The sequence below is a fragment of the Cerasicoccus arenae genome (assembly GCF_014651635.1).
Lineage (GTDB): Bacteria > Verrucomicrobiota > Verrucomicrobiia > Opitutales > Cerasicoccaceae > Cerasicoccus > Cerasicoccus arenae.
The window spans coordinates 115,344-173,014 of record NZ_BMXG01000002.1; the positions used below are offsets into that span (position 1 = coordinate 115,344).

Below are 57,671 nucleotides of genomic sequence, written 5' to 3' on the forward strand. Positions count from 1 at the left end.
TGCCGCCGCCAACACTTTTGCCGTAGGCTTTGAAAAGCTCGGCGTTGGCCATTGGGTGAATGACTTTCATCCGGATTTGCTCTTTCACATCGTCCATTCCGCCGACGTCCTTAAAGGTCATGTCGGGCGCTTCCGTCTCTAAATAGCCAGCACCGGGGATTTCGCCTGCGGGCAAGCGCATGGGCTCGTCTTCGTCGTCGGGGTCATCCATCAGAAATGGCGCGAGTTCTTCGTCGAGGGCCTCGTCACGGAAGTCGGGATGGTCGTCGAGCAGATCACGGTAAACCTTGGCTGCCTGCATGAGTTCGGTGGTCTGGGAGAGCACGCGGGCAAATAAAAGACGGCCGGGGGGGGGGAGCTTGCCCGCCCGTTCAAGGGACTCGAGCACTACGAGAGATTCCGAGTGCTTACGCTGCTGGAAATAGGCCTCTGCGAGCAACACATTGAGTTCGCTGTTATTTGATTCCCATTTGAGCGCCTCGCGGAATTCCACCTCTGCGGCGGCGAAGCGCCCGAGTTTCAGCAGACGCGACCCCAAATGCTGACGCAGCGTCACATTCTCGGGTGAAAATGAGAGCGCTTGTCGGAGAGCTTGGATTTCCTCGGGTTCTTCTTGGGACATAGCTTTTATGATGCTCATCAACGCGTCGCTGGGGTCAATTCCGTAGTTTCCTAAACTTGTGCGGCAGAAGGGGGGATTTCATTATCTCTAAACGTACAATTGGAACTGGATTTAATCATATGGTTGATTTGTCGTGATCGGAAATTGAATGAGTTGGGGGCTAGGAATTGGCAAAGGCGAGGTTGTCCGTGGCAAGGTAGCCATTGCAAGTGGTGACTATTAATCCGCTTATTTGGTCCAGTTTGCGTTGTCGTTGTAATACCGATCAAACGCGACAGTGCTAGATAACCCGCCTTATCCGAGCGTGTGAACGGCAAGTCTTGCCAAGCCGCCCTTTCTTCAACCACCATACGTCTTTTTTTATGCTACACGTCCGAAATCTTTCCTTGGCCTTTGGCGGTCCATCGCTGTTCGACGGCGCTTCGTTTGAGGTGCGCCCCGGTGAACGTGTATGTCTCGTTGGCCGTAATGGCGCGGGCAAGTCGTCTTTATTAAAAGTACTTGCGGGTGCGATCGAGCCAGATAAAGGCGAGGTTTACGTTCCCGCCGGAACACATGTCGCGATGCTTGAGCAGGAGGCCACCATTGAGCTGACGGGCACCGTACGCGAGGTAATGGACAGTGCATTGGACACCGATAAACTTGAACAATGGGAGTGTGAGGCGCGTGTTGATCGTCTGCTGGGTGACATGCAGCTTGATGGCGAAGTGGACTTCGATTCGCTCTCGGCGGGGATGAAGCGTCGCGTGCTGTTGGGGCGCTGCCTGGCAACGGAGCCGGGTGTGCTGCTACTCGATGAGCCGACGAATCACTTGGATGTCGAGGCCATTGCTTGGATGGAAACCTTTCTCCCGCGCTTTCGGGGTGCCTTGCTCTTTATCACGCACGACCGTGCATTTTTACAAAATGTCGCCACGCGAATTCTCGACCTTGAGCGCGGGGTGCTGATCAGTTGGGACTGCGATTACCACACCTATTTGGAGCGTAAAGAGGCCTGGCTAAAAGCGGAGGCACGGCAACGGGCTGAGTTTGACAAGAAGCTCGCCAAGGAAGAAGTCTGGATTCGTCGGGGTGTTGAGGCACGCCGCACGCGCAACGAAGGTCGCGTTCGTGCACTTTTTAAATTGCGCGATGAGCACCGTGGTCGTCGTGATCGCCAAGGCTCTGTGAACCTTGCCTTGGAAGAAGCGGAGCGGTCCGGCCTGAAAGTGATTTCGACTGAAAACGTGTCGTTCCGCTATGGCGATGAACCGATTATCGAAGATTTTTCCACGCTTATCCGACGCGGTGACAAGGTGGGCATTGTGGGCAGTAACGGCGCGGGCAAGTCCACGTTGGTGCGTTTGCTTTTAGGCAAGCTGACACCAAAGAGTGGCTCGGTGAAGCTCGGCTCGAATCTGGAAGTTGCGTATTTTGACCAGCTTCGTGAGGCGTTGGACCCCGAAATGCGGGTGGTGGACGCAATTGCTGGCGGTCGCGATGAAGTTTCGATCAATGGTGCCCGGCGTCATGTGATGGGCTACCTCGGCGACTTTCTGTTCTCCCCCGACCGTGCGCGCAGTCAGGTAAAGGTACTCTCCGGCGGTGAGCGTAATCGCTTGTTGCTGGCACGACTCTTTACCAAGCCGTTCAATTTACTCGTTATGGACGAGCCGACGAACGACCTCGACCTGGAAACTTTGGAACTGCTTGAAGAGCGTTTGCTCGAATATAGCGGCACGCTGTTGCTCGTCAGCCATGACCGTGCATTTCTGGACAACGTGGTCACGGAGCTTTTCGTGTTGGATGGCAGTGGCAGCGTGCAGCAGATCGTCGGCGGGTATACTGATTATCTGGCCACGCGTAAAAAACAGATTGCCGCTGCGCCCGCAGCCCCTGCCTCCCCCCCCTCCACACCGACGAAGGGCAAAACTGCAAAACCACGCAAGCTCCTCAATCGTGAGCGCTGGGAATGGGAAGCTCTCCCCGCTGAGATTGAGAAACTTGAAACGGAGCAGGCCGAAGTCGCTGAGCTACTTGGCGATCCCGCGACATATCAGGATACAGAGAAGTTAATCAAAGCCCAAAACCACTTAGATGACCTCGATGCCAAGCTCTTAAAAAAATACGAGCGCTGGGAAGAACTTGATGCATTGAAAACCTCACTGGGCGAGTAAGCTGCGTCGTCGGTTCGCATATAAACGAGGTTTGCAGAAACATTGACGCTGAGCACTGAGCGGCAATGCTTGGCGATGATGCATCCGTGGCGATTGTTTTCCTTAATTGCGGTGTCCCTGATTGTGGCGCTGTTTTTGGGATCGTGTAAGCCTTCTCCGAATCGCAAGGTGCCCGCAAAGCCTGCGCTGAATGATCGTGGCGGTGCCTCTTCACATTTGATGCCGGAGACGCATTTTCCAGAGCGCTTGGCGATGATTGGCCCGCAGGCCTGTGCGGCGTGCCATCTGGATGCCGTCCATGATTGGGAAGGCACTCACCATGCATTGGCCAATCGTCCCGTCGATCTTACGCTAGATCACACGGCGTTTAATCCAGCGTGGACATTTACCGATGCAGGGGTGACAACGAGACTAAGTGAACAGAATGGCGAATTTTCGATCTCAGTGGACGAGGCTGACGGGAGCCAGAGCAATCACATCCTCGCTGGCGTGATCGCGGTTGACCCGCTTCGGCAATACCTTGCGCCGTTCGCCAACGGCCAATGGCAAACGACTAGCTCGGCCTACGACCCAGCGAAAAACGAATGGTTTGACGTGTTTACTGGAGAAGATCGTTTACCGGGTGAATGGGGGCACTGGACCGGGCAGGGGATGAACTGGAACGCCAACTGTGCAGCTTGTCACATGACGGAATTTAAGAAAAACTATGATTGGCAAACCGGAAAATATGCCTCGACCTGGCTTCAGCAGGGCATTGCTTGTGCTCAGTGTCACACAGGTCTGGAGGCACACATGCGCGATGCAGGCAAATCGGGTTATACCGTCCCGGAGTCCTTAAAATTGAGCAAAGCAGCTGTTATGGATAATTGCGCTAGTTGCCATTCTCGTCGTGGACAACTGACCAATGACCGTTTTCGGCCAGGCGAACGCTATCATGACCATTATGAGCTGAGTTTGCCCGATCAGCCTAATCTCTATTATCCGGATGGGCAGGTGCTCGACGAAGATTTTGTCTACGGATCCTTTATGATGAGTCGCATGGGTCATGCGGGGGTGAGCTGCTTAGATTGCCATAACCCGCATTCGCTCCAGACTATTTTGCCAGTGGAGAACAACCTGCTCTGCATGCGTTGCCACGAGGTAGGCTTAGACAATGCCCCCATTATCAAGGCTGAGGCGCATAGCCATCATCCGGCGGGCAGTACTGGTAATCGTTGTGTGGAGTGCCATATGCCACATACGACCTACATGCAGCGCGATCCGCGCCGAGATCACGGCTTTACTTCGCCCGATCCACTGATGACGCAGGAACTCGGCATCCCCAACGCCTGCAATAGCTGCCATAATACCGAATCGACGGAGTGGGCAGTCGAATGGGCGGAAAAATGGTATGGCGAACAGTTGGCCTCGAAGCCTCAACGAGCGAGGGCTCGGGCTGTCGCCGCGGCTTATGCTGGAGAATCAACGGCACCGTCGGCTCTCATGGAGCTTGCGACGATGGAAGACATTCCCGCTTGGCATGCGGTTTACGCGGGATTACTGGCACCTTGGGGCGAGGACCCTGCCGTTTATAGATACTTGCGGGAACAGCTTTCGGCTAACAGCCCGCTCGTGCGCAGTCGCGCAGTTCGGTCTCTGGCGGAGTCACCAGCCGATATATTTCCTCTCCACAAGGATGACTCACGCGCTGTGAGGCTTGCGGTGGCTGACGCATTGATCAATCGCACGCAACTACCCGAGCAAATGATAGCGGAATGGTTTGAATACCAGCAATATAACAGCGATCGCCCGCAGCATGCTTTTGTTTTGGCGAATTACCTAATCAATCTTCAGAGAAGTGAAGAGGCGGTGCGGATATTAGTCGATCGGGCGGTAGCGCTTGATGCACTGTCAGCGCCAGCGCAGCAGCAGGGCGCGGTATTTTACAGTCGAATTGGTGATACAAATGCTGCGGAAGAAGCTTTGCTCAGGGCACTTCAACTCGAGCCCCAGAATGTCCAATCGATCTACTTGTTCGCTTTGCTTCGGGCGGAACAGCAGAATTATCCTGAAGCCATTGCGCTGCTGCGTGACGTGACGGCTCTGGAACCCGGATTTGAACGGGCTTGGTTTAATCTAGCCCTTGCTTATAGCAAGATTGGTCAATGGGGGGAGGCAGACGCTGCACTGCGAGGTGCGCCGGGGATGAGCAATCTCCCTGCTTGGCGGCAGACTTTCGATGTCATTCAACGACAACTAGGAGCGGTGTCGTCTCCCTAGAAATTAGCTGGGCTCGCGGAATTCGATGCGGATGAATTTGCGGGCGTTTGTCGGCCCAAAGGCGACGGGGTCGCGGATTAAAAGAGAGCCATCGGAAAGTGTTTCAATGACGGCAGCGGAGACATTTTCTGAAAAGGTGATGTCGGGTGAGAGCCAGCCGAGGACTTGGACATCAGCATCGAGGGAAGGCTGGACGATGACGCCGAGATAGTTGCCCTGCTCAATTTCCGGTAGGCCGGATTCGCTGGGAGAATGATAAACACTGGGTGAAAAACGGTCGCCTGTGTTGGATTGGACGGGATTGGCGTCTAGGGCGAATTCAGCCAGGTTATCCAAGTTGTTGCCGTTGGGATCGGCCTCGGGATCGGCATTAACGTCGCCATCGGGGAAGAATCGTTTGACCCAAAGATCGTAGCTGATAACCGGGATGGGGGTGTTGTCGTTCACGGGGGAGGTAACCATCTGGTAGCCACTGCCATTAATGTACCCAACAATCGTTTCGGTCGCGGAGCTAACCATCCAGTTTACTTTTTGCTCTAGCGCTCCATCTGCAGGCCAAGTCCAATTAGGGTCGGAAATGAGAATCCATTCCATGTTTTGGCGAGTACGTCGTACTCCCCATATATACCCTTGTTCACCGGTTGGGTCGCTACTGGTAACATCGTGGCGAGCGTTGAAAACTCCATAGGATGGATTGTAGCTGACGGCGTCGACCGTGGTCCAGTGTTCAGCCCACTCATCAACATTTTCTGAAGTAGGGTCAAAAGGTCCAAATGAGCCTAGGTAAAAGACATAAGTTGAGTCCAGGGGCGTTGTCAGGTCGCTTTGCAAGTTGACAGCATTGATAGATCCACCCCAGTCCAATGGCCTTGCATCAAGCATTTTAACGGAAAAGAGGACTAAAGACCCCAAAAAGAGCGCAGAAAACACTTTGGCATTGTGTATTTTTCTTAGGAATAATAACCCATTTCTTAGCTCTATTGAATGTAGTCTCATTTTTTTTATAATGTATTTCATGCAAATGACGTTGTTCTTGTCAATGATATCAAGGTGTTCCCTTCATCAGCCAAGAATGCTTCAGCAAGAAGCTCTATATTTTTTTAGAGTATAATCCCCAGTATTTATTCCATTGAATCGCCAAATTCCAACAGTGTCAGCTACTCTACGCAGCCTTATCGTCTCTTTAACGCTTTGCCTTAGTGCAATGCTCTGGGCGGGCCCAGAGCCAGTGCAGTATTTTTACTTGCCGCTGCCAGAAGCCTCAATCCAGCGTACATTAGTCGAATTACAGCCTGGCCGTACGATCGGACAGACTATGAATAGTGTCACGTCGCTGACGACCACGCGCGACAACACTGTTATCTACTACGACCAATGGGAAAACGGTTACGAGGTTGATATAGCTAATCCGGTGAATGTTTATAGTGCGTCAAATCCAGGGGGCACTCAAATTTGGGGAGATGGGGACCCGGCTAACGGTATACCGCCCGGTTTTATCAGTGATGTTATTGACGCTGACGCTGTAATTGCGCTGAGCAACGAAGTACCCACGCCGCGTAATGCATCCGTGATTCTTTTTGACGCGCGTGATAAATTGGCCTCGACGAAGGCCGTGGCAATGACTCGCGCGGAATGGGCGACTAACCCCGGCACGGTGCTTGCAGGCGCGGTCGAGGTTTACTCAACAGCATTTCTCGGAAAAATTTATGAATTCCCGATTGGTCAGGATCTGTCCGGAGCATCTAATCAGATGTTCCAATACGTATCGGTTTACATCATGGCGGTGAAAGACGGCACGACAGTCCAGATTGACTTGGATGGTGACAGTGTTGTCGACGTGACGCGCACACTGAACGAGGGTGAAAATTACTTTTCCAGTGGCGTGCAGACCGGTGGCACCATCTCTGCGACCGAAAAGGTGCAGGTCCACCTGATCACTGGTAATTTGAATAACAGTGGCGGTCAACTCGAAGCACGTTGGTTTACGCTGCTGCCAGTCGATACTTGGAGCAACGAATATTATAATCCAGTTGGTAGCTCGGGGGCAAATCAGCCTACTGAAATCTATTTATATAATCCGAACGGCTCGGCGATCAATGTGGATTACGAAACCTTCGTGAGTTCGGGCACAATCAACATTGCGTCGGGCACAGTGGCGGAATTCACGATGCCTTCCAGTTCGGGCGCAGTTTTTGCGAGCCAAGGCGGGGAAGATTTCTTCGGTGTGGCTTGCGTGGCCGCAGGCCCGACTAATGGTGGCTCCTCAGGAGTGGATAACGATACATGGGACTGGGGCTTCAGCCTTGTGCCGCGCGAGATTTTGACTCCACAGATTGTTGTCGGTTGGGGCCCGGGTGCAGACGACCGTGACCATAACGGCGTGCCGGATGCGCAGGGTAGCCCTGTTTGGGTCGCTGTCACCGAGAGCACGGTCGTTTATGTGGACTATGATGGGGACGCCTCCACTGGCCTGAGCACTGACCCGAACGGCAACAAATACGACGTCGCTTTCAATCTCAACCGGCTTCAGCAGACGAAGGTCTACGACAATTCCGATAATGACCAGACGGGCATGAAGCTTTACACAGTCGACGGTACATTGATAACCGCTGCTTGGGGGCAGGACCCGAGCATTGCTGGCGCTGGTAATCCCTTCCTTGATTTAGGCACGACAGTGCCGCCATTCCCATTCCCACAGTTAGTGAAGACTGCGCAAGAAGTCTCCGATGGCGATGGCATCTATGAGCCAGGCGACACGGTTGGCTACACAATCAGTGTCACTAATCTTGGTGCGGTGCCATTGGCGGATTTGAAACTTTCTGATGAACTTCCGGCAAATGTATCCTATGTCCCTGGGACGCTTTTTGTTGGAGGTGTCCTTCAGGCCGACGACGCTTCTGGCTCGGCGTTTCCACTTGATGGACTGGGTATTGTATTGCCGACTATTGGCGTTCGCGCAGAACTGCTCGTTACTTTCAATGTGACGCTTAATCCTTCCGCTGCGGGTAGCTTGGTCAACACGGCAATCCTCGACATTGGTCCGGAAATTTTGGTTGCCGATTCGTTGTCCTCTTCCAGCCGAATCGACGTGGTGAACAACCGTGTTTCGCCGGACGTTGCGTTTACTGATAGCGGATACAGTACGGTCTCTATTTATAATGAGGGCGATGATATCTACGTGCAATTGACTGACGCAGACTTGAACGTGAACGCGGTTGTGGCGGATACTTTTACCGTTGTCGTGAGGAATTCGACCAACGGCGACTTTGAATTGCTTGAGCTGACGGAAACGGGCACAGGCACTGGGATTTTCCGAGGCGGCCCTTTGAACACCTCTTCTGGTGGTTCAGCGATTGCGCAAGATGGTGTATTGAAAATCAATGTGGGCGACTCACTCAGTGTCACCGCGACCGACCCAGGTGATCCAATTGGCTTGCCCAACAGCGATACTGCTACAGCTGCGGTTCCAGTACCGACCAATGAAAAACTCCTTTATCTGCGTGACGATGGTGGCAATGGCTTGAGCCGAATTGAGCCTGGTGACGCTGGGCGCTCGGGAGCCTCGCTTACCTTGGATAATGGAGTTGAGCAGTCTGGCGCTTCGAGTTGGGATACGTTTATTGCCGGGACGGATTTTCCCGCAGGCACGCCGTATTTTGACACAGTCACCATGTCGCACACGGTTGGCTCTGGTCCTGATCGTATCCTAATCATCAGTATCTTTGGTGAAGAAGATGAAAACTACGATGGTTTTGATGTGGATGCGGTGCGCTACGGTGCCCAAAACGCGACGAAGCTGATCGATCAGGGTTCATCAGAGGAGGCCTTTGTCGAAATTTGGTTCATTTACAATCCTACGGTGGGAACAGATAATGTCGCTGTTGACCTAGTCGAAGGTAGAGTGAACGGTGGCTCGGAAGACTCCGTCATTGTGGTTGCCACGACCTACAACAATGTCGATCTAAGTGTTTTCAATTCTGGCACACAGACCTATTCTGCTTTCGATACGCCTCAGAGCACCAGTGGCTACAGCACCAGTGCATCTATCACTGGTGTGCCCGGTGATCCTGGTGACATTGTTTATGGTCTGGTTGCTCTCGACGACGCACGTACAATAACGGCAGGCGTAGGTCAGGACAATGTCTTTGGACCGATCAAGGCCGAAGGCGTTACGGGAGACGGCTCAGAAGGGGAGATTTCCTCAAAGGTCATTGGCTCTTCGGAAAGCTCAGCGGATTTTTCATGGACTTTTGGCGGCAGCGATGCCTTTGCCATCGTTGCCTTCGCGATCAATGGTTCCGTTCAGACCAGCACTACTTTCACGCAGTCACCGACTATGGCACAGACGTTTTCCATGCCTACCTCAGGTGCTGTGGGGGCAACTTTCTATATCGAAACGACAGCTGTGTTGGGAGGTACAATTGATGTTCAAGTAGACCTTGCTGTGGATGGAGTTAGCTTTTTTCAAGATACCACCGCGACAACGACTTTGATTTCATCTGGGGCTACGAATATTTACCAGCTCGACTGGTCTGGAGTGCTCGGGGCTGATGTTACTGTCGATCCAGGTGAAGCCGTAGAAATTACCGTAGTTAACAACTCAGGCGTGTCTATTGATGTCTTATACGACAGTGGAACTTATCCGAGTGCACTTTCATTGCCCGCTACGACGGTTATCGATGTTGAATCCGTAGCGGTTTACGATGCATCCTATCCGAACGGTAGCATTGCGGCCACTGGCTATGTTGGCCAAAAATTCTATATCCGTACCACGATCAGCGACCCCTTTGGAACGTCGGATATCAGTAATCCGTCCATTCAAATTACCGATCCAGACAGCAATAATTTGCTCTCACCTGATCCAAGTGATCTGACTCTCGTTGCGACTTTGGCGACGAGTGACAGCGATTCCGTGACCTACGAATACGAGTGGCAGACCCCAGCGACAGATGGAACTTACACCATTACCATCTCAGCGGATGAAGGGACTGAGGGTACAGTGTCCGATACGCTTCAAACGGCTATCACATTGGCTGGGATTGATGGCGGCACACCAGCAAATGTTTCCTTCACCACGGGAGATGACGGACCTGACACGGATGTCTTTACGAGCGCAGAATCCATCGGCGTGCGGGTAGTCGATTACGATGAAAACGAAAATCCATTGGCCGTTGATACAATCGAGGTAACGATTACTACCAGTGGCGGTGATTCAGATGTGGTCACCCTGACTGAGACCGGTTCTAACACCGGCATTTTCACAGCTATTTTTCCTTCTGCCACTGACTCCACAAATGCAGACGATGGAGATATTAATGCCGCCGCGGGCTCTGGCTTAACCGTGAGCTATGTTGATAACGATGACCCATCGGATACGGCTGAAGACCAAGCTGCTGTGCCACTGACAACTCCCAACACTGCTGCTGTAGTGGTGGACAAAGCCCTCGTTGAGCCCACAGACAGCGCAATCGTAGGTGATCAGGTTATTTATAATATCACAGTGACCAATGTGGGTAGCGTTGGGTTGGATACCGTACAATTAACAGATGTCTTTACAGATGCCGAGTTAGCTTTTGTTTCAGCTTCCATCTCGCCGGATTCCAACGGCTTGAGTGTGGGAACACGTACGTTGACATGGAACGATCTCGGATCACTTGCCGTTGGCGAAAGCGTCACCGTTACGGTGACATACACCGCGACAGATTCCGGAACGCTTAGTAGCACTGCAACAGCTGACACGACTTCTGCTTTCAATGATCCTTCAGATAGCGATACTGAAAATCTTCCGGTTACGAATCCCGCGATAACCATTACGAAATCGTTAACGGGCGGTGCCCAAACTGCCTATTACGGCGGTGTTGTGGAGTTCACGATTAACATTCAAAACACTGGCAACACAGATATCGAAAGCCTGCCGCTTACCGATAATTATAGTTCTTGCTTAGAGTTTTTGACATCCACCCCCACTGCGGATTCCAGTAGCGGTGGCGTAGCACAATGGAATGACTTGCTGCCCGGCGCAACCACCTTGGGCGTTGGAGCCAGCACGAGCGTGACCATTACTTTCTTTGTTGCCGGCGAGTGTGATCCCGCGCTCAACGTTGCTGAATCGCGTTTTGCAATCGATATCAACGGTGCTGCTGTTCCACCTGCCGAAGACGAAACCGAAGACCTTATAACGGACGCAGCAAGCGTTAGCGGTACCGTCTGGCAGGACGACGATGGCAGCGGTTTACAGAATGGGGCTGAGGGAGGCCTGTCAGGCATCCGTGTCTATCTGGACTTTGACGGTGACGGCGTCCGTGACGCCAACGAGCCTTTCGATATTACAGATTCCAATGGTGATTACCGCATTGGTAATCTGGCCGATGGGATATATACGGTCCGCATTGACGATAATTTCCTCGACGATTCATTGACCATTACTACGCCAGTTTCCGGCTTTTTTAGTGTGACGCTTGATCCAGGTGAAGACGCCACGGCGGACTTTGGTCTGGAGCGCACAACAGTCACTGGGATTATTTTCAATGACGTGGATGGTGATGGCAACACGACGCCTGGCATCGGTGAAAACGGTATCGGTGGTGTAAACGTCATAATTACGGATTCACTCGGCAATGTGCAAGTTATCCGCACGCTGGCCGATGGTAGCTATACGGCAGAAGTCGCGCCCGGAGAAGTTTGGGTGAATGTAGACGAATCAACATTGCCAGGAGGTTACACGCTGACGACAGACATGGGCATCGACAACGAACCGCAGTCGCTGACCGCAGTAGCTGGTGTTAACACCTTTGACGGTATTGGTTATCAGCAGCCACAGGGCGTGTCTGGTCACCTATTTATCGACCTAGATGAAAGTGGGGTGCAGGACGCTGGCGAACCCAACTTGTCCGGCGTCACAGTCTTCTACGATGCTAACTCAGACGGCATACTCGACTCCGATGGTCTTGATAATATTCCGGGTAATCTGGACGACGAAGTCAGCGCAGTCACTGACAGCTCGGGCGACTACGTTCTGGCAATTTCCGCAACGGGATCAGTTTCGATCAAAGTTGATACGTCTACATTGCCATCGGGTATGGATACGACGCCGACTACTGCCAACGATCCGCAAAGCGTGACAGTTAACGCCAGCGCTACCACAGACGCTGCGGACACTGGTTTTGCCTTCACGGGTCTTGGGATACTGAAGACCGCGAACACCACGGATGATGTCGAACCCGGCGACACGATTACTTATTCGATTCTAGTATCGAACAACTCTGGTGTCACGCACACTGGCATTGATATCACAGATGTGTTACCAGCCGATGTTAGTTATGTTGCAAGTAGCTTAGGCATCAACGCGCCGACTGGCTATGACGTGACGGCGACCACAAACATGACTGATAACTTCGAGTCCAATAACGAGTCTGGTGGCACACCTATAGCTTCTGGCGGAGCACCTGGTTGGGTCGGCAACTGGACTGAAGTTAACGAAGCGAATGGCTTTACTGTCGATGACATTGAAATCTCCAATGACACAGACGCGACTGTGGCGAGCTGGTCACTCACGATTGAAAACGCCAGCAAGGGTGCCAGTCGTGGAGTCGATTTGTCGGCGGCGAATTCGGCGACAATCGATTACGACTTCCGCCGTGTCTCGTTGAATTTTGGTGATGACACTGTTGACTTACAAATCTCCGCCACTGGCGGCGATCCTTGGACAACCCTGAGCACCGAAGGTGGCAATGGTGTTGATGCTGCTTATCAGGATCAAGGTAGCCCGATAACCATTGATCCGGAGTTCTTTACTGAAAATACAGTGATTCGCTTCTTCTCTGCGTCCACGTTGGAAGATAATGACTGGATTCACTTCGACAACATTGTGATCAGTGTTGATTGGGGCGATAGTGCAACGCAGACGGGCGTAGTGGGCAATTTTCCATCCAATGATGAGCTAGCCAATAATTATCAACTCGCTGATGGCCAATCGATGACGATCACTTACAAGGTCAAGGTAATCGACAGTCCAGTTGGTTCATCAATCAGCAATACTGCATCTGTGGTCAGTGACCAGCAAGTTACCCCGGCGGATTCTATGGTGAGCAATAACATCAGTGTTCCGGTCGAGGGCATCCTCAGCGGTTATGTGCTGGAAGATACTGATGGCGATGGTAACGGTAATTTAGGCATTGAAAATGTCTACATTGAGCTGCTCGATTCGAGTGGTAACTCTATCGACAGCGACCCTGACTTGCCCGGTTTGCAAATCACCGTGGACACAACCGATAGTGACGGTTTTTACAGCTTTGAAGGCGTAACTCCAGGTAACTATCAGGTGCGGCAGACTCAGCCCAGCGGCTACCTCAGCGTGGTTGGTCCGGATGATGGCGGTGACGTGGATATTCTCGGCGATGTTAGCCTGATTGTCGTAACCGACGGGGTCACCACAACTGGCAACACCTTTATTGAGCAACGACCTGCCACGATCTCAGGTTTTGTCTATGAAGACTTTGATAGTGACGGAGACGGTGACATCGGTATCGCCAGTGTAACACTTGAATTGCTTGATGCATCAGGTGCGAGTATTGACAGCGATCTCGTTACACCGGGGACCCAAGCGACCACAACCACGACCAATGTAACCGGCCAGTACTTCTTCACCAACCTGATTCCAGGTGTGACTTACCAAGTGCGTCAAGTTCAGCCAGCAGGCTATGCTAGCGTTAGTGACTCGGACGGGGGCAATGCTAATCGCATTGGCGACATTACGCCGATCACAGTTGTTATTGGTCAGAATCCAGGAAACTATTTCATTGAAGAACTCCTGCCCGGAAGCATCTCTGGTGTGGTCTACGACGACATCGATGGCGACCGCAACGGTGATGTTGGCATTGACGGTGTGCGCGTATTTATCGATCGCAACGGCAATGGGATTTTCGACGGTGTGGACATTGAGGCGACCACAACAGGGGGGGGGGGCTTCACGTTCTCGAACTTGCGACCTGGCGTTTACTCGATCGTTGCGGAAGATGCACTTGGATATGTTTCTGTGAGCGACTCCGACGGCGGTAACGCTAGCATCACCACTGTCAATTTGGGTGCCGGCGAAGATGAGACTGGTATCGACTTTATTGACGGTTTGCCCGCAACAGTAAGTGGTCGTGTGGTGGATGATGACGATGCTGACGCTGATCTAGCTGAAGCGTCGGGCGAGACTGGTCTTAATGGCGTTACTGTGGAAATATACGAAGACCTCAATAGTAACGGCCTGGTGGACTTCAATGAGAACCTCATTGATACGGTCATCACTTCGGGTGACGGGAATTACTCTTTCTCGGTTCCAGCAGGTGACTATGTGATTCTGGAAACTGATCCGTCCAACTACTTGAGTACGGGGGATTCTGATGCACCGCTCACGGACAACCAAATTGCTCTGAGCGTTTTACCGAACGTCGCCTATAGCGACAATCTATTCTTGGACACCAACCAAGGTCCGAATCTGACGGTAAGTAAAACGCTCGATGGTGGTGCGGCGACGGTCAACTATGGTGCTGCGGTTACCTACACGATCACCATTACCAACGACGGGAACACGAACTTCGACAGCGTGCCGTTGGAAGATACATTTTTGTCCGATGTGCTTGAGTATGTTTCAGCTTCACCGCTGCCCGATTCGGCATCGTCAGGCCTATTGACCTGGAATGACCTTGGTTCGTTGGCCATCGGTGCCACTCACACCGTTACCGTTAACTTCACGGTTATTGGAGAATCGAGTCCGGTTACCAACACGGCGACTGTCACTGATGCGGTTGACGAGTTTACTACGCTGGTCAGCGGCAGTGACGATGACATCCTCTTGACTTCTGAGACGGCCAGCATCAGTGGCAACGTATGGGAAGACGATGATGGCAACGGTGCTCTGAATGGCGGTGAAAACGGATTCAACGGCAGTGTGATTGTTTACGCTGATTTGAACTTGAATGGCTTCCGCGATTCCAATGAGCCGCAGGACACTGTTGATCCAAGCGGTGACTACACAATCGATAATCTCTCGGCTGGGACCTATCGCGTGCGGGTCGATGAAAGCACGCTGCCGAATGGCACAAGCTACTCCAATACATTCCCGGTGCTTACCTACCACGATGTGGTGCTAAATACGAACAACGAGGATGAGACAGGCCACGACTTTGGCTATGAGCCGCAAGTTGGCGCTTTGACGATTACCAAGCTTGGCGCGAATGCGTCTCTGGTGGATGGCGGCAATGTTGATCCGGGCGAAGTCATTACTTACACCGTTACGGTTACCAACACGGACTCGGTTACCCACACAGGCATCGATATTAATGACATTCTGCCAACTGGGACGACTTATGTCGGTAGCTCGATCACAGAGGTGAGCGCGCCGCCCACCTACAGTGGCGGTACAACGACGGAAACACTAACGGTTAATTGGAGCAGTGGCTATTCGAGCGGAACGAATGGCTCAGTCGTTACTTGGGATGATGGGTCATGGTCAGAAGCGAATGATGGTGCCAACCAAAGCTACAATGGAGAGATCGTTCTCGTGTCCGACGTTAATGGCAACGCGGTGCGCGTGGAAGGTGATGGTAATGGTAATGAACGCCTTTCCCGTAATATCGACTTGAGCGGTTTGAATCCAGCAACCGATACATTGACAGTCTCTTTTGATTGGCGTGGCTTTAGTCTTAATAATGGCAGTGACGACGCGTATTTACAAATTGGAGATGTCACCTTAGCGACCGTTGGCAATGGGCAAAACTCTGGATCGTTCCAGAACGTTTCAACGAGTATCGCTACGTCATTCTTTGGCGGTATTGAGCGGATCGATATCCAGCCCAGCGGTTCCTTGGATAATAACGACTATATCTATTTTGATAATCTGGTCTTTACCGCGACTATCAACACCGTAGTTGCGCAAACCGGTTCGGTGGCGGCACCATCTTCGAGTGGTCCTTCTACGATCGCGTCGAACTACGGGCTTGATCCTGGTGATTCGCTTATCATCACGTATCAAGTCACAGTCGCAGCGCCATTCCCGAATCTCTCGATCATTCAGAACGTAGCCAGCCTATCCAGCGATCAGCAGCCAGACCCAATATCGGCAACCGAGTTCAACTTGGTCGATACCGGTTCGATCTCTGGCAAGGTGCTGGCTGATACCAATGGCGATGGAGTAGGGGACGTCGGGCTCTCCGGCATTATTATTACCCTGCGCGAATCGGATGGCACGCCGATTGACATCGACACCGTTACTGCGGGTGTTCAGGAGCCAACCGCTACCACTGATTCCCTTGGTGAATACGATTTTGAAAACATTCCGCTTGGTGATTATCAGGTCGTTCAATTGACGCAGCCTGCGGGATATATCAGCATCAGTGACACCAATGGCTCCAACAACACCGTCAACAATATCATTGGTGATCAGGCCGCGCTGAGCTTGGCGAGTTATGGCGATTCCCTAAGCGGAAATCTTTTCATCGAAGCGCAGTTCGGTTCGATCTCCGGGACGGTCTATGAAGACCTTGACCTCGATGGCGGCTTTGATGGCGGCGAACTTGGTTTAGAAAACGCGATTATCGACCTGATCCTTGATACGAATGCAAATGGCGTCATCGATGGAAGCGATATCATCTACAACTTCCCGGCAACTTCTGACGTCAACGGTGATTATTCCTTCAACAGTGTGCCGGTCGGTGTCTACATCATTCGTGAGACCGACCCCACGGGATACTACAGTACTGGCGACGACGACGGTGTTAACGACAATCGCATCATCAGCGGGATTGTGGTGACCAGCGGCGGATCTGTCACGACTAGCACATCGTTTTACGACGCCAGCGTTGCTGGTAATAGCGACGGTGACTGTATCGTGGACTTTGTGGAAATTGCCTTGTCAGGTAACACTGCGAGTGGAGTCTTTCCTAGCAGCTTGCTGAATCTGGTGTTGGTTAATGAAGCCACTGGTCGCTTTGATGTGGTCTTTACCCGTCCGGACGGCCTGCTCAACGTGAGCTACACGTTGCAGGGCTCGAACGATCTAATTGGCACTTGGTTCGACATTGCCACGATTTCGACGAATTCCGCTGTTTCCGCGCCCTTTACTTCGGTGGACAATGGCGGCACAGAAACTATCACCTACGGTAACGTGCAGACAGCGCCCGGTTTTGGCTCTGCTGACTTCGGTTTGGTGCGCCTCGCAATTACGACCGGATCGACTACGATCTACACCGACGTCTATGGCTGGCAGGCCACTGCGATGGAGCTTGCCGAGGCCAATTCTTGGAGCACGCCGTTTATCCAGCAGGAGATTTTCTGCGGTACGGTAGACGGTGTTATCGGCAGCCTACTCGATCTCAATTCTTCGGCCAATGGGGCGGACTTCAGTTCCCTTATCTCTGATGGTGATTATTACGTCGAGGTTTCCAGTGGCGTGCTCGAAGGCCATCGTTTCCAGATCGCCAGCGGTGATGTGGATGAGGTGACCTTGGTCAATGACTCGGATATTTTCTCACCCACTGGCGGCGACTCGCTCAACACCGCCAATGGCGCGCCCGCTCTGACTGGGGCTGATATCAAGATTCGTCGCCATGCAACCTTCGGTGAACTGTTTAAGAAGGACTCAACCTTCGAAGGTCAGGATAGCGGCGACCCGAACTTAGCGACTCACATCTATATCTACAATAACCGTCGTTCCATTCCTGAATATGAGGCCTACATGCTCGCATATTATGCGGAGCCCCTCGCAGGCTTCCTCGGTATTCCTGAAGGCTCGCGTTGGGTGAGAGAAGATGACTTGTTTACCGCCACTGATCAAGGTGATCTTGTTATCGATCCGGCAACTGGCTTTGTGATTATTTCGCGCCAGGAAGCTTCCAAGCTATATGCCTACGGAAAGGTCCGCAACAACGACGCTGCAGTTGTCCTCAATGACAATGGAGATGACCCATCCATTGCTGGTTTCAATCTGATCGGCGCGATGTATCCCGTAGCTCAAGTGCCAGTTGATGGCCCAGATGATGGACAGAATGGTCGCGGCATGACCTCTTCAGTCTTCCAAGCAGGTAATGATCCAGACAATGCTGCGGAAATTATCTTATGGCCCACCGACCCGGAAGTAGAAGGTCGTACTACAGTCTTCTTCCTTCTGGACGATACTGAAGACGGCTGGGTCAATTATGCTGAATTCGGAGGCCCACCGTTTACTAACCAGAATGACTCGCCTAACTCACTGCAGTTCCGCAGTGATCGAGCGAGCTTGATTAAATTGCCCGAGGGCGATCAGACAATACTGATCGTTCCCGAGCCTGCTCCCTAACGAGGACTGACAAGCTATCGTGAGAATTAGACAATTTTACATAATATTTTTGCTCCTTCCAGGAGCGCTGACTGCCCAGATTACAATTAACTGGGGCAGTGGTGTTGCGTTCAATCGCATTGTTGAAAGCGATGGTACGACACTGCCGTCGCCCAGTAGTGGCTTCTCTTATGAATTGGGAACCTTCGGCAGCTTTGTGCCAACGGCGAGTAATTACAGCGAGTGGTCAGCGAACTGGCATGCGTTTGATGGAGATCCATTTTTCTATTCAATCGGCGCATCTAACGTTGGACTCTATGTGGATAGTGCGACGCTAGACTCGAGCCAGAATTCGAACTCGACCTATCCTGCCGTTGATCCGAGCTATGACTTTGCGGTCGGGCAGCAGGCGTATGTTTGGATCTATAATGAAAACGATCCGACGCAGATCAACACCTCGACGGAATGGGCGCTCTACACCCAGCTCATCGACGGCTCTAGCCCGATCGATAAGGCTTGGCAAATGCCTGACGCGAGTAGCTCCACGACAACGCAATCCTGGTATGTCACTTCGGCGGATACTGCCGTATGGGGAGGGGTAGACAGTGGTTCGGATGTTGGCGGCGGTAACATCATCAGTACGCCTGGTTCTTATCACGTGCAAACGGCAGGCTTTACGGCAGGTGTTTACTGGGATATTAATGGCTCAACCGCAGGTGCGACAAACGATGGAGGTGGCGATGCAGCGGGCACATGGAACAGCAGTAATGCCAACTGGAGCATTGACCCCACGGGTAATGTCACTACGGGTGCCTTTACCCAATACAAAGTCGCGACCTTCTCGGCAAACGATAGCGGCTCCGGTGAAGCTGACGGAGATTTCACCGTGACCAAGGCGGGTAGTACCAGCGTTTTTGGCTTAGATTTCCAAGATGGCACAGTGACGATTGGTCACGGGTCTGGCGGTGGCATTGTCTTTGACACTAGCGGCCAGTCGATTGCCTTTGCCGATGGGCAGGGCTTTGACGGGCTCGTAGACACTGCCTTTGTGAATGTACATGCTGGTCACACGGCGACTATTGAGACGGCAATTTCCAGCTCACAGGATGTCAACCTGACCGGTGGCGGCACGTTGGTGCTCGCTGGTTCACAGACTGGAGAGATTGATGGCACGCTGACACTCCAGAGCGGAACCCTGCAAATGTCTGGTACCGGCACGAATCCCCGTTTGGGCTTCAATAGTGGTGGCCAGACGGTCGTTAGCATCGAAGGCGGCACACTATTTGTCTCGGAGAATGCTGTGACTAAGGCCAGTGACGTGCAGTTTGGCTCTACGACCGACGTAAATTATTCCAGCGGTAGCATTGTTATCGGTGAGGCCAATGATTCACTCGGCACGTTAAGCCTTACCCTCAGTACGACTTCGACCATCGATTTTACTGGCGCGGGCACGGAATCTATCATCGCCTTTAGCGATAGTTCGGGCATTGACTGGTCGGGCTCGGAAATACTCCAAGTGACGGATTGGGCAGGCATTCCGCTTAATTTGGGAACGGGCACTGGCTCTGGTACGGGCGGTGGCGGCACCGACCAGTTTTATATCGGCTCTAACGAAATGGGTCTGACGTCGGATCAGCTCAGCAAAATCAAGTTCTTGAATCCTGTTGGCTTAGCGCCTGGCCTCTACGACGCCTATATCTTGAGCACGGGGGAAATTGTTCCGGGTGTGATCCCAGAGCCATCAACGTATGCCATTGGCGGACTGTTGATTCTGCTTGGGGGCTACGATTTCTACCGCCGTCGCAAAGCCGGAGCTTAAAGCTGGATTTGGCTTCTAACCGTATCGCTTACGGTTCATACTGGGGAGCTTTATGAATAACTTTTTCTGCATTTCATCCCTTGTACTGCTGGTTTCGATTTCGTCGCCTTTGACAGCTGCGTCAACTACGCTGCCACATCATCCTGTTCACACACATGCCTTTTACGACGGTGAGACACCGCTAAAAGCGGCAGATGCTTGGACGCTGGAAGAAGGTGAACTGAGCTGCGATGGGGAACCACGCGGATACTTGGTGTTGGCGGAAAATGAAAGCGATTATACGCTAACATTTGAATGGAAGTGGGAGTCTGAAAAGGGAGGGAACGGCGGTATTTTGATCCACGCCTTGCCAGCCACGAGTGGCTTTCGCACTTGGCCCAGTTGTATTGAAATACAACTGCAAAGCGGTATGGCAGGGGACATCTACGCCATCGGTCAACTACCGGGGTTTGTTGGTGAAGGCCCGATGTTTGTGGCACCAGGTGTGGCGGTGGTTCGGCTGGACCGCAAGGCTGACGGAGAGAAACCGATAGGAGAATGGAATACCATGGAGATCATCGCTTCCGGCGATGAGTTAACCGTAAAAGTCAATGGCCAGCTGGTGAATCATATCACTAAGGTCAACCCACAGCAGGGGGCAATTGCATTACAGAGCGATGGCAGTCCTATCCGCTTCCGGAATATTGAGTTGGTGAAGTAATCAGTTGATATACATCTTCAGCTTTTCGCGCATTTGATCATCTATTAAAGGCACTGGATTCCGTCGTTGTTGTTAACGATTGTCCATTCCTTGAGAGCGCAGCCATGAGCTTTCGTTCATCAAATCACGGTTATCTCATCGCGAACTTCAGTGCAGTTGTTAGGGCATCCTTCGCCAAGATATTGATGACGTTTTGGACGGTGCTTTTTCATTATCTCATTGCCCGTTTCGAAGGCGTAATCAAGCCCGCGGATGTCCGTCTGGCTCTCTCCTATAGCGCATTCTGACTATAAATCTGGGTGATTTCAATGATCCTGACCAAGCCTTCGCATGTTGGATTGGTTCGCTTTGTGTGGTCAGGAAATAGCAAAACCTATGTCAGTAAATCGCTCCCTGAAGTAATGGGTTCTGTGGTATGTTAATTAGCTTTAGCATCTTATGGAAGATGCTTCTACCTCTTGTAAAAGCTTAACCTCAATAATCAAAGATAATAATATGAAGGAAAAAATACTACCCCTGCTGTTTTCGTTTGCTTTGACCTCTCTAGTTAATGCCGCTCCTCCGCCGGGAAGCTTTACCCTGACATTCGAAGAGGATTTCAGTAACCCAATTATTGACGGATCGAAATGGAAGGTCGGGCCAGCAGATGCATTTATTGAAGGTTCTGGAGGCTGTAATGTTGATAATTTCAACGTCACTGGAGGTGCCCTTTCGATAAAGGCAACGACGGATCCCGTTGATTACTGCTGGACTACTTATGACTATTCCTCTGGCGAACTGACTTCTTTTCTACGTTTCAAGCAAAAGTATGGTTATTTTGAAACACGCGCCAAATGGGATAGCGTTTCCGGCATGTGGCCAGCATTTTGGTTGATGCCCGAGCGCGATCAATACGGCACGAAGGAATGGAAGAATAATATCTTTCTTAAGTTCGACCTAAGCTCGGCTGGCATTGGCACGGTGACAGATGCCACGCTTCGCCTTTGTGCTAAAAATGTAGGCAATACCGCTGGGAGTGATCCTAATAATTTACAGCTGTTCCGCGTGGCATCCGATTCCTGGGATGAGGGAACGATTAACTGGAATAATCAGCCAGTTTGGGACCCGCTCTACATTGAACAGAAGTTCGACTACGACGCACCCGCTGGCAGTTATGTTGATTTCGACGTTACGGATTACGTGACAGTCGAGGTCGGTAGTGATGGCGTAATCTCCTTAGCTTTGGCGGATGAATTTCGCCGTGCGCGCGGACAGTGGTACCATAGTAAGGAGGCGTCGAATTCCGCGCATTGGCCACAGCTGATTGTGAACGGTGTAACTTACTATCCGACCGATGACGCAACGGTTGTCTGGGGAAATCAGGCGGAAGTTGAGTTTGGAGCTTCGAATGAATTAAGCGCCCGATCGATGTATTATGACCCTACCGACAGCACCGGTATTCCCGAACCTGTAATAGATGGAGTTCCGGTGGATTTGGGTAAAGGGATGGAGATCGATATCATGGAAGCTTATGGTGTTTTGGGTGCATATCAAATGGGGCACGCCACTCATTGGGATGGCTATGGAGCCGGTCACAAGGTTAGTGGATGGGGTCCCGTTCCAGTTATGGATGTTGGTGAGTATCACACCTATGGCCTATATTGGGAAGAAGGGCTCTTGGAATTTTATGTGGACGGAGTTAAAACCGGAAGTCGTCAAGATGCTCGAGTGATTGATGTGCCTGCTTACATTCTTCTGACGCTACAAGTTGGCGGATCATTTGTTGGGAATAATCCAACGCCTGCTATCAACAATCAAAGTGTGGAGTTTGATTACGTTCGAGTCTGGGAGGGAACCAAATCAGGAACTGTTCCTTTAGCGACCATTCGCAATGTTGACGGCACGGTCTCTTTTGGAAACGATCATGCTGTTTATGGTGGAGCGGGTAACTCCGGAGCCGTGGTCACTGTTGAAGATGACGGCGTGGGAATGTCTATTTCGAAAAACGGTTGGATTAAGTTTCCGCTTAGTTACACCGTAACATCAGACACGTGGCTGGAGTTCACATTTGATTCATCTGCCGCCGGAGAAATTATTGGCATTGGTTTCGAAGAGGACGATACCAATAGTAATGACAAACGCGTATTCCAGCTCGCAGGCTCTCAAACGTGGGCGAACGCATGGCAGGACTCCAATGACTATGTAGTTGAATCCGGGCCGGTGACCTATTCCATCAATGTTGGCGCATTCTACACGGGAGCAATGACGCACCTAGTCATCGTTTCGGACGACGACTCCAACTCCGGTATCTATGGCCAATTCCGCAACGTGAAAATTACAGAAGGCCCAGCAGGTGGGACGCCAATTGCTATCGGCTCGCTCAACAATGGGATTGCTGCTGATGATTCCCGGTCTGGAACTGGTTACCTCATGTATAGTGCCAGTAACGTTATATCCCGCTTTGGCGCATATATGGGAAATGCGGATCATGTCATTGCAGTCCTCTACAGCTCAGGCCAGTGGTATGCTGATAAAAACTTTGGCCAAGTTGCGTTTACGCCTGACCCAGCGGATGTATTGTTGGCGACAGTTGATTTTACGAATGATACCGTAAATTCTCTAGAGGGTGTCAGTGGTACAGAGCATGGTATTCAATATGGCTATGCGACAGGTGACTTGGGCTATATTGTCGATTGGTGGAATGGTGCTGCGAATGATGGCGAGTTTGGTGTTACCGGAACGACTTTCACACCATGGTAATTCGAAATATCTTTTTAATCTGATTAAGGCACTGGCTAATGCGTGGGGCTCTGGTTGAGTTCCACGCATTGGTCCATCTTTAATAAGAAATACCCGGCCATCGCTAATTGCTGACTTACTCGCTGTGGAGCATGGAATTCAATTATTTAACGAGAGGATCGGATTGAATTTAGGCGTTTTCAATTTTCGAGCAGCGTGAATGTGAAGGGTACTTTTTTTGCGTTTGGTGCAGCTTCGCAGTCGAGTTCAATGCAGACGAACCATTTACCAACGGGGAGCGTGAGGGAGGTTTTAATGCGCCCATTGGCATTCGCAAAGAGCGTTTGGCCATGGATTTTTGAGGCCAAGTGGTCATCGACTTCGCCAGTCTTCATCAACCGCCTGAAGTCGGCCTCCTTTAGATAAAAGCCAAAGATTGGGTCAGAGCCACGTGTTTGGACAACGACCTGCAAGGTCAACGCTTGGTCAACGGTCAGTGATTGATGCCATGCGGCGTCAATTGCGACGAAAGATTCGGTTTCAAGTAATTTGGCCATGGTTTAATTTAACTGCCTTTGCAGGTAGAAGACTACTTAGTCCTTGTTGGTCTTGACCTCGATAACGTCGTGTGGAGAGCTCTCGCGTTGACCGGCAGGGGAGACGCGGATGTATCGGGCACGCTCCTTGTGCTCTGCGAGGTTACTAGCACCGAGGTAGCCCATACCGCTTTGCAGACCGCCTGCGAGCTGATTGAGTACGGAGTCGAGCGACCCGGAAACTTCCTTGAGTGCCTCAATGCCTTCCGCGGCAATCTTGCGATTCTTGTCCTGCTTGGAGTGGCCGTAGCGGGCTGCACTGCCAGCCTTCATGGCCTCGAGACTACCCATGCCGCGGTATTGCTTGTAGAGCTTGCCATCGATTTCAAGGATTTGGCCGGGCGCTTCACGGCAACCCGCGAGTAAGCCGCCACACATGACGGCGTCCGCTAAGGTTAGGGCCTTGACGATGTCACCGCTTTTGGTGATGCCGCCGTCAGCGAGGATTTTAACCCCGTATTTGGTAGCAGCGCGGGTGGTTACGTATAGCGCGGTGAGCTGCGGAATGCCGACGCCTGCGACAATACGTGTGGTGCAAATTGAGCCTGGTCCTTGCCCGACTTTGATCGTGTTAGCGCCTGCCTCAGCAAGGAAAGCCACACCCTCGGCGCTGGTTACATTACCCGCGATGATGGTTAAATCGGCAAAGGCTTCGCGGACCATACGGATCGCTTGGCCAACGCCTTCGCTGTGTCCATGGGCAGTGGAAATCGCGACAGCGTCGAGGCCTTCGTCGACGAGTGCGCCAATGTGTCCGATAAAGCGATCGCGGTCGAGTTCACCATCGTTGGTGCGGGAGGCACTGACGGCGGCACCACAAACTAGCCGGAATTCGCGATCACGAGCAGGCTTCACATTGGTGCGCTGCTCGTCGTTGATGCGCTCGATGTCACTCAGGGTGAATAGGCCATGCAGGCGATCATTGGGATCGACCACGAGCAGCTTGTGGATACCTAGGTGTTCGTTGAAGAACTTGTCAGCGGCGGCGATGGGGTCACCTTCGATATCTGCCGTGGAGATCGTATAGACGTCAGCACGGGGCGTCATGGCCTCAATGACGCGGCGGTCGCGGTAGCGTTGTTTGACGACTCGGCCTGGCAGGAGGCCAAGGAGCTTACCCTGATCGTCGACTACGGGAAACGTGCTAAACTTATAGCCCTTCTCCTCGATGATCTCGAGGACGTCGGCAATGTAGGCGTCGGGGCCGATTTTAATTGGGTCCTGAATGAGGCCGTGAATGTTATTTTTCACGCGAGCGACTTGCTTGATCTGCTCGCGTTCGGTCATGTTGTAGTGGATGAGTCCCAGGCCACCGTTGGTCGCCATGGCAATGGCCATGGGGGCTTCAGTCACGGTATCCATGTCTGCCGAGATGATCGGCAAAGATAAATGGAGGTTGGGAGATAGCTCCGTTTCCGTGATTGTGTTGCGAGGCAAGACAGCCGAATGACGGGTGGCCAACGTGACGTCGTCGTAGGTCAGCGCAGTGTCGGCGTGAAGCCGAAAAAACTCATCGGCGGTCTTGTAAAATGCTTGGTCGATTGTTTCGCTCATGGCAATGTGTATTGCCGTTGGGAATTATGCGCTGGGCGCCCCCCTCGGCAAGTGAAAAGCTTCTGTAATTCTCCCATGACCCTCTTGCCATCAAATCTGGAACTCCGACTGGACTACCGGGACTACCACCGGCGTTTCCGCTCACCGCTCGTAACGGCCCACGGGGAGTGGCAGGAGCGGGATGGAGTGATCGTGCGACTGGAGGCCCCAGACGGGCGTGTGGGCTATGGGGAAGCGGCTCCGATTGCTTGGTTTTGCCCAGAAATTCGGACGAAACCGACAACAGGCGCGCCACTTTCTGAGCAAATGTGTTTACCCGCGTTTGGGAGCACGTTCCGACCTTTGACGATTAATGGCGTGGAAGATCCAGACCTTCACTGGGCGCTTGAGTGTGCCTTAGCGCAGCTTAATGACCCGACCTTACCAGGGGTAAGAGTACCCATTGCAGGCCTGCTACCAGCCGGTATGGCGGCACTGGCAGCATTACCTGGGCAACTGGCCAGCGCACGGCGTGCGTTAAAGTGGAAAATCGGCGTCCTCCGATGCTCTGAAGAAATTGCCTTGGCGGATCACATTGCTCAGTCCTTACCGCGCGGAGTGCGTTTGCGGTTAGATGCCAACGGCGGGCTGACCAAAGCCGACTACGCTGCGTGGTTGACGTGGTGTCAGGAGCGCCGCGATGTGATTGATTATCTCGAGCAGCCTTTGCCCATTGGGGAGGAGGCGGCAATGTTTGCTCTAGCTGAAGGCACCGGTGTGCCCATTGCGTTGGATGAATCCATTGCTCGCGTGGACATGGTTATCTTGCTCGCGAAACGCTTTCCGACGGCGGTGCTGATCATTAAGCCGTCGTTGCTGGGGAGTCGGTCGGCGTATTTGCGCTGGCGGTCGGCGAACTACCAGCATCGTGTGGTTTATTCGACGTCATTTGAAACGGCAATCGGCCTGAAGGCGGTTTGGGAGCTGGCAGCGCTGGATTGGCCACCGCTGTCGCCCGCTGGTCTGGATGCGGCCAGCATTATGGAAGATGACGGCCTGTGCCCGATGCGCATTGGCTGGGAAATCTGTCATACGGACTGGCCTCAATCGGTCGATGAAGAGGTATGGAAGCGTCTCTAGACATCTTTACCAAACGGTTGAGTCGTCCTTGGCTGGCCGATGAGAAGCAGGCAGAGGAGTTTGCCAAGGTCGCATTGATCCCATCATCATCTGACGGCCCGGTTGTCCTTTCCACAGCGAACCGAATTCTTTATTTGGCGCAGCTTTTTTCGGCACTGATGCAGCGGCGCGATGTGTTTCTTGGCAATGCCTCTTGGGGCGAATATGAGTGGGGGCAGGTCAATGCGCTAATCGCACTCTGGGATGGGGGAGGCAAGGACGGACGCATCATGATCCCGACCGGCGGCACCGGCGGAAAAATCAAGTTTGCTGTGCACGACTGGGAAACTCTTATGGCCTCTGTGCGCGGTTACGCAGCCTATTGGGGGGGGGGGGAGCTACACGCTATTTGCCCGTTGCCCGTGTGCCACATTGGGGGCCTCATGTTGGCTTTGCGGACGTTTATGACTGGTGGCCAACTCTGGGTGGCGGACCCTAAGCTGGAGAAATTACCGCCGCCGGACTTTGATGTGGCCAATGCGCACCTGTCGCTGGTGGGCGCTCAACTACGATGGGCATTGGACAACGACGTGGCTTGGCTGCGTGAGTGCGAGGCCGTGCTTGTGGGGGGGGGGCCAACCGATAAGGGCCTGATTGAAGAGTCTTTGGCGGCTGGTATCCCTTTATACATCGCTTATGGGCTGACAGAGGCAGCGGCGACTGTTGCTCTGGCCAAGGCTTCTCCCAACGGCGGAATTCCCGCCGCAGACGTGTTGCCTCATTGGAAGCTATCGGTTGATGGTGAAGAAATTTGTTTGTCGGGGGAAGCGCTGTTTCGTGGCTATTGGGGGGGGGGGAGTCCTGAGGGGGCTTGGAAAACCGGTGATCGTGGGCAATTGGAGAATGGAAAGCTGCGGGTGTTGGGGCGGATGGGGCGTTACATTATCACTGGTGGTAAAAAGGTGGATGCGGCTTTGCTGGAAAGCCGATTGCTGGAATGGGCTGAAATCAGCGATGCGCTGGTTATGGGGTGTCCGCATCGGACATGGGGGGAGGAGGTCGTTGCGTTTGTTGTCTCGACGAAGTCAGAGCCGGAACTTAAGGCACTAGCGAAAGATCGGCTGATGCCGGAAATGCGACCGAAGGCTTGGTTTTGCCTAGAGCAGGTGCCTCTTACTGAAAATGGGAAGCCTGATAGAGCTGCGCTTTATTTCTTAATGAAGAGAACGTAAGCAATTGCCAGTGAACTGATTACGAAAATTGTTGCGACAAGCTTGAGGACGATAAATCCGGTTTTTGATATCTCTAAATCATTAATGCCCACAATGCGCCCGATCAAGCTTTCCCACTTGCTGTGGCTAATGATCAGAAGTTGGGCACCCAATATAAATATTATAGTTGGGACGGCAACTTTGAGGGACCAAAGGATGATTGGGATGATCTGGTTCATCGAAGATTATAAAAGGCGTTTAAAACGTCTTAGGCTTGTGTCTAAGTCAAGGAATTTAGAATCTATTATCAAGAGCGGTTTAATCCTTTCGCCCCAAAAACGAGTGATCTATCGAATGTAATTATATATGCGAGTAGCCAAAGTTAGCGTTGTTATTCCAGCGAGACTGGAGTCCAGCCGTCTACCGGGTAAAGTTCTGCTCGATTTGAGTGGTAAGCCATTGCTGCAACATGTCTGGGAACGTGCCCAAGAGATGAGCTGTGCCGATGAAGTCGTGATCGCCACCGATTCGCCTGAGGTGCTGGAGCGTGCAACCGCCTGGGGTGCCCAAGCAGTGATGACACCTCGTGAATGCCCTAACGGGACGTCTCGCGCCGCCTGTTTACTTCCAGATCTGGTTGGCGATTTCATTATCAATCTACAAGGCGATGAGCCGTTCATGAAGCCAGAGCTACTTGACTCGCTGGTCGAGGCGTGGCGCACTGGCGGGGGAGACGTGGTCACGGCAGTTCGGCCAATCGATAGCGAGGCCGATCTTTTTAACCCTAACCTCGTCAAGGTCGCCCGAGGGCGCGATGGGCAAGCATTGCTATTCTCCCGCGCTGCAATTCCTTTTGTGCGTGATTGTCCGCCGAGTGATTGGTTGTCACGACAACGATATTGGGCGCACATTGGTGTTTACGGTTTTTCCCGTGAGGCGCTTACACGCTATCCCGCCTTGGAGGCGACAGAGCTGGAGACGGCGGAAAAGCTGGAGCAGCTTCGTTTTCTGGAGCATGGGTTGGCCATTTCGGTGGTGGAGACAGCCTATCGGCCGATCGGTGTTGATACGCAGGAAGACTTGGAGCACGCCCGCGAAATACTGGCCTCCTCCTTGTAGCCATTCACTGGCAAAGAATTTGGCGATAAGGTTGCGGGCGGCAGTAATAGATGATTGTGAGTGAATGCTGAATTGAACTTTCTGCGGGCAGGAAAGGGAAATCAATCGACCGATTAATAAAACGGCTGGACAGACAGTCTTGATGAAGTCAGCCAAGTTACTCCCCTAGGACAAATCCGCGATCTATGAGCCAATCTGCTTCTTCCTCTACTACTGAATCTGCTGGTTTGCGCCAGCGCATCGGCCTTATTCTGGGGCCGGCTTTGTTTTTGTTAATCCTGTTGATCCCGACTCCGGGAGGCATGAGTGTGGACGGGCAGCGCGTGGCTGCGGTCGCTGTGCTTATGGCGGTATGGTGGATCAGTGAGGCGATCCCGATTCCGGCGACGAGTCTTTTGCCGATCGTGCTGTTTCCAGCGCTACGGGTGCTGTCGGCACCGCAAACGACTGCGAACTATGCTTACCACCTGATCTTCCTTTTCATGGGCGGTTTCATGATTGCGCTGGCCATGCAGCGTTGGAACCTGCATCGGCGCATCGCTTTATTCATTATTCGCTATATTGGTTTTTCGCCTGGGCGGTTGGTGCTGGGGTTTATGGTAGCGACGGGAGCTCTTTCGGCCTTTGTCTCCAATACTGCGACCGCTGTGATGATGATGCCCATTGCGTTGGCCATCATTACCCAAGCGAAGGACGAGATCGATTCGATGCATTTAAATGTGCCAGTGAAGGCGTTGGACGCATTTGGGGTCAACATGATGTTGGGCATCGCTTATGCGGCATCCATTGGGGGGATTGCGACCTTGATCGGCACGCCTCCCAATACGGTGCTGGCCGCCTATCTTGCGAACACCTACCATTATGAAATTTCGTTCGTGAAGTGGATGATCGTGGGCGTCCCGCTGGCGGTGATTTTCATTCCCTTGACGTGGCTATGGTTGACGCGCATTGCGAACCCCATGAAGGGGCTGGAGCTACCGAATAGCGACGGTATTATCCGCGATGAATTGTCTAAGCTCGGCCCAATGGGCAAAGGTGAGCGCTGGACCTTGATTATATTCTTAAGCACGGCGCTGGCTTGGATTACGCGAGCTTGGGTGGTCAATTGGTTCCCTGTACTCAATATGATCAACGACGCCTCCATTGCGATGGCGGGTGCCATTGCGCTGTTCCTGATCCCAACCAATTTTGGTAAGCGCGAGTTTGTGCTCAACTGGGAATGGGCGAACAAACTGCCTTGGGGCGTATTGGTACTCTTTGGCGGTGGTCTGGCCTTGGCGCAAGGGTTCGACGTTTCGGGCCTAGCAGCTTGGACAGTGGATCAATTACAGTTCTTATCAAGCATGCCCATCATTATCATCATCCTGGGGCTGACTGCGCTGGTGACATTCCTCACCGAAATGACCTCCAACACCGCCACAACTACGCTGCTAATGCCGGTGCTGGCGGGGTTAGCGATTGGAATGGGGCAGAGCCCGCTGCTGCTACTGGCACCAGCTGCAATTTCGGCCTCATGCGCTTTTATGCTACCGGTGGCTACGCCCCCGAACGCCATCGTCTTTGGTTCTGGGAAGGTGACGATCCCGGAGATGGTAAGGAGCGGTTTTGCGCTCAATGTGATGGGTATCTTTCTAGTCACCTTACTCACGTATCTAATCCTGATCCCGGTCTTCGGCATCGTATTGGGCGAGTTGCCCGAGTGGGCGAAGTAATGGCGCAAGCCATTATGGCTTCCGTCACTTCTCGTTGGTCTGTGTCTTGGTTCGCTTGAGCACGGTGGATTACGTTGATGTAGAAAACGTCGGATTTAGAATGCGGCCATCGATGTTAATAGCTTAACCAATGCGCCTGTGGTCTTTGTCTTTTGCTTAATTCAGCGTAAAGACACCCAAAGGTATCAATACCCCGATTGGCTAGCCGCATTATGGTTCTGCCCTTTACGTATGATACCCGTGCAACACACTTAATCGATAGATGCCTCATTCCCTGTTTATGAAAATACTAAAATGCTTTTCCATCTTCATGGCCCTAGCTGGTTTGCTCCACGGCGATAATCTTATTAAAAATAATAATTTCACCGGGTGGGTAGATGGAAAACCTGCCTCTTGGACGGATCGCTCTAAGCAAGATTATAGCCCGTTGCCAAATGCTGGCGGTATGCAGGTTAAGATTGTTCGCGAGAAAAACTCATCTGGTGAAGTTCTTCAGAAAATTCCGGTTGAGCCGGGTAAGCGGTATCGCATTGCCGGAGAGGTTGAGTGCAGCACTCCTGGACTCGGGTTTATTCAAGTAAAGCGCTATGCTGGTGGGAAAGAAATAGACCGTATCAATACTGGGAATGTAAAGGGCGAGGGTTGGACTCCCGTTGAGAAAATATTCAAAACTGAAGGCGTCGACTATATCGAAGTCTTGTTACGCTGGAAACAGAAGAGCGAAAACATGGGATCCACAATCAGCTTTAGAAATCTCAGCCTAGAGACCGTTCCTCCGCTAACTTACAATGGAGAAGAAGTTCCCCCCCGTGCAGTTCCGACTTTTAATTCCATTGGCCTCTATTGGAAACCAAACGGTGGGACTGCTAGTCGCAGCGTTACGGCAGAGTATCGTAAAAAAGGTACGGAAAAATGGAACGAAGCGATGCCTCTGTGGTTTGATGCCGCGGATCACCCAGCAGCAGCGGCTTCACATACTGCCGAATACCGAGGCAGTATTGTGTATCTTGATGCAGGAACGACCTATGAAGTTAAGCTTCAGTTGGAAAATGGCCCCACTCGCATCTTTGATGTGAACACTTGGGACGAAAATTTCAAAATAGCCCGGACGGTTAAACTCCCCAAAGAGTATAGTGAGACATACGTCATTGAAGAAGGCGGTAATGAAGCCGATGGATACGTACTCTATGAGGCAGAGGAAGGCTCCGTTTGGGATGCCAATGACGTTGCTCCAAGCAATATACAAATTAACGCTTCGTGGGTCATTGTTCGCGGTTTGACACTGAAGGGGGCCAAAACACATGGCATCGTCTTAGGTGCGGTTAACCACATCGTGATCGAACACTGCGATATCAGCGGGTGGGGTGAAACCAGAGATAGCGGCCAGGCTAAAAATCTTAACTCGGCAATTTATAGCGGCTCAACGAGCTTGGAGCATATCGTTGTTCAAAATTGCGAACTACACGACCCACGTAGCGACAGTAATTCCTGGAATCAACAGCGCCCTGGAACAAAAAGCAAGCACCCCGAAGGGCCGCAGGCCATTACCTTTAGAAAGGGCAAGGGGCACTATGTGATCCGCTACAACAACATCTATTCGGACATGGATCACATGTTCAATGATTCCATGGGTGAATTTGCGAATTTCAGCTTTGCAGGATTTCCCAACCGCGACACCGATATTTATGACAATTTTGTCTCACATTGCTGGGATGACGGATTAGAAATTGAAGGTGCCAATATGAATGTTCGCGTATGGAATAATTACTTGGACATGACTTATGGCGCGCTCGGTGGAGCATCCACCTCGTTGGGGCCGGTATACTTTTTCCGTAATGTCTATGCGGTTTCGCGTAAACACGAAGGGACAGAGTCCAATGACTACCGTGGTCATTATCTTTTGAAAATCGGCAACAAAAACCAAACCTATACGCAGGGGAAAACATACGTTTTCCACAACACCATTTTGCAGCCCCCTGCATTTGAAGGCTTTCGAGATCCTTCAAGCGGAGGACAGTCCGGTATCGTATTCACAGACAAACGGAACCATCAGGAGAACATCACCAGCCGCAATAACATCCTCCAGATGCGTAAGGATAAAGATTGGGCAATTAGAGATGTGCAACTGACGGCTAGCGGCGATTATGATTACGATTTATATAACGGTCGTATGATGGCGCGTGAAGGCTCACAAACAAACGGCATTGTCGGTGCCCCTGTTTATGAAAGAGCACCGGATGGACGCTTGTGGTTGGCTCCAGATAGCCTTGGGTATGATGCTGGTGCGCGTATTCCAAACTTTAATGACGACTACACTGGAAAAGCGCCGGACATTGGTGCCGTTGAGAGAGACAGCAAGGCTGCTAAGCCAAAACTCTGGCCAGCATTCCCAGAGAATTATCAGCCGCCAGTAGAAGAACCTGCGATTGAAGTTTCAGCTCAGTAACGAGATCTATCTAGTCGGGCATCAGTTGAGACCCAAGCAATGTGCTGGGTCTTTACTGGTTTATTTTGGCCGTTCGTCCATTGGATAAACTTGCTAGCGGACCGAATCGCCATCGCGCCATTGGCCACGCACTGTTAGATTGACGGGGTGCTCTGGAAGACCGAGTTCGTTGACTTGCAGAAGTGAGTCGAGCTTGGCAATCGCGACCGCGCCAATTTCGTGTGAGGCGTAGGTGATGCCTGCCGTTCGCCCATTACCACGAATTGGTAGCCGTAGCGCGACGTGGGCGATCTCTTCCGGGATTTTCCAACCGTAGGTATTAAGTGCGATGGGGAACATGCTACCCATCGTTATAATGACTTCAGGACGATGTTTGCGCAACCAGGCATTGGCTGCACTGGAAGACTCTTCGCCCTGACCAGCAAGCTGGCTTTCGGATAGTTCGGGATACCGTTGTATGGTGGCCAAAAAGGTATCGCTGATCGTGTGCTCGGTGATTTCATCAATACGGGCGGGGAGGCCAAGGGCGATTTTTCGATAACCGAGCTGCATCAGGTTTTTCATGACATCTCGCATGCCCGAAGCGTAATCATGAATCGCGCGATGAACACGTGGCGAGCTGAGGCTTGGCCCGACGGCAACCGTAGCAAAGTGATTCCAGTCTAATTCGATAGAGCCGACTTCGTTTTGCAGCGGCGCGATGAGTAGTCCACGAATACCGCGCGCGCGTAATACTTCTGTTGCTCTTTTTGATGTTGGGTATTCGCCGAGCCAGAGTGGTTCCAGATGGTAACCGCGCTTGGCGGCAGATTCTTTTGCGCCCCCAAAAAAGTCATTTACATAACTCTTCCGCCAACGATTAGCAGTGTTCCAGTTCGTCAAAAAAGCGATGGTTGTGTTTCGCTCACGGATCACGCGATTTCGTCGCCAGTTGTTGAGTGCAGACAGACCTGGATCTGCCTGATATCCCATTGATTCCGCCGCTTCTTGTACTCTTAGGCGTGTTGCGTCCGACAGTCGCGGCGAGTTCCGGAGGGCTAGGGAAACCGTCATCGGGCTAATCTGAAGTGCTTTTGCTATATCTCGTTGGGAGACTTGGGCCATGTTGTATTACAGATAAAACTACAGGCTGCTTGTTCGCAAGCTGAGATTCTGTTGAACTCGGCATTCAGTATGAATCCCAAGAATTGCCCTCCCTTAGACCTTGCTTTGGCGATTGCCCGCAGGCACGAAGCGATCTACCAAAATTTTGATCACTACACCGGCATCGTGACGATGCATGGCATGGCACGTCTAGCGACGGAAAGCCGTTCACCAGAAACTGTCGAAGCAGCAAAGGCGACCTTGAAGCCCTACATCGCAGGCGAACGTCATTGGAATGGAAATTTCCCAAATTATTTCTGTGGGGGAAATGCAACGGCTTGGATGCTGCACAAGAGCATGGCACCCGAAGCTGCGGATACGGTTCGCTTCTACGCCGAACAAATAATGAATGATGCCCCGCGGAATCCTGAAGGCATTTTGGAAATGATCCACGGTGATCGTGGTCGCATTTGGATCGATGTAGCTTTCGCGGTGACGCCGTTTATGGTTTTTGCCGGACTTGCTTTGGATAATGAGGATTATGTCGAAGAAGGCTTCCAGCAAACCGCGATGATGGTAAAAGCATTCCGCAATGATGAGACAGGGCTCTTGCACCAGTCGCGTGGATTCTGTGGCCCTGATAAGCTCTCGGAGGATCACTGGAGTCGTGGTAATGGCTGGGGTGCCTATGCGCTTTGTGAATTGGCAGTGGAGTTACCTGATGCTCATCCACGGAAGGCCGAGGCCGTTGCGATGTTCCGTGACCTGATCAACAGTGTGTTAAGTTTTCAGGAGGATTCTGGTCTCTGGCGCCAAGAGATGACTGCACGCTCTCGCTACGCCGCATATTTGGAGACTTCTGGATCGGCCTTGATTTTGTATGCAATGGGGCGCGGCTTAGTTGCGGGAATCAGTGAAGAGGTTTGGCGAGAAAAGTTTCAGCTAGGGTTACGCGGACTACTCGAATACATCACGCCCGATCTCGATATTTTCCACACGTGCGCGGGCTGTCTATCTCCCCGCAAGGGAACAAAATTAGACTATATGGCGGTGGCCCCCGTTAAGAATGATCACCATGCATTTGGCCCTTACGTGTTGGCTTTTGGACAAGCCGCACAACTCGGATATACCTCAACCCAAGACCTTTAAATACTATGTCAGAACAACCCAAGAAAGTCGGGATGAATCTCGACGCTTTCAAAGCATCTCGCTCTGAGGATCGAAAGCTTTGCGAATTTCCTATACCCGTTCAAGAACTCTGCGAACGCTACGAGGCACTCTTTACTGCTGCGGTTAACGATGTATTGCGTGAGATGCAACTGACGCATCAGACATTACCCAACAACATCCTCCCTTTGAAGGATGAGATGAAAGTAGCTGGTCCGATTTTTACGATTAAGGGAGCCAAGAGCTTGTTGGTAAAAGACGAGATGAAGGAGCGGGCCAAGATGCTGGAATCAATTCCGCGGAACCATGTTGTGGTCTGGGACACCAGCGGGGATGACGAGTCGGCCCAGTGGGGGGAGGTGATGACGATGGCATCTAAGCGTCGCGGTTGTCGTGGTGCAATTGTGGATGGAGGTGTGCGGGACACCGACCGCGTTCTTCCTCAGGAGTTTCCGGTCTTTGTTAAATATCGTTCTTCTAATGGGATGCTCGGTCGTTTCCGCATATCCGGTTGGCAGGTTCCAGTTCGTATTGGAGAGGTTGATGTTTTTCCTGGCGATGTTGTCTTCGGCGATATTGATGGGGCGATTATTATTCCACGCGCAATTGCCTACGATGTGCTTATTCGGGCCGAGGAAATTGTCGCCAGCGAAAATGAACTGATTGAGTGGGTGAAGTCTGGTATGTCGACAGAAGACATCGTCGCCAAAGGCGGCTACTTCTAAGCCACACCGAAAATTTCTGATTATTAAAATTTAAAATTAACCATATTTATGAAAGATCTAAAAAACAAAGTCGTTGTTATCACTGGTGCTTCCAGTGGCATTGGTAGTGCTGCCGCTCTGCAATTCGCTGAGCGTGGTTGCAAGGTTGCCCTTCTCTCGCGTGGCGTAGAGAAATTGAGCGCAGTAGCAGATTCGTTAAAAAATACCGATGCGGAAATACTTTGCATCCCGACTGACGTGACGGATGAGGCCTCGGTCAAAAATGGATTCGCCGAGATTCTTAAAGAATTTGGCCAGATTGATATCTTGGTTAACAACGCCGGCGTTGGTTTTGCAACGGACCTTTCGACCTGTTCGCTCGAAGATTTTCGCACGATCATGGACACGAACATCACCGGTGTCTTTCTCTGTGCCCGTGCTGTTTTGCCTGGTATGAAGGCTCAGAAGCGAGGCCACATCGTCAATGTGTCCTCGGTGGTTGGCAAGGTCGCCAATCCAGGCGCTCCGCTTTATTGTGCCAGTAAGCACGGCCTCAACGGTTATAATTCTGGCCTTCAACAGCAAGTGGCTAAGGACGGTGTGCTCGTGTCTGCCGTGTCTCCATCGGCAGTTGATACTGCTTACTGGGATGGGCGTGAGGTCGATCGTAGCAAGTTCTTAAAGGCTGAAGAAGTTGCCGCCGCAATTCTCTTCGTTGTTTCTCAACCGGACGGCGTCCTGATCAAAGACATTGATCTGACAGCACAGCGGTAATCATGAATTTTTTGGGCTGATGCTTAGCCCTGCAAGGCATCAGCCAGCAGCTTTCTCATCTATGAGTCTATTCCTTTCCATTGGCGAACATGAAGCTCTCACCGAGCTTCGAATACATGATCCTGTGTCTGGAGGTTTATTCTGGGCTTTGCATGAACGGGTTTCCGAACGTGCGGCTGCACCCTTTGGCCATACGCCCGGAACGACAACGGAGTGGTGGCATCATTGCTCGGAGTATTTAACTGATGCAGCAATGTCGCTTGCACTCAAGGGCGACACATCGGTGAAGGCTTGGTTGCGTTCTGCGACCTTGGCGGTGGTGCGTTGTTCTCTTGACGAGTGGGTGGGTCCGTGGTTTCGGGATCATTCTTCGGAACCAAGGCAAGGGCATTTGGAAACAGCCCACCTTTCATGGGCCGTTGCGGTGGTGCTTGATTTGCAAGCGAACATTTTCTCCGAAGAGGAACAGGTTGAGATTCGTGAAGCGCTCAGGGAAAAAGGCATTGGACTTTGCTCTCGCTGGCTTGAGCGAAACTCTCAGTTTATGAATTGGCGCTGTGTTCTCACGGGCGGTGTGGCGGTGGCGGCTGCGGTGTTGGGCGATGAGTCTGGGATTGAGCAAGGAATCACCAACTATAAGCAGTGCGTGCAAATGTTCCAAGGTGACGGTAGCCATGGCGAGTCGTTGCAGTATGGAAACTACGCGGCTTATCCACTGATGTTGACTTGGGAAGCGCTCGTTCGCGCAAGGCCCGCATTGGCTTCAGAGTTGCCGCTTGCTCCTATGGTGCATATGCCGTGTTGGCAGGCGACGAGTCTCTTTTACATGAAGCCACTATCCGGTTGGGGCGCTATGCCTATGGCGCGTTCCGCTAATTTCAATGACAGCGGGGCTATCTTTCGCCCATCGGCTGACTTGCTTCTTCACTGGTCAGCCCGTGGAAAAGAAGACTATCCTGAGGATGCGGGCTTGGCCCGTTGGCTCTTCGACAAGACCTATACACCCGTAGTCGATGACGGACATCACGACCGGGCTAGCTTTGGTTTTGTCAATGATTTCGGTTTTCTTTCCCTCTCCCTAATCGCTAGCGCGGCAGAAGCGCGTAGCCCGGAGGATGTCGGCTTACAGCTTACAGAGGGATTTAGTTGTGGCGATATGATTACGCGCGATGCTTGGGACGGGCGCACGATTCTTGCAGCGCATTCGGCCGGTGATCTGCTGAATGGCCTTGGCCATACGCATCAGGATTTGAATAGCTTTATCTTGGTTCATAACCGAGAACGCATGCTCGTTGATCCGGGGCATTCGTGCTATCGCACACTTCTCCATACGCAGGTGGAAATGCGCACGAATACGCATAACACTTGTCAGTTTGAATTGGCATCCAGTGGAAAGCATATTGAGCAAAAATTTCATGCACGCCGACGCATTAACCATGAGACAGGCGAAATCGATGATCCGATAGATCGGAGAGGAAAGCGTTTATTACTGGCTCGGCAGGGTGACGTGAGCGTGATGGCTGCCGATGTTGCCGCTGCTTATGGCGGCCCGATTCTCACTTACAGCCGGTTCTGGATCTCGTGTGGTACGCATGCGCTTTTTATTGTCGATGTGATTGAAGCCAACGAGCCGGTGAAGACAAAATGGAATTGGTTGCTCAACAATCGAGATGAAAAGCTTTCGTATAAACCATTTCCGCCCAACCGTTTGGTTGTTCGACGTGGCACGGCAGGCATGAAGCTTTTTAACTTGAGCGGTGGCGTCATGCAGGGGCCTTTTCATGCACATGTTCATGACGCTTATCATCCGTTGCCGAATCAACTTGGTGAAGGTGCATCAAACAGTGGCGTGCTGATGCATTTTTCTGAAACGGAATTCGCAGAAAAACGCACGAGTGTCCACGCAATCGCTCTGGATCATTATGGCTCCATCGGTGGATGGCACATTCGCATAGAGTCCGACGTCGATGCTGTTATTGAGGGGCCAAAAGCTCGCGAAGTTTGGAAGCTAAACATTGCATCGTGTGACCGCTTTGAGTTCGAGGAAACGGTTTCCGAACGCGCATTCATTTGTGAAAAAATAAACGATGATTGGCAGCTCACAACCGTGCGCAAATCACTTTAAAACGAACCAATAATTACTTATGATCGCATCCTATTACGAGGGAAATAAAACGTTTAGCGTTAAATCAGCTATACAAGTGGCACCAGGACCGGGTGAGGTTCGCCTTGACGTTGCCTACTGCGGCATTTGCGGCACCGACATTCATATCTTTCACGGCGCAATGGATAAACGCGTTGATATGCCTCAGACGATCGGACACGAAGCTTCAGCTACCGTGGCTGAAATCGGAGAAGGCGTGACTGGGCTAGCGATCGGTGACTCTGTTGTCGTGCGCCCACTTGATAACCGTGGTGAAACTACTGCTGACCGTGGAATTAGTCATATTTGCAAGGATCTAAAGTTCATCGGAATCGATGCGCCGGGAGCCTTTCAAAACTCTTGGACTGTGCCAGCGTTTACTTTGCATAAATTGCCAGCCAACACGGATATGAAAACGGCTGCCTTAGCGGAACCACTGGCCGTGGCTTGCCACGATGTGCGTCTGGGCGAAGTCAAGCAAGACGAGCTAGCGGTTGTGTTGGGAGGGGGGCCAATAGGCTTACTGGTTGCATTAGTTTCGCAGGCTGTAGGTGCTCGTGTCATATTGTCCGAACTCAATCCTTTTCGTTTGGAATTTGCTCGTAGCCTGGGCATTGAAACCGTTGACCCGCGCGAGGTTGATCTCGTCAAGCTTTGTCAGGAACGTAGCGGCGGTAGTGGTGCGGATATCGTTTTCGAAGTTTCCGGTGCGAAGCCAGCGGCGCTTTCGATGACTGATCTGCTTGCGATTCGTGGCCGCATCGTGGTTGTGGCTATTTATCCTCAACCGACTGAAATCAATCTGTTTCAATTCTTCTGGAAGGAATTGCAGATGAAGGGTGCTCGCGTTTATGAACCCGAAGATTACGAGAAAGCGGTCCAGCTTGTTGCTTCAGGAGCGCTGCCACTCGACAGGATGATCACGCACGTAGAAACGCTGGAAAATATACAGCAAGCGTTCGACCAACTCGAACATGCAGGCAATGCGGTCAAGGTTCTGATTGATTGCCGCGGTTAACTTTATCGATGACATAATGAACACAAGAAACCTCTTTGACTTAACTGGGAAAATTGCACTGGTCACTGGCTGTAAGCGTGGCATTGGCAAGGCAATGGCCCTTGCGCTGGCCGAAGCTGGTGCCGACATCATTGGCGTAAGCGCAACGCTCGAACCGGAGGACAGTGCGATCGAAAAGGAAGTCACTGCGCTCGGCCGAGCGTTTAATGCCTATACCGCAGACTTTTCCAATCGCGGATCGCTTTACGCGTTCGTCAACGCAGTGAAGGCTAAGCATCCGAAAATCGATATCTTAGTAAATAATGCAGGCACGATTTTGCGTAAGCCTGCTGCCGATCACACTGACGAATATTGGGACAAAGTTATCGAAACGAACTTGAGTGCACAGTTTATTCTCAGTCGTGAATTCGGGCGAGACATGATCGAACGTGGTTCAGGAAAAATCATTTTTACGGCTTCGTTGCTCACGTTTCAGGGCGGTATTACTGTGCCTGGATACGCCGCAAGTAAGGGCGGGGTAGGACAATTGACCAAAGCACTCGCCAACGAATGGTCAGGCAAGGGTGTAAACGTCAATGCGATCGCTCCCGGATACATTGCCACGGATAACACGCAAGCATTGCAGGATGACCCAGAGCGCAGTGCTCAAATCCTAGCCCGGATTCCTTCTGGTCGATGGGGAAGCCCAGAGGACTTTAAAGGTCCAGTTGTGTTCCTTGCTTCCGATGCTTCCAACTATGTCGACGGAACAGTGCTCTTGGTTGATGGTGGATGGATGGGGCGTTAGCGCGCTCTAGCTGCTGTTTTGCCTCGTGTTGGGCGGGCCATAAAAAATACAGTGTGCACGGGTAAAATTGTTTGGCGGTTTTTTCCTTTCGAAGTTAATATCTTGGTCTGATAATCGGATAATAATCATGAAACCTTTGAACATTGTTTACTTGCACGCACATGATGCCGGAACGTATATCCAGCCATACGGCTATGCTGTTGAAACGCCGCACATGCAGCAGTTCGCCGAACAAGGGATGCTATTCAGGAAGGCGTTTAGTGTTAACCCAACTTGCTCTCCCAGTCGTGCTTGTCTGTTGACCGGACAGGCGGCACACAACAATGGCATGCTTGGGTTGGCGCATCGTGGTGGGCGTCTGAACAATTACGAGGACACATTGATTCATTTCTTGAAAGGACATGGACTGCATACTGCGCTAAGCGGTATCCAACACATTGCACACGAACCCTACGCGCCTGTAGAGATCATCGGTTACGACGAGATTTTAGACCAAGCGGTGGCGGATGATGCCGGCGGAACACGGCGTCGCTACGTGGAAGGCTCTGAAGGCGTTACAGCTGCAGCTGAGGATTTCTTGGCGCGAAATCATGATAAGCCCTTCTTTCTTGATGTGGGATACTTCCCTCCGCATCGTATTGGTGAGGGCGATTTCCCTTCGGATTTTGATGTGCCCAACCCGGCTTATGTTCGTCCGCCAGCTCATCTTCCTGATACTGAAGAGACGCGTCAGGACTTTGCCAACTATATGGCGAGCGTTAAAACGTTCGATTCATATGCTGGGCGTGTACTCGAAGCGATTGATCGCAACGGTTTGGCGGAAAATACTTTGGTCATTGCCACGACAGACCATGGTATCGCGTTCCCTGGGATGAAATGTCGCCTGACCGATCATGGCCTGAATGTGATGCTAATGCTACGTGGCCCTGGTGGATTTGAGGGCGGGAAAATCACCGACGAGATGGTTTCTCACTTGGATATTTTTCCCACGATTTGCGATGTGCTTGGCTTGCCCATGCCTGACCGGTTGGAAGGACAATCTCTGAAGGTCTTGGCAGAGAACCCGCATGACTCTTTGCATGATTGCGTATTTGCCGAGGTCAATGTCCACGCGGCCTATGAGCCGATGCGCGCCGTACGCACGAAGCGTTGGAAATATATCCGTCATCTACATCCAATGGACCACGTTATTTTGCCGAATGTGGACAACGGACTTAGCAAGGGCTATCTCTGTGACCATGATTGGGCGAGTCGGCCACCGGCTACCGAGGAACTCTATGATCTACTTTTCGATCCCACGGAGGCATGCAATTTAGCCAGCCAGACTGAATGCGCTGCCGTGCTGGATGAACTCCGAGCAAAGCTGGATACTTGGATGCTTGAGACCGATGATCCACTGCTGAAAGGGCAGCTTGATTTGCCGGATTGGGTCGTGACCCCTGCAGAGGCCTACTCACCCTCGGGTGGGCCGCGTCCAGTGAGTTAATTGCATTTGGCCTCCCCGTTTGATCGGGACGTCTTTTCGGGGAGGAGCAAAAAAACCGCCGACTCTTGTGGAGCCGGCGGCAAACGTCTCGTTTGATCGAAACGTGAAATGATGTCTGAATCGCAGTTAGGCGATGGTAACGTCCTTACAGAGATAGACGTCTTGAATCGTGCGGAGGAGCTTGGCACCTTCGTCGATTGGACGTTGGAATGCCTTACGACCGGAGATGAGTCCTGCACCGCCTGCGCGCTTGTTGATAACGGCAGTCTTGACGGCGTCACCGAAGTCGTTTGCACCCGAAGCGCCACCGGAATTGATCAGAGGCTGGCGGCCCATGTAGCAATTCGCGATCTGATAACGGGTTAGGTCGATTGGATTCTCGCTGGTTAGTTCCGTGTAAACGCGTTCGTCGATCTTGCCGTAGCTGGAGGAGCCCATGTTGAGCGCCTTGTAACCGCCGTTGTTCTCAGGAAGCTTCTGCTTGATGATGTCGGCTTCGATGGTGACGCCCAAGTGGTTGGCCTGGCCGGTGAGGTCAGCTGATACGTGGTAATCAACGCCGTCCTTTTTGAACGCATCGTTACGGGTATAGCACCAGAGGATGGTTGCCATGCCGAGTTCGTGTGCGCGGTAGAATGCTTCGGCAACTTCGATGATTTGGCGATTCGCTTCTTGTGAGCCGAAGTAGATTGTCGCGCCAATAGCGGCTGCGCCCATGTCGAAAGCCTGATCAACCGAGCCGAACATGATCTGGTCCGGATGGTTTGGATAGGACATCAACTGGTTGTGGTTCACCTTTACGATAAAGGGAATCTTGTGGGCATACTTGCGTGAGCAGCTACCGAGCACGCCATAAGTCGATGCGACGGCATTGCAACCGCCTTCGATAGCGAGCTTAATGATGTTTTCGCTGTCGAAGTAGTCGGGATTCTTCGCAAAGGATGCGCCAGCGCTGTGTTCGATGCCTTGGTCAACCGGGAGGATGCTCACGTAGCCTGTGCCTGCGAGGCGGCCAGTATTGAGAATCCAGTTCAGGTTGTTAAGGACGCGCTGATTGCGATCCGTTTGCGCGAAAATGCGGTCCACGAAGTCACCACCGGGAAGGTGCAGGCGATCCTTGGAGATCGTTTTACACTCGTGAGAGAGCAGTGCGTCGGCCTCGTCGCCGAGGTATTCCTGAATCTTGTCGATCATGTTGTCAGTATTTAGTGGTTGTCGGTTGGAAAAGGTAAGGGAATTAAAGGCTTCAAAATTTAACTGGCGAGCAAAAAGACGTCAAGAAGTTTTGCTAATTATAATCTATCTTAATATTAAATAATCTGAGGGCTGGGTTGTCATTCGTAAAGAACAAGAAGTTTTGAATTGGTTCTCCCCGTGATTTTCGCGACCTTCTATTCTGAGTTGCGTTTTGTATCGGTTCGCTTCGTTTTTGAGTTGTGATTAAGACCATCCAGCCCCGCCTACTGTCCTTCGACATCGAATGGACGCCTGATCCCATGGCCGCTGAGGCCCTTTACGGGGTAGAGGACAATCCGCCATACAGCATTCCAGATGCCTATCGCCGCATGTGGAAGGAAGCTGGTGCCACGCCGGAATACCCGCGCCCTTGGGTCAAGACCATGCTTTGCCGCATTGTCACGATCGCAGGCATTTTCCGTGAAGTCGGGACTGACGGCGTCCCGTCGCTCAAGCTCGTTTCTCTGCCCAGTGACCCGCACGACCCTGAAAAATGCCGGGAACGCGTTATTTTGGAGGCATTCTTAAAAGGCATTGGTCGGAGTAAACCACAGCTCGTAGGCTTTAATTCTGGCAATGCCGACGTGCCGATCCTCGCGCAGCGTGCGGTGGTTAATGGTCTTCCGGGCTTTGGTTTCGGCGAGCGGCCGGATAAGCCTTGGGAAGGCGCGGACTACTTCTCCACCGCGAGTGATTTCCACGTCGACCTCCAACAGACGCTAGGTCGTGGCCAGAACACCCCCCGCCTGCACGAGGCTGCAACAATCTGTGGGATTCCGGGCAAGGTGGATGTCTCCGGCGACAACGTCTGGGCGCTCATTGAGCTGGGCAAGGTCAAGCAGGTCGTGGACTACAACGAATTTGACGCCTTCACCACGCATTTGCTCTGGGCGCGCATGGCCCACTTCAGCGGGCTCCTGTCCACGCCCGATTACGAGCGCGAGCAGAAGCTAGTCCGCGAACTACTTGATAAAGAAATCGCCGGGGGCAAAGATCACCTGCTGCGCTACATAGCCGAATGGGATCGCCTGCGCGCGATTACGGCAAAATATTAAGCTTCTGCTCAAGCGTTCTCAAACCGCCCGTTGTGGAGCATTAGGCAGCGGTCGGTCTGGCGGGCGAAGACGGGATTGTGCGTCACGAGGATGAGGCTCATGTCCTCTTCGCGGCAAAGGGTCAGTAAGAGCTCCATGATGTGTTCACCCGTGCGCTCGTCGAGGTTGCCCGTGGGTTCGTCGGCCAAGATTAGCGGAGGCTGGTTCATCAGGGCGCGGGCGACGGCCACGCGTTGCTTTTCACCGCCAGATAGCTTGCTGGGGATTTGCTTGGCGCGATCGGCCAAGCCGACGCGTTCCAATAGGGCTTCAGCGCGCAAGCGATCTTCTTTGCGGACCTTGCCGACGAGCCGTCGCGCGAGCAGCACGTTTTCCACAGCGCTTAGCTCAGGCATTAAATAGTAAGCCTGAAAGACAAAGCCCATGAAGGTGGCACGTTGGCGGGCGCGCCAGTCTGCGGGCTTCATTAAGGCGTTTTCACCGGCCCAGAACAGCTCCCCGCTATCGGGGTTTTCGAGCACGGAGAGCAGGTAGAGCAGGGTGGTCTTGCCCGCACCGGACTCACCTCGGATGGAGAGGCTTTCTCCGTAGGCTAGGGCGACGTTGGCCTCATCAAGCACTTGCACGGGCTTCGTTGGCGTGGCGAAGGTTTTGGAGAGCCCGCGGGCTTCTAGAATGGCGTTGTTTTCGGTCATGGCGTCATTCTGCGCGGATGGCGTCCGAGGGTTTCATACGGGCGGCACGCCAGGCAGGATACAGTCCGGCGACTCCACCAATAAACAGGCAGAAGAGGAAAATTAGGGCGAAATCGCCTGCTTCGTAGGACACAGGCAAGTCGGTGATGGGCAGCGGATAATGCTCCGTAAAAGCATCCCCTTGGCCAGTGGCGTAGAGCATGCCCTTGATGAGCGCTCCGCGTGAGCCAATCAGCGCAAAGGCCAGTACGGTGCCGACCACGCACCCCCCCATGCTGACGAGCATGCCGTCCAGACAGAAAATCGCGGCGAGCTGTCGGGTGCGTCCACCCATGGCGTGCAGGAGGCCGATTTCCCGCGTTTTTTGGAGTGCTGTCACGATCAGAATCGCGCTGATACAGAACCCGGCGATGATTAGGATAACGAACAGCAGGAACAGCATGATCGTCTTTTCAAATTGGAGCAGGAACAACAGGTTTTCGTTGGCCTCCATCCAAGTTAGCGTTTGGAAATTTCCGCCCAATTCTTGCTCCAAGCCACGAGCAAATTGGAAGACATTGTCTGGGTCGTCGATTAGCAACATGATGCCGTGGATGCCGTCTTCGAGCCCGTAAAGCTCTTGCATGGTGCGCCGGGTAACGATGATCGTGTTGTTGTCCACGTCGTTAAAGCCTGACTCAAAAATTCCGCATACCGTGAGCTCCATTGGCAGGGGCACCTCGTCGCGCTTGAGCTGCTCCAACATGAGTGGGGAATAGAGATTAATGAGGTCGCCGATACTGACCTTAAGCTGCTGCGCCACTCCCATGCTGACGACGACACGCTGATCGTCAAATTCCTCCAGGCCGCCTTGGATAATGTAATCCTCCAGCGGGACGACTTGATTTTCCTCCCAAGGATTTAAGCCCATGATCTTCGGGAAGGCTGGGCGATTCCCATACTGCATCATGAGCATACCCGTGGTGTAAGGCGTTGCGGCGATTACTTCAGGGTGCCCCCGCAGGGTCGTTAGGAGCTCCTCGTAATCGTAAATAATGCTGCCCGTGAAGACATGGGCGTGGCCGAATGTCTCCGAGACTTTGCTACGAATGCGGTCGCCGAGGCCATTCATTACGCTGGCAAATACAATCAGGATCGCCACGCCTAGCGCCACGCCAATGATAGAAATCCACGCGAAGAAAGATGCCGCCCTTCCGGTCGGAAATAGTTGTTTGAACGCTAGATACAGATACCAGGGCATCGCGGAAAAGTTAGCAGTGAGACAACGCTTGGCCTTCGGCGCAAGCTTAGAGCCACTGTCCATCAACACGTTATTTTATTTGCTCAAAAGACGGATCGGGCAAGGAGAGCCTGCTGACAAGCGATGAGTGGGCGGGTTCCCCCTTTGATCGCCTTGACTTAGGCCTCATCGATCTTTTCGGCTCCGTTGATTTCCTTTTCGGCTTCGATGAGGGCTTTGCGGGCAGTATGCCCGATGTAGGCTGAGCCAGCAATGGCGGCGATTAAGCCCACGTAAATCTCGATGTCTTGCAAGCCAAAGTGGTGCTTGGGTTTATTGGTCGTGTTGGCCCAGTGGACTGCGGCATAACCTAGATACATGGACGCAAAGGCCACCGGCAAGATGCCAGTCGTCGCAGCGAGAAATCGGCTAAAACGCATGGAGCTGACGCCCATCAGGTAGGTCACGGGGGAGGCCGGGATCGGTGCCATGCGGATTAGAAAGAGCAACTGAGCTCCACGAAGCTCAATGGCTTTGTTTAAAATACGCATTTTGGGTCGGTGCATCATCCATTTCTCGACTCGACTACGCAGTAAGTGGCGAGACACGAGGAAGATGATAGACTGGCTGGTCATTGTGGCAATGATCAGGTAAAGTGTGCCCCACCAGAGCCCAAAAATCATTCCCGCCGCGATGAATAATACATCCATCGGAAAGCAGATCAGGGTGAGCAGGCAAACCAGCAGAATGTAGAATACGGGTGCCCAGATTCCCTGATCGCGGATCCAATTCTCCGCAGCTGGCAGGTGCGGCGCAATTTTGTCCAGTAGCAGAATAACCGCCAGGATGACCGCAATCGCCGTCAGCACGCGTATGACGGTTGTCCGCGTTAGACGGTTTTTTGGGGGGTGTCCCTGGCTCAGATTGTTCATTAATTGCTTATTTTTCCTGTTTTATAAGAAATATTTATTATGCCCGTAAAAAAAGAAGAAACTTTTACTAGGGAAGGAAGTCTTTATTGTAATTACACGTTTTAACGCATATAAGTGTTGTTTTAAATCATGGGCCTTATTTTTGAAGTCAAGCCACACAAGGGCGGCGGTCTCGTCGCAACTTGCCACACTGAAAGTATCTACACTCAGGGGGTTGATATGAAGGAGTTACACTCCAATATCAACACCGCGGTGGATGAGCGTTTTTTGGGGCGTGAGCGACCTATAGCTCGTGATATTCACCTGCTTGTGTCGCAGGATTAGCGGGTGGCAATGCGCCTAGATTGATACAATAGCGCGATAATTCCCGAAAGCAGGCCTTTTCGAGCTTCCCATGTGCGGGAGATTCGCTTTACCGTGACCGCGCCATGAAGCACTATGATTTAATTGTCATCGGGTCCGGACCCGCAGGGGAAAAAGCAGCGGTTAAGGCCGCCTATCACGGTAAAAGCGTGGCCGTTGTGGAGAAGGAGTCCATGCTAGGCGGCGCTGGCACCAACACGGGTACGCTACCCTCGAAAACCCTCAAGGAAACAGCACTCTACTACTCTGGTATCAACGAATCCGGCTTGTTCGGCGTTGATAAGGAACTCAAGAGAGCTGCTGACGCGGAAGATTTTTTCTTCCGCAAAAATGAAGTGCAGGATTGGCAGGAGCTCGGGATCGAGAAAAATTTCGTCCTGCACAATATCGACGTTTACAAGGGCAAGGGCACAGTCATCAACCCGAATCGTGTGCAGGTGGTTGGCGTTGACGATGCGTTGCTCGAAGCGGACTTCATTTTGATCGCCACGGGTTCGTATCCCTTCCAGCCAGAGGGCATCCCCTTTGACGGAAAATTCGTCCACGATTCAGACACGATTTTAAGCATCAAAGGTATCCCGAAGTCGATGGTCATCGTTGGCGCGGGCGTCATTGGCTGCGAATACGCCACAATTTTTGCGGTCATGGGCACCAAGGTGAAACTGGTCAATGGTCATGGCGACATCCTGACCTTCCTCGACCCGGAAATTCGTGATCAACTGGTCGATAGCATGGAGCACGACAACATCGAATTCGTTCTTAATCAGCGTATTGAGAAGGTGGAGATTTTACCTGAAGATCATGAATTTAACGTGCACGCCAAGCTGTCAGACGGCGATCCGATTCAGGCGGACATGTTTTTGTATGCAGCGGGTCGTTCAGGCCAGTCTGCAGGCTTAGGTTTGGCGGAAGTCGGGGTGGAAATCGGTAGCCGCGGCAATATCGTGGTTGATAAGGAGTATCGCTCCGCAGTCCCAAGTATTTTTGCCGTGGGCGACGTCATTGGCTTCCCTGCACTCGCTAGTACAGGCATGGATCAGGGCCGCGTTGCGGTTTCCCATATGTTTGGTTTTGGTGACCAAGTTCAACTGACTGAGCATTTTCCTTACGGTATTTATACGATCCCCGAAGTGAGTGTTTATGGTCTGACTGAGGAAGAGGCCAAGCAGCAGGGCTACGAGTGTGTTGTCGGGCGCGCGCGCTATGTTGATATGCCACGTGGTAAGATCATGGGTGTCAAACGCGGTATGCTCAAGATGGTCGTCGACAAGAAGACTGAGCGCGTGCTAGGTGTCCACATTATTGGCAAAATCGCCACCGAGCTCGTTCATTATGGGATGGCGTTGGTTGATAGCAAGGCGACCATTGAGACTGTGATCAACCGGGTTTACAACATGCCGACCCTGCACGAACTCTATAAGTATGCCGCCTACAATGTTTTGATCGAAGGCCATTACCTCGACGCGCCCACTGGGCACTGAGGATTAAACGATGGTCGCTTGCGAGGGACGGCTCTCGTGCTTTCGGCAGAATGTGTCAATTGGCGCAATCATGGCGTCCACGTATTGCTCCCAGTCGGCCTTGGCGACGCCTAGGTCGACTTCGTCATCAAAGCTCATGTTGCCTTTCTGTTTTTTCACCTGAGAGCCTAATCCACTGCCGAGCATATAGCCTACCAGCCCGCCTCCAAGCCAACCGATGATGAAGAGCCCGGCTGTTAGCAAGAGGTTTACGCGCTGGATCAGCAGGGCTTGCCCGATGAACCCAAGCACGCCGATTACAGCGGCCCCAATCAGGCCAAAAGTCTTTTCAAACCCCTTGGTGACCGACACTTCGGCAATATCTGCCTCCATTCTCCGATGATTCATCGAACTGAGGCTAATCTGTATGTAGCGAAAGCGTTCTCCACTGGAGAGGACATCGACGTCTTGTCTAAACTGAGCGTTGCACGAGAGCGTGGCGTTTTTGGCTTGGACGGCGCACGGCCCAGTTTGAACAAACTGCCAACCATGCTCGGGGAGTAGATGATCGATGAGCCCTTGATGCAGGAGGCTGTACAGCGCACTTGAATCTTCTTCTAACTGGGCTTCATCAAGGCGATCAGGGATGATTTTGCGTGTGTAGCGAATGGCCATGTGGTGATGTATCTGTATTGCGGATTCGGATAATGTATTTTCCACAATGTTGATACAATCGTCATTAGCAGACGAGACATTTTCGCACCTCTATTCGACTTCAGTGCCTGAGAAGGGCAGGCGGGTATTGTTTACGTCGAGTAGTGGCCCAAGCTCGTAAATATTCTCGTAGCCATAGGCGCGTAGCGAGGCTTGGGTGTTGAGGTTCAGCGATGCGAGTACTGACTTGGATGCGAAGGACCGTGGGCTGTTGAGGAAGTTGTTGTTACAGTAGATGAGAACCTTTGTATCCGAGTCGGGAATGATGGCCATAAGGGTCTCGGCGGTAAACTCGGTGAAGGGCAAATTGACTGCGCCTTGAATGTGACGAAGCTCGTAATTGGCCGCGCTACGAGCGTCCAGTAGGATGTATTCACCACTGTTAATGGCTTGGAGGAACTCTTCCTCGGTTAAGCGGTTCTTTTCGCGGACATCTTGGGAGGAGGTGACGATTTCGACGAAGCCCTGGGCGTCAATTAGCTCATTGGGAATGGGCTGCGTTGGATTGGCCGAGGCCAACAGGAATTCATTCAGAATTGTGATTTGGGCAATGCCTGGAGTGGCATGGAGGAGAAGCGCGAGCGCGCCGAGTATGAGTGGCTGATTCATGCCGTAAGCATAGCATGTGCGGCGGGCCGAGTTGTCAGGGATTTGTCAGAATGTCGTAAGCTTTTTCGGCAGGAGGTTAAACCTGCGGTGCTGTAGCTAATCCTTGCCCGTCAACTTACTGAAAATGACGGAGGTCAGGCCCTTGCGCTTCACTGGAGGCGAGCTATCGCTGCTTGCAGCAGAGAGCTGCCCAGCATCCACCGGTTGTTTTTTAGGTGGAGGAGCTGGTGGCTCAGGATCGGCGTTTTCAGTATCTTGGGTACTGGCCGATGGGGGCATGGGAGGCTGTGTCGCGCGTTGTGGTGGCGTAGGCGGTGAGCCCTGGCGCTTAAACGGTGGCTGTGCCGTGATCATGTAATGCTCGCGTAGCTTTTGCATGACCTGTCGGTAGAGCAACGGTTTGGTGAAAAAGGGGATTTTCGCGTTACGAAGCGTATTTTCGTCATCGGGAGAGAGGCATCCGGAAACGACCGCTAGCTTGATGCTCGGGTAGAGTTGCTTGACCTCAAGCAGGTAGTCAATCCCCCGCCCATCAGGCAATCGATGGTCCGCAATAATCAAGTGGAGCGTCTGCCAGAGTTCATCGACAATATCCCGGGCTTCCGAGAGGTCGAGGGCTGGGTAAATGGTATGACCCAATTTGCGCAATTGCTCCGCCCCAATTGCGCTCAGTTCAACTTCGTCCTCAAGGAATAAAATATTCATTTGATCCCGCCAAATTATACAGGAGCTACGTGTGTTTCTAGTGACAAATAAGTGAAAAGCTGGCTGTTTATGAAGTGAATCTCCATCTCTATTGATAAACTACAGCACGAGCAGAATTCAAGCCAGATCAAAAAAATGCTGGTGACAAGAAAAGTTATTTGGTCACGGATTCGCTCGCCACAGACGGTGCTGGTGAGCGTTGGCGGGAATCTTTGAGGGTTTCAGCCAATCCAAGGGCCACGGCTTGAATCAAACGCTCGGCATCCCCCCCCCCCGCATTGGTCAGAACGATAAAACCAGTGCGATAGGCTGGGTAAAATCCAATGGTGGCAGATTGCTCCCCATACTGGCCACTGGCTAGTATGACTTCGGTTTCCGCGTGGTAGATCCGGGTCCAGCCCAGTCCGCGATGGTCGGTGTTTTGGGCGGCGGCGGGCTGCCAGCGCTCACGAACACTAACGTTGGGTGCGATGCGTTTGCCGCTGGGGGCGATACCTTGGTTTAGCTCAGTCTGGAGCCAGCATGTTGCTTCGCGCAGTGACATTTTAAGGCCTAGCAGTGGCGCGAGCGGGTTGCGCTCAGGCTCTTCCACGTATGCGGGGTTGTAGCCAAAATCTGCTGGGCTGTGCCCAACGGCAACATTGCCTTTTTCCTTGGCTGTGCGACTGGAAAAAGTCGCGCGAGTCATGCCGAGGGGCGTCATCAAATGCTCTTGGGCTACGTCAATGTAGTTGCTGTAGATATTGCGCCTCTGGTTGCCAATGGCCATCGCAACTAAATAGCCGCCGATCGTGGCGCTGATCTGGCTGGCGCGGTAACGCTCGCCGGGTGGTGACATGACTGGCGCTTGGCCCAACAGAGCAAAGACATCCTCGGGTTGTGCCCAGAGCGGATCCAGAATTTCGTCGGTGTAGGGTGGTGCGCCTGCCGTCATCGTTAACAGGTCGCGAATACGGCAATTTTGCTGAGCACGTGCGTCCGTCATGCGAAATAGCTGGCTGACAGTGGTGGCTCGGCGGTCATAAATGGGGTTCGCTGGTAAATCCGCAGTGGCAGCGAGCAAGGTGGTAAATGCCAGAGTCGCTTCACCAAAGTTAAAAAGCGTATCTGCGTCAATCGGTTCGTTTTCTCTCACGTTGCGCTTACCTACACAAAGCTCGTAAACGAGCCCGTCACCCTGAACGACGCCAATGGCAGCACCTGGTAATTGGTAGTCGCTGATTAGTTCCTGCCAATATCGCCCAATGTTATCCAATGCGGCGGGGCTAATGGCTGGCTGTTCTGCTGTTTCCGGTAAAATGCGAACGGGGGCCAGATCCACAGGATCAATTCGGTGACTAAGTTCAATTTTCTCCTGGGCCAGTGTGCTGGTCACTCCAATCGTAAGCAGCAATGTCGCTATTCCAGCGATACGAGCAGTTGGTTTCATAAGGTGGCGATAGCGAGCGGAAATCATGCCGATGCAGGGTGTATAGATGTTAACCTGATAAAATGCAAGGGGTGGAGTCAGACAACCGGCGAATTGATTGTGTTCATTCAGATTAAGAACAAGTTTGCATCAAACGGAATCCGGTATTGAGCTTACGCCGACTTTAACCAAGTATTTATCTTTCACCTGAACCTGTATTTATCGATTCATGCTGAGTCGTCTTTCTCTACTCTCCATCCTACTATCGTTAACGGTGCTGCCTTCTCTTCGTGGGCAGTTGGTTGCCTATGAAGGTTTCCAATACCCTGTTACTAGGCAGACACCTTCATTGTGGCCGGTCACGAACAAGGCACCCGATGGTCAGCCGCTTAAGTATTTTAGTGAGCTGGATACTCATGCGTCCCGCGCGCCGCATGACTACACCATGCAGATACTCAACGGGAGCATACCGACAAAAGGTTCGGCATTTCCATTCAAGGCTGAAGGGAATTCGCTCAGTTGGGTCCGCGAATGGATGGACGCCTATGGCACGATTGATCCAAATTTCCAATTCGACACGTCCAGTGATAATTCAGCGATTTACCTGAGCTTCATCATTCGCGCGAATAAGAGTGCCAACTCATTACGGCAGATCACGGTGGCCTTCAGCAATGGCAGTAGCCACCGCCTACAGGTGGGCGTCGATGACTCCAGTAATACTGGTTCCGCGCGCTTCTTCGCTTGTGCCGCGAGCCCACAGCCGAATCGCGAATATAGCAAACGAGAGTTTCTCTACGACACGACCTATTTCATCGTCGCGAAAATTTCGACCTCATCCAGAGGTAAGGACATGGTCCGAATGGTTGCCTATGGTCCGGGAGAAAAGGTCCCAGGTTCCGATTCCCGCATTAGTTGGCTCGTAGAAGTGGGTGATTGGACTGATTTCCTTGTTACTGATGTCGCCATCTCGCTCTACGGAGGGGATGCTGGCGGGGTGATGATCGACGAACTCCGAATTGGGTCCAATTGGGCTTCGGTCGCCGTTGCCCCTAAATCGGATGTTGTGGCAAAGTCGGAGACAGCTGACACATCAGCAGGCTCTGCTGACACAATGCCCGAAACGGATTCTGGCGAGTCGATTGTTGAGGCAGAGAAATCATCTCCAATCGTGCTGGTGCTCATCGGGCTGGGCATTATTGGGTTTTTCGCAGGCGGTGTCGCGTTCTACCTGTTTGTTTTAAAGCCAAGCAAAGATGGCCCATCAAAACCGAAGTCTGCGCCGATCAAGCCGGCTTCGAAGCCGACCTCTGCCGAGACCAAGGCAGACCCAGTCCCTCCCAGTGCACCAACTGATGACGAAGAGCCGCCAAAGTCGAAAGGCCCAGCGCCTCGCAAACCTATAAAACCGCCCCCTCCCAAGTAAATCGGTTGCTGCTTTCGGTCTGAACCGGAGGTGCTTCCATGCATGATCCATGCGACTGTCTGTTCTATCATCCGACGAGATTCCAACTTCTCTACTACAGCATTTGAAAGCTCTGGAGCATCATTTGCAGGTGGAGGATTTTGATCGGATACGGTCGCTGGATAGTAGCTCGTTAGACATCGTCCATTTGGTGTCATCAAAGGAGTTTGATACGATGGATTGGGCGGAAAATCGAGTTCGCCTAGCCCGCGCCAGCCGGTTTTATCTGGTGTATGGCAAAGGGTTGAGCTCCCGTCAGATCGTGGATGCGGTCCGCGACGGCGCACATGATGTCGTTGATCTGTCGGAAAATCGTGAGCGTTGGCAGCAAGCTTTAGAGTCGGCTGCTCAAGCTCAGGCGCTCTGGTGGCAGCTTTATGGTGCCCAGGGAGAAATGGATGAACGTAAGCTCGTTGGGCGATCCCAAGCGATGCAGGCGCTCCGAGATTCCATCCAGCGGATCGGGCCGACGGACGCGACGGTGCTGATTATGGGGGAGTCTGGCACGGGTAAAGAACTCGTAGCGGAATCAATCCACGACACGTCTGGGCGTGCGCCTTTTGTCACGGTTAACTGTGCTGCGATCCCTGCTGAATTAATGGAAAGCGAACTCTTTGGGGCTGAAAAGGGCGCTTTTACGGGGGCGGTCCGCAACAAGCCCGGTTTGGTGGAGGAGGCTGCAGGAGGTACGCTGTTTCTTGATGAAATCGGGGAACTCGCGCTTAATCTCCAACCGAAGCTGCTCCGTTTCTTGGAAACACGTCGTGCCCGCCGGGTTGGCAGCACCAAGGAGTATGTTTCGGAAGTCCGCGTGATATCTGCTACCAACCGTGATTTGCGTGCCGAATCGCAGAAAGGGGAGTTCCGCCTGGATCTATTTTACCGTCTCTCTGAGGTGATTCAAAACACGGCTCCGCTGCGTTCGCGGCCTGAGGATATTCCGGATTTATCGCGCGTTTTTCTAGTGGGGGCAGCGGTGCGATTAGGGAAGAATTTCGATTCAATGGAACCGGAGCTAATCTCTCGCATGCAGCAGTACAGCTGGCCTGGGAACGTTCGTGAACTCCGGCAAAACATTGAGCGTATGGCGATTTACTACGATGGCCCTGTGATGCGCAGCACGTGGTGGACACCGCCGCTCCCGCCCGAAAAGCAAGTGACCAAGCATCCCTTTGTGCCACAGCATCGTGAGCAGAAAAATTCGGCTGATCCGTTCCGCGAAATGTCCCGCAATCCCTTTCCACCACGGACGCTCAACCGGATGGAGAAGCTGGAATATGCCCGGCGTTTATTGGAAGAGAGTGGGGGGGATTTGACCTGGACGGCGTCTCAATTGGGCATCCATCCGACGACGCTCTATCGCTGGCGGAAAGATGGGAAAGTTTGAGGGGGGGGTAAAATGTCACCAATCGCCCCCAGGCCAATAAACATGCTCGATTCGAGCGTTTTTGGACGTTTTTCAGTAAATTCAGACTGATACTTTTATTACATTTTTGGGCTATATGAGGCTGGAAAATGGAAACTAGAGCAAAGTTAGATGAGAATCCGTTCTCAAAAAACTGCTTGTTACGCCTAGATTTTGCGTTGTTTGAAGGCGGCGCTGACCTCCACGTATTTTTCGGCCCAGGCGCGGAGCTTGGATTGTTCGGCGACGGTCAGGGTTTTGACGATTTTGCCCGGGACACCCATAATGACGGAGCCTTCGGGGGCCTGGAAATTCTTGGTAACGAGCGCCTTGGCCCCGACAATGGAACGTGGGCCAATGACAGCGCCGTCAAGTATCGTGCTGTGCATGCCGATCAGCGCTTCGTCGCCAATGGCGCAGGCGTGGATCATCGCCAGATGGCCAATGGTCACATAATCGCCGACTTCGACGCCGTAATCGTCGGCGAGGTGGACGATGCTGCCGTCCTGCACATTGGAGCCTTCACCAATGGCGATGGAGTTGATGTCCCCGCGTAAAACGGCACCGGGCCAGATGCTGGAAAACGCCTTGAGCGTGACGTCGCCAATCAGGGTAGCCTGCGGCGAGACATAGGCGTCGGGGTGGATTTCGGGCGTCTTACCCAAGTGGTAATCGAGGCGTTCCGTAAGTGTCATGCGAACAACCCTAGCGCCCTAATATTCCGAGCGGAAGCTCAGAGATTGTTCATACTGTGCTTATTAGAGTATTTTTTAATGGCCCGATACGCCCAGCGAGATTTTGCACAACATTAGAGGGTGTGTGCGAAAAATGCGCAGCGATTTTCATGTTCAGTCGTGTTGGTTGGAGGAGCTTCCAGATGAGTAGCGCTCTAACCGTTCTTTTTCCTCTCTACTTGGTTTGGATTTTTCAGCATTGGCTTTGGCGAATATGAACATGCTGAAAATTATGACTGCAAAAATGAAGCCTGTGAGTGAAATAAAAGCGATCAATGAATTCATGATATTGGTTTTCGGCAGGATATTCGAGGATAGTCACGGAGCGCCAGGCTCGTTGACTACGCCGTCTGGTTCGCTCTTTTTATCGTTTTTCACGAGCTTGACTATTCCCCAGATCGAGATGCCTGCGCCTGAAATGGCTAAAAGCATCGAAAGGCCGAATCCGCCGAAAATTAATCCGAACATTTTCATTAAACCGGACTGAGAAAAGGAAAACACACGCTTATCTGAATTTCCTAATACTGAAACGGTAAGTTTACATGGACTGCTAACCTCGACATAGCCAATGCTATTCTTCGAACTGCTACCACTGCTTGAGGAGATGGAAGTATCACTGCTGAAAGCGAGGCCCTCTCCATCCTGTTTCGTTATGGTGATTTCAAGACCGTCAGGAATGCTATTTGAGCGGCTGTAACTCTTCCCGCTATAGACGGTCTGAAAATCGTTCCACAGATAGTAGCGTCCGGGTTCGGAAATCTCAACTTCTGTGGTTCCTGGAATGATGAACTGTCGCTCATCTGCCCCATCTAGGATGATAGGCAAAATGAAGGCAATCGGAACGACGAAAGTTCCTACTGCGAAGAGCAGGATGCCGACAATGAGCGTTTTAAGGCCTTTTTTCATTTTTTTGGCTGAGGTAGAAGACTGGAATGCCAGACTGTAGATTTAGTAGTTATCGAATACCCAGCGGCGAAAATGGGATTGTCCAACTCTGACTGGTCCAAATTTCATTGGTTTAAAGCTTCGCATAGCTTTAGTAGCCCAAAACCAAATATCAATAAGCATATAGCAATTATGGCGAGGAAACCATAACTCATTGCTTTACCTTTAATCGTCATAGGTTCTGATGTTACCCGTGGATCTTCTTCCATGAGCTTCACGCTGTTGAAGTCACAATCGAGATTTCGGCAAAGACCAAC

At 52.2% G+C, this 57,671-nt stretch carries 41 protein-coding genes (2 of these 41 cut by a window edge); 24 read left to right on the top strand and 17 right to left on the bottom strand.

Annotation, left to right across the window (positions count from 1 at the left end):
- A protein-coding gene (locus tag IE065_RS02195; protein ID WP_200163158.1) for an ATP-binding protein crosses the window boundary here: on the bottom strand, positions 1–640 show its 5' portion. It extends 728 nt beyond the left edge of the window; only the first 640 of its 1,368 coding nucleotides appear in the window; the start codon lies at positions 638–640; its stop codon lies off the left edge, out of view.
- Between the two features lie 344 nt (positions 641–984).
- Between IE065_RS02195 and IE065_RS02200 the strand changes: the two genes are divergently transcribed.
- Together IE065_RS02200 and IE065_RS02205 are read left to right on the top strand one after the other, a co-directional pair.
- Positions 985–2,778 (top strand): ATP-binding cassette domain-containing protein, encoded by a 1,794-nt coding sequence (locus tag IE065_RS02200; protein ID WP_189511400.1) that lies wholly within the window; start codon positions 985–987, stop codon positions 2,776–2,778.
- A gap of 75 nt (positions 2,779–2,853) precedes the next feature.
- A complete protein-coding gene (locus tag IE065_RS02205; protein WP_194499998.1) occupies positions 2,854–5,037 on the top strand; it encodes a cytochrome c3 family protein in 2,184 nt (727 codons plus the stop codon).
- 3 nt (positions 5,038–5,040) lie between these two features.
- On the opposite strand, the gene IE065_RS02210 is transcribed toward IE065_RS02205, so the two are convergent.
- Complete coding sequence (locus IE065_RS02210; protein ID WP_189511404.1) at positions 5,041–5,919, bottom strand: hypothetical protein; 879 nt, start codon at positions 5,917–5,919, stop codon at positions 5,041–5,043.
- A 268-nt stretch (positions 5,920–6,187) separates the two neighbouring features.
- Between IE065_RS02210 and IE065_RS02215 the strand changes: the two genes are divergently transcribed.
- The 5 genes from IE065_RS02215 to IE065_RS02235 all read left to right on the top strand — a co-directional run bounded on the left by IE065_RS02215 (position 6,188) and on the right by IE065_RS02235 (position 23,595).
- Entirely contained in the window at positions 6,188–18,358 is a 12,171-nt protein-coding gene (locus tag IE065_RS02215) for an SdrD B-like domain-containing protein (RefSeq protein ID WP_189511406.1), read from the top strand.
- Positions 18,359–18,407: 49 nt separating this feature from the next.
- Complete coding sequence (locus IE065_RS02220; protein WP_189511408.1) at positions 18,408–20,156, top strand: hypothetical protein; 1,749 nt, start codon at positions 18,408–18,410, stop codon at positions 20,154–20,156.
- A gap of 109 nt (positions 20,157–20,265) precedes the next feature.
- Positions 20,266–20,856 carry a 3-keto-disaccharide hydrolase gene (locus IE065_RS02225; RefSeq protein ID WP_189511410.1) on the top strand — a complete coding sequence of 197 codons (591 nt, stop codon included), beginning with the start codon at positions 20,266–20,268 and terminating at the stop codon, positions 20,854–20,856.
- Positions 20,857–20,960: 104 nt separating this feature from the next.
- Positions 20,961–21,143, top strand: a complete 183-nt coding sequence (locus IE065_RS02230; protein ID WP_189511412.1) for a hypothetical protein — start codon at positions 20,961–20,963, stop codon at positions 21,141–21,143.
- Positions 21,144–21,351: 208 nt separating this feature from the next.
- On the top strand, positions 21,352–23,595 hold the full coding sequence (locus tag IE065_RS02235) for a CBM96 family carbohydrate-binding protein (RefSeq protein WP_189511414.1): 2,244 nt from the start codon (positions 21,352–21,354) through the stop codon (positions 23,593–23,595).
- A 179-nt stretch (positions 23,596–23,774) separates the two neighbouring features.
- Here the strand turns inward: IE065_RS02235 and IE065_RS02240 are convergent, their stop codons facing one another.
- Positions 23,775–24,131, bottom strand: a complete 357-nt coding sequence (locus IE065_RS02240) for a Clp protease/crotonase-like domain-containing protein (protein WP_189511416.1) — start codon at positions 24,129–24,131, stop codon at positions 23,775–23,777.
- A 36-nt stretch (positions 24,132–24,167) separates the two neighbouring features.
- The gene (gene guaB, locus IE065_RS02245) at positions 24,168–25,724 is read right to left on the bottom strand and encodes an IMP dehydrogenase (RefSeq protein WP_189511418.1); all 1,557 of its coding nucleotides are present in this window, start codon (positions 25,722–25,724) and stop codon (positions 24,168–24,170) included.
- Between the two features lie 75 nt (positions 25,725–25,799).
- Between guaB and menC the strand changes: the two genes are divergently transcribed.
- Positions 25,800–26,843 carry an o-succinylbenzoate synthase gene (gene menC / locus IE065_RS02250; protein ID WP_189511420.1) on the top strand — a complete coding sequence of 348 codons (1,044 nt, stop codon included), beginning with the start codon at positions 25,800–25,802 and terminating at the stop codon, positions 26,841–26,843.
- Positions 26,828–28,054, top strand: a complete 1,227-nt coding sequence (locus tag IE065_RS02255; RefSeq protein WP_189511422.1) for an AMP-binding protein — start codon at positions 26,828–26,830, stop codon at positions 28,052–28,054. Before menC ends, IE065_RS02255 begins: the two co-directional genes overlap by 16 nt.
- Here the strand turns inward: IE065_RS02255 and IE065_RS02260 are convergent.
- Complete coding sequence (locus IE065_RS02260; protein ID WP_189511424.1) at positions 28,030–28,272, bottom strand: hypothetical protein; 243 nt, start codon at positions 28,270–28,272, stop codon at positions 28,030–28,032. The two genes, IE065_RS02255 and IE065_RS02260, sit on opposite strands and share 25 nt — an antisense overlap.
- A 127-nt stretch (positions 28,273–28,399) precedes the next feature.
- On the opposite strand from IE065_RS02260, the gene kdsB reads away from it, so the two are divergent.
- The 3 genes from kdsB to IE065_RS02275 all read left to right on the top strand — a co-directional run bounded on the left by kdsB (position 28,400) and on the right by IE065_RS02275 (position 33,310).
- Entirely contained in the window at positions 28,400–29,152 is a 753-nt protein-coding gene (gene kdsB, locus IE065_RS02265) for a 3-deoxy-manno-octulosonate cytidylyltransferase (RefSeq protein WP_189511426.1), read from the top strand.
- Between the two features lie 185 nt (positions 29,153–29,337).
- Positions 29,338–30,864, top strand: a complete 1,527-nt coding sequence (locus tag IE065_RS02270; RefSeq protein WP_189511428.1) for an SLC13 family permease — start codon at positions 29,338–29,340, stop codon at positions 30,862–30,864.
- Positions 30,865–31,144: 280 nt separating this feature from the next.
- Positions 31,145–33,310 carry a right-handed parallel beta-helix repeat-containing protein gene (locus IE065_RS02275; RefSeq protein WP_189511430.1) on the top strand — a complete coding sequence of 722 codons (2,166 nt, stop codon included), beginning with the start codon at positions 31,145–31,147 and terminating at the stop codon, positions 33,308–33,310.
- A 93-nt stretch (positions 33,311–33,403) separates the two neighbouring features.
- Here the strand turns inward: IE065_RS02275 and IE065_RS02280 are convergent, their stop codons facing one another.
- A complete protein-coding gene (locus IE065_RS02280) occupies positions 33,404–34,414 on the bottom strand; it encodes a LacI family DNA-binding transcriptional regulator (RefSeq protein WP_189511432.1) in 1,011 nt (336 codons plus the stop codon).
- Positions 34,415–34,483: 69 nt separating this feature from the next.
- Between IE065_RS02280 and IE065_RS02285 the strand changes: the two genes are divergently transcribed.
- The 7 genes from IE065_RS02285 (at position 34,484) to IE065_RS02315 (ending at position 42,472) form a co-directional block, all read left to right on the top strand.
- Complete coding sequence (locus tag IE065_RS02285) at positions 34,484–35,542, top strand: glycoside hydrolase family 88 protein (protein ID WP_189511434.1); 1,059 nt, start codon at positions 34,484–34,486, stop codon at positions 35,540–35,542.
- A 5-nt stretch (positions 35,543–35,547) separates the two neighbouring features.
- The gene (locus IE065_RS02290; protein WP_200163160.1) at positions 35,548–36,285 is read left to right on the top strand and encodes an RraA family protein; all 738 of its coding nucleotides are present in this window, start codon (positions 35,548–35,550) and stop codon (positions 36,283–36,285) included.
- Between the two features lie 48 nt (positions 36,286–36,333).
- Positions 36,334–37,038: an SDR family oxidoreductase gene (locus IE065_RS02295; protein ID WP_189511435.1), complete on the top strand. Its 705-nt coding sequence runs from the start codon at positions 36,334–36,336 to the stop codon at positions 37,036–37,038.
- Positions 37,039–37,099: 61 nt separating this feature from the next.
- Positions 37,100–39,163 carry a heparinase II/III domain-containing protein gene (locus IE065_RS02300; RefSeq protein WP_189511436.1) on the top strand — a complete coding sequence of 688 codons (2,064 nt, stop codon included), beginning with the start codon at positions 37,100–37,102 and terminating at the stop codon, positions 39,161–39,163.
- A 19-nt stretch (positions 39,164–39,182) separates the two neighbouring features.
- A complete protein-coding gene (locus IE065_RS02305) occupies positions 39,183–40,199 on the top strand; it encodes a zinc-dependent alcohol dehydrogenase (RefSeq protein ID WP_189511437.1) in 1,017 nt (338 codons plus the stop codon).
- Positions 40,200–40,215: 16 nt separating this feature from the next.
- Positions 40,216–40,986, top strand: a complete 771-nt coding sequence (locus IE065_RS02310) for an SDR family oxidoreductase (protein ID WP_189511438.1) — start codon at positions 40,216–40,218, stop codon at positions 40,984–40,986.
- Between the two features lie 127 nt (positions 40,987–41,113).
- Positions 41,114–42,472 carry a sulfatase family protein gene (locus IE065_RS02315; protein WP_189511440.1) on the top strand — a complete coding sequence of 453 codons (1,359 nt, stop codon included), beginning with the start codon at positions 41,114–41,116 and terminating at the stop codon, positions 42,470–42,472.
- A 126-nt stretch (positions 42,473–42,598) separates the two neighbouring features.
- Here IE065_RS02315 and IE065_RS02320 read toward each other — a convergent pair whose 3' ends face one another.
- Positions 42,599–43,666, bottom strand: coding sequence for a class I fructose-bisphosphate aldolase (locus IE065_RS02320; RefSeq protein ID WP_189511441.1), 1,068 nt, complete (start codon positions 43,664–43,666; stop codon positions 42,599–42,601).
- A 242-nt stretch (positions 43,667–43,908) separates the two neighbouring features.
- On the opposite strand from IE065_RS02320, the gene IE065_RS02325 reads away from it, so the two are divergent.
- Positions 43,909–44,763, top strand: coding sequence for a hypothetical protein (locus IE065_RS02325; RefSeq protein WP_200163161.1), 855 nt, complete (start codon positions 43,909–43,911; stop codon positions 44,761–44,763).
- Positions 44,764–44,771: 8 nt separating this feature from the next.
- Here IE065_RS02325 and IE065_RS02330 read toward each other — a convergent pair whose 3' ends face one another.
- The 3 genes from IE065_RS02330 to IE065_RS02340 form a co-directional block, all read right to left on the bottom strand.
- Positions 44,772–45,458 (bottom strand): ABC transporter ATP-binding protein, encoded by a 687-nt coding sequence (locus IE065_RS02330; protein WP_189511443.1) that lies wholly within the window; start codon positions 45,456–45,458, stop codon positions 44,772–44,774.
- A 4-nt stretch (positions 45,459–45,462) separates the two neighbouring features.
- Positions 45,463–46,698, bottom strand: coding sequence for an ABC transporter permease (locus IE065_RS02335; protein ID WP_189511445.1), 1,236 nt, complete (start codon positions 46,696–46,698; stop codon positions 45,463–45,465).
- A gap of 158 nt (positions 46,699–46,856) precedes the next feature.
- Positions 46,857–47,609 carry a TVP38/TMEM64 family protein gene (locus IE065_RS02340; RefSeq protein ID WP_189511448.1) on the bottom strand — a complete coding sequence of 251 codons (753 nt, stop codon included), beginning with the start codon at positions 47,607–47,609 and terminating at the stop codon, positions 46,857–46,859.
- Positions 47,610–47,738: 129 nt separating this feature from the next.
- Here IE065_RS02340 and IE065_RS02345 point away from each other — a divergent pair, with 129 nt between their 5' ends.
- Positions 47,739–47,933 (top strand): hypothetical protein, encoded by a 195-nt coding sequence (locus tag IE065_RS02345; RefSeq protein ID WP_189511450.1) that lies wholly within the window; start codon positions 47,739–47,741, stop codon positions 47,931–47,933.
- A gap of 104 nt (positions 47,934–48,037) precedes the next feature.
- Positions 48,038–49,453, top strand: coding sequence for a Si-specific NAD(P)(+) transhydrogenase (gene sthA / locus IE065_RS02350; RefSeq protein WP_189511452.1), 1,416 nt, complete (start codon positions 48,038–48,040; stop codon positions 49,451–49,453).
- 3 nt (positions 49,454–49,456) lie between these two features.
- Here sthA and IE065_RS02355 read toward each other — a convergent pair whose 3' ends face one another.
- The 4 genes from IE065_RS02355 to IE065_RS02370 all read right to left on the bottom strand — a co-directional run bounded on the left by IE065_RS02355 (position 49,457) and on the right by IE065_RS02370 (position 52,889).
- Complete coding sequence (locus tag IE065_RS02355; RefSeq protein ID WP_189511454.1) at positions 49,457–50,107, bottom strand: hypothetical protein; 651 nt, start codon at positions 50,105–50,107, stop codon at positions 49,457–49,459.
- 90 nt (positions 50,108–50,197) lie between these two features.
- Positions 50,198–50,755, bottom strand: a complete 558-nt coding sequence (locus IE065_RS02360) for a rhodanese-like domain-containing protein (protein ID WP_189511456.1) — start codon at positions 50,753–50,755, stop codon at positions 50,198–50,200.
- Positions 50,756–50,851: 96 nt separating this feature from the next.
- Positions 50,852–51,460: a DNA-binding transcriptional response regulator gene (locus IE065_RS02365; protein ID WP_189511458.1), complete on the bottom strand. Its 609-nt coding sequence runs from the start codon at positions 51,458–51,460 to the stop codon at positions 50,852–50,854.
- A 154-nt stretch (positions 51,461–51,614) separates the two neighbouring features.
- Positions 51,615–52,889, bottom strand: a complete 1,275-nt coding sequence (locus tag IE065_RS02370) for a serine hydrolase domain-containing protein (protein WP_189511460.1) — start codon at positions 52,887–52,889, stop codon at positions 51,615–51,617.
- Between the two features lie 208 nt (positions 52,890–53,097).
- On the opposite strand from IE065_RS02370, the gene IE065_RS02375 reads away from it, so the two are divergent.
- Complete coding sequence (locus tag IE065_RS02375; RefSeq protein ID WP_189511462.1) at positions 53,098–54,291, top strand: hypothetical protein; 1,194 nt, start codon at positions 53,098–53,100, stop codon at positions 54,289–54,291.
- Between the two features lie 49 nt (positions 54,292–54,340).
- Complete coding sequence (locus IE065_RS02380) at positions 54,341–55,717, top strand: sigma-54 interaction domain-containing protein (protein WP_189511463.1); 1,377 nt, start codon at positions 54,341–54,343, stop codon at positions 55,715–55,717.
- Between the two features lie 185 nt (positions 55,718–55,902).
- Here IE065_RS02380 and IE065_RS02385 read toward each other — a convergent pair whose 3' ends face one another.
- From IE065_RS02385 to IE065_RS02395, 3 genes are all read right to left on the bottom strand, one after another.
- Positions 55,903–56,430 (bottom strand): gamma carbonic anhydrase family protein, encoded by a 528-nt coding sequence (locus IE065_RS02385; RefSeq protein WP_189511464.1) that lies wholly within the window; start codon positions 56,428–56,430, stop codon positions 55,903–55,905.
- A gap of 357 nt (positions 56,431–56,787) precedes the next feature.
- On the bottom strand, positions 56,788–57,375 hold the full coding sequence (locus tag IE065_RS02390; protein WP_189511465.1) for a hypothetical protein: 588 nt from the start codon (positions 57,373–57,375) through the stop codon (positions 56,788–56,790).
- A gap of 104 nt (positions 57,376–57,479) precedes the next feature.
- Positions 57,480–57,671, bottom strand: partial view of a hypothetical protein gene (locus IE065_RS02395; protein ID WP_189511466.1) — the 3' portion only. 138 nt of this gene lie beyond the right edge of the window; only the last 192 of its 330 coding nucleotides appear in the window; its start codon lies beyond the right edge, outside the window; it ends in the stop codon at positions 57,480–57,482.

Bases quoted from the DNA above. Each gene is read 5' to 3' on its own strand.
- IE065_RS02200 (WP_189511400.1), top strand. From the start codon at position 985: ATGCTACACGTCCGAAATCTTTCCTTGGCCTTTGGCGGTCCATCGCTG.
- IE065_RS02205 (WP_194499998.1), top strand. From the start codon at position 2,854: ATGATGCATCCGTGGCGATTGTTTTCCTTAATTGCGGTGTCCCTGATT.
- IE065_RS02210 (WP_189511404.1), bottom strand. From the start codon at position 5,919: ATGCTTGATGCAAGGCCATTGGACTGGGGTGGATCTATCAATGCTGTC.
- IE065_RS02230 (WP_189511412.1), top strand. From the start codon at position 20,961: ATGAGCTTTCGTTCATCAAATCACGGTTATCTCATCGCGAACTTCAGT.
- IE065_RS02235 (WP_189511414.1), top strand. From the start codon at position 21,352: ATGAAGGAAAAAATACTACCCCTGCTGTTTTCGTTTGCTTTGACCTCT.
- IE065_RS02240 (WP_189511416.1), bottom strand. From the start codon at position 24,131: ATGGCCAAATTACTTGAAACCGAATCTTTCGTCGCAATTGACGCCGCA.
- guaB (WP_189511418.1), bottom strand. From the start codon at position 25,724: ATGAGCGAAACAATCGACCAAGCATTTTACAAGACCGCCGATGAGTTT.
- menC (WP_189511420.1), top strand. From the start codon at position 25,800: ATGACCCTCTTGCCATCAAATCTGGAACTCCGACTGGACTACCGGGAC.
- IE065_RS02255 (WP_189511422.1), top strand. From the start codon at position 26,828: ATGGAAGCGTCTCTAGACATCTTTACCAAACGGTTGAGTCGTCCTTGG.
- IE065_RS02260 (WP_189511424.1), bottom strand. From the start codon at position 28,272: ATGAACCAGATCATCCCAATCATCCTTTGGTCCCTCAAAGTTGCCGTC.
- kdsB (WP_189511426.1), top strand. From the start codon at position 28,400: ATGCGAGTAGCCAAAGTTAGCGTTGTTATTCCAGCGAGACTGGAGTCC.
- IE065_RS02270 (WP_189511428.1), top strand. From the start codon at position 29,338: ATGAGCCAATCTGCTTCTTCCTCTACTACTGAATCTGCTGGTTTGCGC.
- IE065_RS02275 (WP_189511430.1), top strand. From the start codon at position 31,145: ATGAAAATACTAAAATGCTTTTCCATCTTCATGGCCCTAGCTGGTTTG.
- IE065_RS02280 (WP_189511432.1), bottom strand. From the start codon at position 34,414: ATGGCCCAAGTCTCCCAACGAGATATAGCAAAAGCACTTCAGATTAGC.
- IE065_RS02285 (WP_189511434.1), top strand. From the start codon at position 34,484: ATGAATCCCAAGAATTGCCCTCCCTTAGACCTTGCTTTGGCGATTGCC.
- IE065_RS02290 (WP_200163160.1), top strand. From the start codon at position 35,548: ATGTCAGAACAACCCAAGAAAGTCGGGATGAATCTCGACGCTTTCAAA.
- IE065_RS02295 (WP_189511435.1), top strand. From the start codon at position 36,334: ATGAAAGATCTAAAAAACAAAGTCGTTGTTATCACTGGTGCTTCCAGT.
- IE065_RS02300 (WP_189511436.1), top strand. From the start codon at position 37,100: ATGAGTCTATTCCTTTCCATTGGCGAACATGAAGCTCTCACCGAGCTT.
- IE065_RS02305 (WP_189511437.1), top strand. From the start codon at position 39,183: ATGATCGCATCCTATTACGAGGGAAATAAAACGTTTAGCGTTAAATCA.
- IE065_RS02310 (WP_189511438.1), top strand. From the start codon at position 40,216: ATGAACACAAGAAACCTCTTTGACTTAACTGGGAAAATTGCACTGGTC.
- IE065_RS02315 (WP_189511440.1), top strand. From the start codon at position 41,114: ATGAAACCTTTGAACATTGTTTACTTGCACGCACATGATGCCGGAACG.
- IE065_RS02320 (WP_189511441.1), bottom strand. From the start codon at position 43,666: ATGATCGACAAGATTCAGGAATACCTCGGCGACGAGGCCGACGCACTG.
- IE065_RS02330 (WP_189511443.1), bottom strand. From the start codon at position 45,458: ATGACCGAAAACAACGCCATTCTAGAAGCCCGCGGGCTCTCCAAAACC.
- IE065_RS02335 (WP_189511445.1), bottom strand. From the start codon at position 46,698: ATGCCCTGGTATCTGTATCTAGCGTTCAAACAACTATTTCCGACCGGA.
- IE065_RS02340 (WP_189511448.1), bottom strand. From the start codon at position 47,609: ATGAACAATCTGAGCCAGGGACACCCCCCAAAAAACCGTCTAACGCGG.
- IE065_RS02345 (WP_189511450.1), top strand. From the start codon at position 47,739: ATGGGCCTTATTTTTGAAGTCAAGCCACACAAGGGCGGCGGTCTCGTC.
- sthA (WP_189511452.1), top strand. From the start codon at position 48,038: ATGAAGCACTATGATTTAATTGTCATCGGGTCCGGACCCGCAGGGGAA.
- IE065_RS02355 (WP_189511454.1), bottom strand. From the start codon at position 50,107: ATGGCCATTCGCTACACACGCAAAATCATCCCTGATCGCCTTGATGAA.
- IE065_RS02360 (WP_189511456.1), bottom strand. From the start codon at position 50,755: ATGAATCAGCCACTCATACTCGGCGCGCTCGCGCTTCTCCTCCATGCC.
- IE065_RS02365 (WP_189511458.1), bottom strand. From the start codon at position 51,460: ATGAATATTTTATTCCTTGAGGACGAAGTTGAACTGAGCGCAATTGGG.
- IE065_RS02370 (WP_189511460.1), bottom strand. From the start codon at position 52,889: ATGAAACCAACTGCTCGTATCGCTGGAATAGCGACATTGCTGCTTACG.
- IE065_RS02375 (WP_189511462.1), top strand. From the start codon at position 53,098: ATGCTGAGTCGTCTTTCTCTACTCTCCATCCTACTATCGTTAACGGTG.
- IE065_RS02380 (WP_189511463.1), top strand. From the start codon at position 54,341: ATGCGACTGTCTGTTCTATCATCCGACGAGATTCCAACTTCTCTACTA.
- IE065_RS02385 (WP_189511464.1), bottom strand. From the start codon at position 56,430: ATGACACTTACGGAACGCCTCGATTACCACTTGGGTAAGACGCCCGAA.
- IE065_RS02390 (WP_189511465.1), bottom strand. From the start codon at position 57,375: ATGAAAAAAGGCCTTAAAACGCTCATTGTCGGCATCCTGCTCTTCGCA.